Here is a 54,835-nt window from a genome sequence, read left to right as displayed (position 1 = left end):
GGCGCGACTGGGCGCAGGTCTTTGACGGACCGCGCTGGACGCGCATGATGCGGGTGAATACCGACATCCTGATCCGCTCACTGCTGTTGCAGGCGATCTTTGTCTCGTTCCTCTTCATGGGGTCGGGCTTGGGCGATGTGACGCTGGCGGCCAATCAGGTGCTGCTGCAATTCCTGATGATCACCTCCTACGGGCTGGACGGTTTCGCCTTTGCCGCCGAGGCGATCATTGGCCGGGCCTACGGCGCGGGGCAGCGTGATGTCCTGCGGCGCGGAGCGGTGCTGACCTCCGCTTGGGCGCTGCTGGTCAGCTTGGCGCTGGCGCTGGTCTTTGCCGTTTCGGGCGGGGGGATCATTGATCTGATGGCCAAGGCGCCACAGGTGCAAGACCTCGCGCGGGTCTATCTGCCCTATATGGTCGCGGCCCCGGTTCTGGGCTGCGCGGCCTATATGTTTGACGGCATCTTCATCGGTGCCACGCGGTCGCGCGACATGCGCAATATGATGCTGGTGTCATTTCTGGTCTATGCCGTGACGGCGCTGATTTTGGTGCCGGGCTTGGGCAACCACGGGCTGTGGATATCGCTCTTGGTGTCCTTCGTGGTGCGGGGCATAACCTTGGCGCTGCGCTATCCGGCACTGGAACGCGCGGCGGGCTAGAGCAGCCTTTGCACCGCTTCCGGCGGGCGCCCGATCACGGCGCCGCTTTGGCCAAAGGCGATGGGGCGTTCGATCAGGATCGGATGGGCGGCCATGGCGTCGATCAGCGTCTCTTCGGGGCTGTCCTTGGTCAGACCCATCTCTTTGAACACCTTCTCGCCGGTCCGCATCATCTCAATCGGGCGGAGGCCAAGAGCGTCGCGGGCGGCGATGATCTCATCCCGCGTCGGGGCGTCTTCGAGGTAACGCCGGAGGCTCACGTCCACGCCCGCCTCTTCGATCAAGGCCAGCACCTGCCGCGATTTCGAACAGCGCGGATTGTGCCACAGGGTGATCATAGCCAATCCTCGCGTTTGCTGCCCACGGCCTCGGCCACGGTGGCGAAACCATCGCGCGCCAAAAGCGCATCGAGCCCCGTGGTGATCTCACGCACCAGCCCAAGACCGCCAAAGACCAGCGCGGTGTAAAGTTGCAACGCCGAGGCACCGGCGCAGATCTTGGCATAGGCGGTCTGCGCATCCGACACCCCGCCAACGCCGATCAACGGAATATCCGTTAGCCCCGCCAGCCGCGCCAAGACGCGAGTCGACCGCTCAAACAATGGCGCACCGGAGAGGCCGCCCGCCTCAGCCGCATGGGCGCTGGCAAGACCTGTCCGGTCGAGCGTGGTATTGGTCGCAATGATGGCAGCGACGCCTGAATTTTGAGCAACCTCGGCCACGTCCTCGATCTCGGCTTCGCTGAGATCGGGGGCGATTTTCAGGAAAACGGGCGTGGCACCGCGCACGTCCATCACCCCTTCGAGCAGGGCGGAAAGCGCCGCCTTGCCCTGAAGATCGCGCAGCTTCTCGGTGTTGGGGGAGGAGACATTGACCGTCGCGAAATCGACGTGATTGCGCGCGGCGGTCATCACCCGGGCAAAGTCGGCAGCGCGGTCTGGGCTGGTCTTGTTCGCACCAAGGTTCAGCCCCACCGGCACACCGGCGCCGCGGCGCGAAAGCCGGGCGCAGATCGCCTCCATCCCCTCGTTGTTAAAGCCGAAGCGGTTGATCGCGGCGCGGTCTTCGGTCAGGCGAAACAGACGCGGGCGCGGGTTGCCGGGCTGGGGCAGGGGCGTGGCGGCGCCCACTTCGATAAAGCCGAAACCGGCGCGGGAAAGCGGGGCGACCGCGGTCGCGTTCTTGTCAAAACCCGCGGCCAGCCCGACGGGGTTCGGCAGATCCAGCCCAGCAACCGTTGTGTGTAAGCGTGCAGAGGTCTGCGGCCCGGGGGCCGGGGCCAGGCCCGCCCGCAAAGCCCGGATCGCCAGCCCATGCGCCGCTTCGGGGTCAATCCGGTGCAGCGCGTTAAGGCCCATTTTTTCGATCACCGGCATCATGCGCTTGCTGCGCCCAGACCGGCGGGGAATTCATGAGCGCCATCCACCAAGGGCAGGGGCTGTGCCCAGACCACGTCTTCGATCTTGAGCGGGCGGTAGAGATGCGGGAAAAGCGCGCCGCCCCGCGACGGCTCCCATTCCAGCGCATCGCCCAAGCTTTCGGCCTCAAGAGCGAGCAGGAAAAGACCCTCTTCGCCCTTGAAATGCTTGGCGGCGGTTTCCTCGGCCTGTTCGGCGGTGGAGAAATGCACATAGCCATCGGTGACATCAATCGGCGCCCCGTCTGAGACCCCGTTCTTGCGCAGCGCAGCCCATTCGTCTGCGCGGAGTATCTTGAAAATCAGCATGGCTTGTGATGCCCGCCGGGCGGGGCGGGGTCAAGACCCGCGGGTGACCATAGGGCAGGTGATATGACCTTTGACACGGATCAAACCCCGCGCCACGATACCGGCATAACAACCAACAGGGGAACTATCATGAAACGATTCCTGACCGCGACCGCAGCGCTGGCTTTGACCAGTGGCATGGCGGCAGCTGAATATAACCTCACCATTCTGCACACCAATGATTTTCACGCGCGGTTTGAGCCGATCAGCAAATATGACGGTCCCTGCGGTGCCGAAGACAATACAGCAGGCGAGTGTTTCGGTGGCTCTGGCCGGCTGATGACCGCGATCACCGAGGCGCGCGAGCGGGCAGGCAACAGCATCCTTGTGGACGGCGGTGACCAGTTTCAGGGCACGTTGTTCTACACCCAGTACAAGGGCGCATTGGCCGCCGAGATGATGAACCAGATGGGCTATGACGCGATGACCGTGGGCAACCATGAATTCGACGATGGCCCCGAAGTGCTGCGCGGCTTTATGGACGCCTTGGAATTCCCGGTGCTGATGTCCAACGCTGATGTTACGGCGGAGCCGCTTCTGGCCGACAAGCTGGCCAAATCGACCGTGATCGAAAAGGGAGGCGAACAGATCGGCTTGATCGGCCTGACGCCGCAAGACACGCATGAGTTGGCCAGCCCCGGCGACAATATCACCTTCTCTGATCCTGTTGCCGCCGTGCAGGGCGAGGTTGATCTGCTGATTGCTAGGGGCGTGAACAAGATCATCGTGCTCAGCCACTCAGGCTATAGCGTTGACCAGAAAGTGGCGGCGGAAACCACTGGGGTCGATGTGATCGTGGGCGGCCATACCAACACGCTGCTCAGCAATACGAACGAGCGTGCCGAGGGTCCCTATCCGACGATGGTGGGCGAGACGGCAATCGTGCAGGCCTATGCCTATGGCAAATTCCTTGGCGAGTTGAATGTGACCTTTGACGATGAGGGCAATATCACCAAGGCCGAGGGCGAGCCGCTGATCATGGACGCTGCCGTGACCGAAGATCAGGACACCGTTGACCGTATCGCCGAAGCTGCCAAGCCGCTTGAGGAAATCCGCAACCGGGTGGTGGCCGATACAGCCGAGGCAATCGACGGGGAGCGCGGCAACTGTCGCGCGCAGGAATGCTCAATGGGCAACCTTGTGGCCGACGCGATGCTTGACCGGGTGAAGGATCAGGGCATCGACGTGGCGATTGCCAACTCGGGCGGGCTGCGTGCCTCTATCGACGCGGGCGAGGTGACGATGGGTGAAGTGCTGACCGTGTTGCCGTTCCAGAACACATTGTCGACCTTCCAAGTCACCGGCGCGCAACTGATCGAGGCGTTGGAAAACGGCGTGAGCCAGCATGAAGAGGGCGCAGGGCGTTTCCCCCAAGTGGCGGGCATGTCCTTTGCCTTTGATCCCAAGGCAGAAGCTGGCAGCCGGATCAGCGACGTGATGGTCGCGGGTGCGCCGATTGACCTTGAGAAAACCTATGGTGCCGTCTCGAACAACTACGTTCGCAACGGTGGCGATGGCTATGCGATGTTCAAGGACGCCGCCAATGCCTATGACTACGGCCCCGATCTGGCGGATGTCACGGCCGAGTATCTGGCCAAGGATGGCACATACAAGCCCTATACCGACGGTCGTATCACCATGAAATAAGGACAGGTTTTGGCCTGATTGACTTGGGCGCGTCCTGAAAGGGGCGCGCCCTTTTGGTTTGGTGATCCTTGAGAAACGCCGCGCTATTGCACCTTCCACCGGGCAGGATACACAGGGGGCAGCAGATAGATAGGAGACCCTCCATGCTCACCCCCTTCCACCTTGCCTATAACGTCCGCGACCTTGATGAGACCCGCGCCTTCTACGGCGATGTGCTGGGCTGCACCGAGGGCCGCTCGACCGAGACTTGGGTCGATTATTCCTTCTTTGGCCACCAAATTTCGATGCATCTGGGGGAGCCTTTCGCCACAGAAGCCACCGGCAAGGTGGGCGAACATATGGTGCCGATGCCGCATCTGGGGGTGGTCTTGCAGATGGACGATTGGAAGGCGCTGGCCGAGCGGCTGAAAGGCGCGAAGGTTGATTTCGTGATCGAACCGTCGCTGCGTTTCGAAGGGGAGCCGGGCGAACAGGCGACGATGTTCTTCCGCGACCCTTCGGGCAACCCGATCGAGGTCAAAGGCTTTGCCGATATGGAACGTGTCTTTGCCCAGTAAGGCCAAGCGATGAAACACCAAAGCCCTGCGGTTGAGGGCGGGGCTTTGGTAAGTCTGAATGGGCCGTGCAACCGCGGGGCCGGTTAGTCGAAACTGATCGCCCCTTCAAAGGCAGGCTCTTCCAAGGTCTGGCCACTGAAGGTCGTCGGGGTCTCTGCCGTAATGTCGAGCGTATAGCTCCCGTTCACGGGGATCGCGTCACTGGTCCAGGCATCGCCTTCACCGGTGATCGTGTGGCTGCCCGTGGCATTGTTGGTAAAGACCACCTGATCGCCCGGCTGCACATGCGAAAGCGCTGGGAAATAGGCACCGTCAACAATCAGCACGTTGCGGTTCTCGGCCATGGCACTGGCGGCGCAAACGCTCAGGGCGAGGGCCAGAGCACCGGCGCTTTTGCGATATGAACTTAGCATCATCTGCTCCTTTGGATCGCCCGATGCGGGCGGGTTAGCCGGTTTTATACAATGTAAATGCGGCATAACTTTGGCCGGTTCGGGCCGGATTATCAGTCTGTCGCGGGCTCTGCCTGCTGGGCGAGCCAGCCGCGGAAAGACGCAAGCGCCGCGGTCTCATCCCGGTCTTCGGGCCAGACGAGGTAGTAATTGCCGATGCTCTGCGTGGTTTGCGACGCGGCCAGCACCAATTGCCCGTCGCGCAGGTAGGGGCGGGCGAAAAAGGTCGGCAGCAGAGCCACCCCCAGCCCGTGAATCGCCGCCTGCGCCATGGTTGAGAATTGGTCAAACATCATCCCGCCGGGCGGCTCATCGGTCACGCCCAGCGACGACAGCCAGCGCGCCCAGCCGCGGGGGCGGGTCTCCAGATGCAATAGCGGCAGGTGCCGCACATCGCGCGCATCTTCCAGCGGTTCGGCCAGCAAATCAGGCGCGCAGACCGCCACCACCGTTTCCGGCAAAAGCGGCAGATAGCGCACGCCGGGCCAGTCTTCATGACCAAAATGAATGGCGGCGTCGAATCGGCTGCCTGCAAAGGCGAAGGGCCGCAACCGGGTGGAGAGGTTGACTGTCACCTCAGGATGATCTCTTGCAAAATCGCGCAGCCGGGGGGCCAGCCAATGCATGCCGAAGGCGGGCAAGATCGCCAGATCCAGCGTGCCGCCCGTGGGGTTCGTCCGGGCCGAAACCGAGGCCTGCGCCAGCCGGTTCAGGATGTCGCGCACCTGCGTGACATAATCCAACCCCGCCTGCGTCGGGCTCAGCCGTCGGCCCTGACGGATCATCAGCGACACGCCTAGTTGTTCCTCCAGCGTCTTGATCTGGCGGCTTACCGCGCTCTGCGTCAGGTTCAGTTCCTGCGCCGCCGCCGTGGCGGTGCCCAGCCGCACCACAGCCTCGAAGGACAGCAGGGCCGAGATCGAGGGCAGGAAGCGGCGGGGCGCGATCATATGACTTTTTCTCATGAACTCAGGACAAAGCAGCGATAGAGTTTGCGCCGCCAGTTTGCAATACTGCCGCAAATCACATCACCCGAAAGGATGCATCATGACTGCAGACGCCCCCAAGCTGCGCGCCAAGGACAAACCCGATCTCGGCAGCTTCGATTGGCAGGATCCCTTCCGCCTCGACAGCCAGTTGAGCGAAGACGAACGCATGATCCGCGACAGCGCCCGTGCCTATGCGCAGGAAAAGCTGCAACCGCGCGTCATCGAAGCCTTCGCCGAGGAAAAGACCGACCCCGAAATCTTCCGCGAGATGGGCGAGATGGGCCTTCTGGGCGTCACCATCCCCGAGGAATACGGCGGGCTGGGCGGCAGCTATGTCTCCTACGGCCTCGTCGCGCGCGAAGTTGAGCGGGTCGACAGCGGCTACCGGTCGATGATGTCGGTGCAGGCAAGCCTCGTGATGTACCCGATCTATGCCTATGGCTCCGAAGAGCAGCGCCAAAAGTATCTGCCGAAGCTCTGCTCGGGCGAATGGATCGGTTGTTTTGGCCTGACCGAGCCTGACGCAGGTTCCGACCCTGCGGGCATGAAAACCCGCGCCGTGAAGACCGAGAATGGCTATAAGCTGACCGGCTCCAAGATGTGGATCTCAAACTCCCCCATCGCCGATGTCTTCGTGGTCTGGGCCAAGTCCGAGGCGCATGACGGCAAGATCCGCGGCTTCGTGCTGGAGAAGGGCATGAAGGGCCTGAGCGCGCCGAAAGTGGGCAACAAGCTGTCCTTGCGCGCCTCGATCACCGGCGAGATCGTGATGGACGGCGTCGAAGTGGGCGAAGACGCGCTGCTGCCCAACGTGCAGGGTCTGAAGGGGCCGTTCGGCTGTTTGAACCGCGCGCGCTATGGCATCTCTTGGGGTGCGATGGGTGCTGCGGAATTCTGCTGGCACGCCGCGCTGCAGTACGGGTTGGACCGCAAACAGTTCAACAAGCCACTGGCCCAAACCCAGCTTTTCCAGAAGAAGCTGGCCGACATGATGACCGAGATTTCGCTCGGCCTGCAGGGCTCGCTGCAGGTGGGCCGTTTGATGGACGCCGCCAATGCCGCGCCCGAGATGGTTTCGATCGTCAAGCGCAACAACTGTGGCAAGGCGCTCGACGTGGCGCGCATGTCGCGTGACATGCACGGCGGCAACGGTATCTCGGGTGAATTCCAAGTGATCCGCCACATGATGAACCTTGAGACAGTGAACACCTATGAGGGCACCCATGACGTGCACGCCCTGATCCTGGGCCGCGCCCAGACCGGCCTGCAGGCGTTCTTCTAAAGACCGGCATCGGGGGGAACTGTTCCCCCGGCCACTCCCAAATACTTATGGCCAGAAAGAGAGGCGGCGCCTTTCTTTCTGGCCGAAATACTTTCGCCATCGGCGTTTAATTCCTATTCCAAGAGGCCCCATGGACCGCGTTGCCATCGTTCATGAGAACTTCCTCCGTCGCGTCGCGGCGGGGGATTTTCCCGTTTCCACCTCCGACAAAAAGGCGCTTGATCGTGCCGCATTGGAGCGGCTCTACCGCGCGCAGGTCCTGAGCCGCGCGCTCGACCTGCAAAGCCGCGTGATGCAGAAAGAGGGGCAGGGGTTTTACACCATCGGCTCGTCCGGGCACGAAGGCATGGCGGGGGTGGCGGCGGCGCTGCGGGTCGATGACATCGCCTTCCTGCACTACCGTGATGCGGCGTTCCAGATCGCCCGCGCCGATCAGGCCGAGGGGCAGGACATGCTGCGCGATATGCTCCTGAGTTTCGCCTGTTCGGCTGAGGATCCGATCAGCGGCGGGCGACATAAGGTGCTGGGCTCGCGCCCGCTGATGATCCCGCCGCAGACCTCGACCATTGCCAGCCACCTGCCCAAGGCCGTGGGGGCCGCGCATTCCATCGGCATGGCACGGCGCAACCGGCCCGAGCATGCGATCCTGCCGCGCGATGCAATCGCCATGTGTAGCTTTGGCGATGCCTCGGCCAACCACTCCACCGCGCAGGGCGCGATCAATGCCGCCTGTTGGACCGCCGTACAGGGCGTGCCGCTGCCGCTGCTTTTCGTCTGCGAGGACAATGGCATCGGGATTTCGACGAAGACCCCGACGGGCTGGATCAAAGCCTCCATGTCTGCCCGTCCGGGCTTGAAGTATTTCGAGGGCGACGGGCTGGACCTTCATGCCGCTTTCGCTGCGGCGAAAGAGGCGGCGGATTACGTGCGGGTGCACCGCAAGCCCGCCTTCCTGCATCTGCGCACTGTGCGGCTATATGGTCATGCGGGGGCGGATGTGGCGACTTCCTATCTGCCGCGTGCAGAGGTCGAGGCAGATGAGGCGAACGATCCGCTGCTGCATTCCGCGCGCCTGTTGGTGGAGGCCGGAATGAACGCCGATGAGGCGCTGGCGATTTACCGTGAGACCCAAGATGCCGTGGCGAAAGCGGCGGCAGAGGTGGTCAAACGCCCGCGGCTCAAGACTGCATCGGATGTGATGGCGAGCCTCGTGCCGCCCAAACGCGACTGCGCGCCGAGCAATGGGCCGAGCGCGGAAGTGCGGGCCGAAACCTTTGGCAGCGACATGGCGCAAATGGACAACCCGCAGCCGATGTCACGGCTGATCAACTGGGCGCTGCATGATCTGATGCTCTCGCATTCCGAGACCATGCTGATGGGCGAGGACGTGGGCCGCAAGGGTGGGGTTTATGGCGTCACACAGAAGTTGCAGGGCCGTTTCGGGCCGGGGCGTGTGATCGACACGCTGTTGGATGAACAGAGCATTCTGGGCCTCGCTATCGGTATGGCGCATAACGGTTTCGTGCCGATGCCTGAGATTCAGTTCCTCGCCTATCTGCACAACGCCGAAGACCAGTTGCGCGGCGAGGCGGCCACCCTGCCGTTCTTCTCGGACGGGCAATGGACCAATCCGATGGTGCTGCGCATCGCCGGGCTGGGTTATCAGAAAGGCTTTGGCGGGCATTTCCACAACGACAACTCACTGGCCGTGCTGCGCGACATTCCGGGAATCGTCATTGCCTGCCCCTCGGCCGGGGATGACGCCGCGATGATGCTGCGCGAGGCGCACCGTTTGGCGCGTGAGGAGCAGCGGGTGGTGGTCTTTGTCGAGCCCATCGCGCTTTACCCGATGCGGGATTTGTTGGAGGCCGGGGACGGCGGCTGGATGCGGAATTATCCGGCGCCGGACCAGCGGATTGGTCTGGGCGAGGTTGGTGTCACGGGCGAGGGGGCCGATTTGGCGATCGTGAGCTATGGTAACGGGCATTACCTGAGCCAGCAGGCGGCGCATGATCTGGCAGAGCAGGGTGTCGCGGCGCGGGTGATTGACCTGCGTTGGCTGGCTCCGATGCCAGATGAGGCGTTGATGGCGGCCATCGGGGATCGGCCTGTGCTGATCGTTGATGAATGTCGCCGCACCGGCGGGCAGGCCGAAGCGTTGATGGCGCTGATGGCAGAGCGCGGGGTTGAGCGTTTTGCGCGGCTAACGGCGGAGGACAGTTTTATCGCGACGGGTCCGGCCTATGCGGCGACCCTGCCCTCGCGCGAGGGTATTGTGGCGGCGGCGCGGGAGTTGTTGGGGTAGTTGAGGGTCAGCGCCTGCCCGGTCGCACCAGAGGTAGGCCAGTATCTGCCGGCACGCCTTGGGCATGACGGGCGGGCAGGCGATGGCCCGGCGCCTGCGGCTTGAATCCGGGCCGGGTGGGCGCGCCTAGTGGCTATCCGCTGGCGCACCGCCTTGAAAATTATTCCCGTTCACATAATCGCAAGGCTCTTCGCGCATCTCCAGATGCAGCCCGTCGCCTGTGTAGGGATGCGCGCGGGCAAGGTCTTCGTCCACTTCGATCCCCAGACCGGGCGCGTCGGGGGCGGTGATGAACCCATCCTCCACCCGGATCGCCCCCTTGATCAGCTGGTCATGAAATGGCGTCTCAATGCACTCGCACATCAGGATATTCGGGATCGCCGTGGCAAGCTGCACATTCGCCGCCCATTCCACCGGCCCGGCATAGAGATGCGGTGCCACCTGCGCGTTATAGACTTCGGCCATGGCTGCGATCTTCTTGGCCTCGGCAATGCCGCCCACGCGGCCAAGTGCCGGTTGCAAAATCTCTGCCGCACCGGCGCGCAACAGGGGCGCGAACTCGGCCTTCGTCGTCAACCGCTCGCCCGTTGCCACCGGGATGCGCACGCCGCGCGCGACCTTGGCCATCTGCTCAGGCGCGTCTGGGGGGATCGGCTCTTCGTACCAGAGCGGGCTGTAGGGTTCGATCGCTTGGCCCAGCCGGATCGCGCCTGCGGTGGTGAACTGTCCGTGGGTACCGAACAGGAGATCGGCACGGTCGCCAACGGCCTCACGGATGGCTTTGCAGAACGCCGCCGAGGTGCTGATATCCGACATCGCAGGCATATGCCCGCCGCGCAGCGTATAGGGGCCAGCGGGGTCGAATTTCACCGCCGTATAGCCGCGGGCCACGCAATCCGCCGCCGATTCCGCCGCCATCTCGGGCGAGGTCCAAAACTCCGCCATGCTGTGATGCGGCAGGGGGTAGAGGTAGGTATAGCCGCGCACCCGGTCATTGGTGCGCCCGCCGATCAGTGCGTGCACCGGACGGTCGCGGTCTTTGCCAAGGATGTCCCAGCAGGCGATCTCTAGCCCCGAAAACGCGCCCATGACGGTCAGGTCTGGCCGCTGTGTGAAGCCCGCGGAGTAGGCGCGGCGGAACATCAGCTCGATGTTCTCGGGGTTCTCGCCCTGCATATGACGGGCAAAGACATCTTTGATCACCGCGCGCATCGCATCGGGCCCGACGCTGGCGGCGTAGCATTCGCCCCAGCCGATCACGCCGGTGTCGGTGGTCACCTTGACCAATATCCAATAGCGCCCGCCCCAGCCGGGGGCGGGCGGGGCCGTCACGATGATATCGAGGTCTTGTAGCTTCATGACGGTCCCTCCTCGGAGCCTGATCAGGTCTCTTTTTTGTCGTCGACGATGGTCATCTGCGCGATGCCGCTTTCGCCCAGATCGACCTTGGCGAAGGGGCCGCCGTGGCACATCTGGCCGGGGTCGGTGATGTCGACAGGGCCTTCTTCGGCCAGCACTTTTTCGGCGAATTGCTCTGCGTTGTCCTTGGGCCGGTAACCGAGGAACGCGGCCTTGGCATTGTCCACCGGCGCGCGGTCATTGTTCGACACGCCGTAGATGACCGAGAAACCGACCGAGGGGGTGTCGACCGCGCGGGTCACCAGTTGGATCAGATCGTCATAGCTGAGCCACGAGCCAAGCGCGCGGGAGTTGTTGACCTGCGCGGCGCTGAGGATGCGCAGATGCACGGACTCAAGCTGGCGTTTGTCCCAATACATTGAGCCGAGGTCTTCGGTGAAGCATTTGGCGAGGCCGTAGAATGTGTCAGGCTTGTGGGGGGCGTCAATGCCGATGAAATCGGATTTCTTGTGCATCCCCACGGCATGGATCGAGGAGGCATAGACGACACGGCGTGCGCCTGCCTGATAGGCCGCTTCCCACACGTTGTAAGAGCCGACGAAGTTCGGGCCGAGCAGCTCCATAAAGGGTTTTTCGTCCACGATGGCACCGAAATGCACCACCATGTCGGCCCCTTCCATCAGGGCGGCGACCTGATCGTATTCTGCCAGATCGGCCTTCTGATAGCGCTCGCCCTCATAAAGCTTGCCGATGTCGTCGGCGATGTCGGAGCTGACCAATTCTTCGCACATCGCGGCCAGCGGCTCACGCAGGTAAGAGCCAAGCCGACCGGCAGCACCTGTCAGGACCAGTTTCTTAAATTTCATAATATCTTCCTTTCACGTCTCAGAAATCTTGTCGCGCACTTGGGTGCGCAGGGCATCGGCTCCTTTGGCCAAAAGACCAACATCGGTGCCGCAGGCGACAAAGGTGAAGCCTTCGTTCAGCAATTCGGCGGCGAAATCGGGGTCGGTGACCAGCGTGCCCACAGGAATGCCCTTGTCCATCAGCAGCTTGGCGGCGGGGCGGATGACCTCCCACACTTCGGGGTGCAGGGTCTGGCCCAGATGGCCCATGTCAGCAGCGATGTCGGCGGGGCCAAAGAAGATGCCGTCGATCCCCTCAACCTCGGCAAAGGCGGCGGCGTTTTCAACGGCGGCGCGGGTCTCAAGCTGGATCAGGATGGCGGTCTGGCTCTCGACTTCGGCATTGTAGTCCTCGACCCGGCCAAATTGGTTAGCGCGGTTCAGCCCGGCCACGCCCCGGATACCGCGCGGCGGGTAGCGGCAGGCGGCAACAGCGGCGCGGGCCTCGTCAGGCGTCTGTACCATCGGAAACAGCAGCCCCGGCGCGCCGAGGTCCATCAGGCGTTTGACCTTGACCGCATCGTTCCAATCGGGCCGCACCATCGCCGTTGTGTCGCTTCCCGAGAATGCCTGTAGCTGTCCCAGCACCGATTTCATGTCGCTCGGCGCGTGCTCCATATCCAGCATCACCCAGTCATAGCCCGCATGGGCCACCACCTCGGCGGCATAGCCATCCGAGAGGGAGACCCAGAGGCCCAGTTGCTTTTTCCCGGCGCGGATGGCCGTGAGGAATGTATTCTCGGGGTGCTTCATATCACGGCCTTTTCGATGAATTTCTCGGAACGCACGATCCGCGCGTAGTCCAGCGGCGTGAGGTCTAGCGTGCGATAGGCGCCATGGGTAATCAACTCAGCCGTGCCGCGCCCGATGGCGGGGGCTTGCTGCAACCCATGGCCGGAAAATCCGTTCATAAAGACGAAGTTTTCGACCTTGTCGTGCCGCCCGACGATTGCGTTTTGATCCACAGTGTTGAAGGCGTAGTGGCCGACCCATTCATTGATCACCTTGACCCGTTCAAAGGCCGGAACGCGGGTGGCAATGATGGGCCAGACTTTCTCCTCCCAGATCGAATGATCAAAGGCAAAGTCATCATAGGCCGCGTCATAGTCATCTTCGGGCGGGCAGCCGGCCATATAATACTTGCCCTCTTGGCGCATATGCACGCCGCTGGGGTCGATGGTCAGCGGCAGGTCCATCTCTAGCGGCTCGGCGGCGTCAAAGATGAAGGTGTAGCGTTTGCGTGGCACGACGGGCAGGGTGATGCCCGCCATCTGCGCCGTCGCCGCCGCGCGGGGGCCAGAGGCGTTGACCACCGTGCCACAAGCGACCACTGCGCCGGATTTCAACGTCACCGCATCCACCGCGCTGCCTGCGGGGTTCAGGGTCATGCCCGTCACCTCATCATGGATAAAGGTCACGCCCCGGCGCCTGGCCATACGCTTGAACCAATCAAACATGGTGCCGCCGTCGAAATAGCCCTCGTTCACCGTGTTGTGGTTGCCCGCGATCACGTCGTCGAGCATGTAAAACGGATAGCGCGCGGCGATTTCATCCTTGGTCATATGCTGGGTATGCGCCCCCAGAGAGGCTTGAATGCTCTGCGCCTCGCGCAGGGTCTGGGCAAACGCGGGCGTGTCGGCAAGGTAGAGGTAGCCAAAGCTTTGCAGCGCCAGGTCCGGCACCTCGGGATCGTCATGCATGAACTGGCGGAAGTTGCGGATGAACTCGGCCCCGAACTGCGAAATCTGGATGTTCACCGGCGCGGTGAACTGCTGGCGGATGCAGGAATTCGTGTGGCTGGTCGAGGCGAATTCATAGGTCGGGTCACGTTCGACCACCAACACTTCGCCGTCAAATCCCGGCGTGTTGGTCAGCCACCAAGCCAGTGCCGAGCCGTAGATGGCCCCGCCCACGATCACCACGTCATATGACGTCTCAAGCGCGTTTTGCATGCACAGTCTCCCTTTGCGCATTCCCCTCTGAATTGTGGGTAGCCTAAGCATCCAGAGCCTGCAATCTTTGTGAACGGCAGGGCGATTTTTCGTTTTTCCGCGATGGGTTGCGCGACGGCCCAAGGATGGGGCAGGGTGGCATTCGAAAGATGCGGTTCTATTGCATCGTTGACTTTTGTAGCGGCTGTCGCACCATGATTGCTGTGCCGAAAAAGACATCAACGCCCAAAGGAGTGGCCCTTGGACAGCGACCGTGAAGAGATTGAACGTCTGATTGCACAGGTTGCATTGGGGGATCGTGCCGCCTTTGAGGCGCTTTATGATCGTGTGTCTGCGAAACTATTCGGGGTCTGCCTGCGTGTGTTGGATACACGGGCCGCAGCAGAGGACGCCATGCAGGACAGTTTCGTCAAAATCTGGAACCATTCCGACCGCTATCAGGCCAATGGCCTGTCGCCGATGACGTGGCTGATCACCATTGCGCGCAACACTGCGATCGACCGGCTGCGCGCCACCCGCAAAGGCCATCAGAATATTGATACGCCGGGGCTGGAACTGGCCGCGCCGGGGCCGAACCCCGAGCAATCCGCCGTGGCCGCGTCCGAGGCCACGCGCCTCAGCAACTGTCTGGACGACCTTGAGGCAGATCGCAGTGCCGCAGTGCGCGGTGCCTATCTCGACGGCGACAGCTATGCCGACCTTGCGCAGCGTTTCAACGTGCCGCTCAATACCATGCGCACTTGGCTGCGTCGCGGGTTGATGAGCCTGCGGGAGTGTATGAGCGCATGAGTGACACCCCCATCATTCCAGCCGGAGACGACGATCTTCTGGCCGCCGAAGTGGCCTTGGGCCTGCTGGAAGGCGAAGACCGTGTGGCGGCGCGCGCGCGCCTACTTCAAGACCGTGATTTTTCCCGCAGCGTCGCCGATTGGCAGGAGCGTTTCGTGGCGATGACCGACGATATCGCGCCCGTCGACCCGCCTGCGAAACTGCGCCGCACGCTGATGTCGCGGCTCTTCCCCGCGCGGCAGGTGCCGTTGATGCAGCGGCTCTGGCTCTGGCAAGTGATATCGGTTGCGGCACTCGCCACCGTGGCCTTCCTTGCCTTGCCGATGCTGCGCGAGGCACCGGTTCAGTCGCCGGGCGAGGTCTATGCCACCCGCATGGCCGCCGAAGACAGCGCGCTGGAACTGCTGGCTGTCATGGACATGTCGCGCGGCGATATCGCGCTGCGCCGGGTCTCGGGCACCGCACCCGAAGGCCGCGTTCTGGAGCTTTGGGCCATCTTGCCGGACCGCGCGCCGATCTCTTTGGGCGTGTTGCCTGAGGGTGAAGTCAACCGCGTGGTCTTGCCCGCCGATTTGGCACCCGAGGCAGCGCAGATCACACTGGCCATCACGGATGAGCCACCGGGCGGCGCCCCCGACGGCGCCCCTACCGGCACCATCATGGCTGCCGGTACCGTCGCCGAACTTTAGACCCCGAAACGCCCTTCTCTGATCGAGCGGGGCGTTTCACTTTTCTAGGGTAAAACAACGCGCTACATTTTTATTCCGAATTTTTTGAACCATTCTGAAACTCCTCTCACTCTTGGCCCGTGGGTCCAGTATCGCCGCCCACAACGGGGGGCATCTGAGGAGGAAACCAGATGAAAACGCTCAAGACATTTGCCGCCGCGACCGCCACTGCTGTCCTGTTGGCCACCGGTGCCATCGCTGCCAATCCCGAGGTGGGCGGCGCGCCCATGTTCGAGAACAAGAACATCGTCGAGAACGCCGTGAACTCCGCCGATCACACCACACTGGTCGCCGCTGTGAAGGCCGCCGGTCTGGTCGACACGCTGGCCTCCGAAGGTCCGTTCACCGTTTTCGCCCCGGTCAATTCCGCCTTTGATGCGCTGCCCGCTGGCACCGTCGACACGCTGCTCAAGCCCGAGAACAAAGACATGCTGACCAAAGTGCTGACTGCGCATGTGGTCGCGGGCAACTGGTCTGCTGCCGACATCGCCGCCAAGGCGCGCGCCTCCAGCGATGGGTTCTACCACTTTAACGCTGTGTCCGGCGACGCGCTGTCGGCGCAGGTGAAGGGTAAAAACGTCTACATCATCGACGAGAGCGGCAACGCATCGCGCGTGACTATCGCAGATGTGAACCAGTCCAACGGCGTTATCCACGTTGTAAACAGCGTGCTGGTGCCCAAGTAATAGGCAACCCGCACGATGTGGCCGGACCAGTACCTCCATGCTGGTCCGGCGTTGACCTAATCCGAAAGCGAGGAGTAACACCATGAACAGACGTCATTTTCTGACATCGACCTTTCTGGGCGCCACCGCCATCGGGTTGGGCGCACGCGGCGCTTTGGCAGCCTATGTCGAAGGCGATTTTGAGGTTGAGCGAACGGAAACCGAGTGGCGCGCCATGCTGAGCGATACCGAATATGCGGTCATGCGCGAAGGCGATACGGAACGCGCCTTTACCAGCCCCCTGAATGATGAGACGCGCGCCGGGACATTCATTTGCAAAGGCTGTGACCAGCCGCTCTACGATGCCGCGACCAAGTTCAAAAGCGGCACCGGCTGGCCGAGCTTTTACCAACCGCTAGAAAATGCGGTCGAGACGATGTCCGACAACAGTTTCTTTATGCGCCGGACCGAGGTGCATTGCGACCGTTGCGGCAGCCATCTGGGCCATATCTTTGACGACGGGCCCGAGCCTACGGGTAAGCGGCATTGCATCAACGGTGTCTCGTTGAAATTCACCGCCGCCTGAGTACGGACGCTCTGACGATTAGACCGCGCGCCGCTTTCGGCGCGCGTTGTCGTTTCAGGTGCCGCGCGGTTTGGCCCGCAGGGTCGGGTCCGCGACCGTGGGGTCTTCGGGCCACGGGTGGCGGGGATAGCGCCCGCGCATGTCTTTGCGCACATCCCCGTAGGAACTTGCCCAAAATCCGGGGATGTCCATCGTGACCTGCACCGGGCGCTGAGCGGGGGAGAGCAGGGTAACCTGCAATGGCTGCCCGCCCACCGTCGGATGCCGGGTAACGCCGAACATCTCTTGCAGGCGCAGGGCGATGCCGGGGGTCTCACCGCTGTAGTCAATGGCCACGCGCCGCCCCAATGGGGTTTCGAAATGCGCGGGCGCGTTGCGGTCCAACTCTTGCTGTTGCTCCCACGTCAGCCGCGCCTTGAGCGCCGAGGTGATGTCGAGCGCTTTCCAATCGCCAGTGCTGCGCACACCGGCCAGATGCGGCAGCAGCCAGTCGTCCAGCGTCTCCATCAGATGCGCTTCGCTGAAATCAGGGAAGGGCGCGGGCATCAACCGGGCGCGGGCCAGAAACAGCGCCGCCGCCTTGCCGGGGTTCAGCCCCAATTGCCGCACACCGTCAAGCATCGCGACCGCCATCGCATCCGCGGGCGCATCGGGCCATGTGCGGTCTTCGAGTACCAGCGCACCGAACACCTCTTGCCGCCGGGTCAGCACGCGCCCCTCGCGGCGCGACCAGATGCAGACCTCCTGCCAATGGATTTGGTCGGCAAAAGTGCTGCGCAGCTCAGCGTCCGAGATCAGCGCCGCCTGCCGGATGCGCGCCTCTCGCGGGTCGCCGTCAAGGTCGGTGGCCACCAGCAATCGCGTGCCTGCCATCGGGTCGGCCGCGGGCAGGATCGCGCCCTTGCCGCCCGATAGGACATAGCGCGGTGCCTCGCCCTTGCGGCGCAGCCCGACGCGGTCTGGGTAGGCAAGGGCCGCCAGCACGCCCAGTCCGTCCGGTCCGTCGCCCTTTGTCATCCGGCCCAGCCGCTTGGCCTCGGCCTTGATCCGCGCCAGTGTCGGGGCATGGGGCGGGGTGGCGCTGCGTTTTCCGTCCAATGCATCCATCCTGAGCGACAGGTCCACCGGCGCGCCGCGCATCGGGTCACGCTCTGCCAAAAGTGCGGCCAGCAGCGGCGCACGCGGCCCGCCGCGGGCCACCATATGCGCCAGACGGGGGTGCAGGGGCAGCTTGGCCAATTTGCGGCCATGGTCGGTGATGCGGCCTGTGTCGTCCAACGCACCGAGCATGCGCAACACCGCCTGCGCTTCGGCCAAACGGCCCGGATGGGGCGGGGTGACAAAGCTTAATTCTTCGGCCTGCGCGCCCCAAAGCGCCAGTTCCAGCGCGAAGCCGGTGAGGTCCCCCGCCTCAATCTCGGCTGGGGGGAAGGCGGCGAGCGCGCCCTCTTCGCCGCGTGTCCAGAGCTTGTAGGCCACACCCGCTTCGACCCGTCCGGCACGGCCCGCGCGTTGGGTGGCCTCGGCGCGGGTCACACGTTCGGTCACCAGTCGCGACATGCCAGAGGCCGGGTCGAACAGCGCGCGGCGCGAGCGGCCAGCATCGACGACGATGCGAATGCCTTCGATGGTGAGCGAGGTTTCCGCGATGGAGGTCGCCAGCACGACCTTCCGCCCCGACCGCACAGGCGCGATGGCGGCCTGCTGCGCTTTGAATTCCAGCGCGCCGAAGAGCGGGGCCAAGGTGCAATCCGGCGGCAGCGCAGGACGCAACAGCGCCTCGACCCGCTTGATTTCACCTTCGCCCGGCAAGAAGACCAGCGCCGATCCGGGGGCTTCGGCGAGCGCCGTCAGCGTCAGGTCGGCCACCGCATTCTCAAGCCGTTGCTTGCCCATGGGCTTGTCGAGCCAGCGCGGCTCTACCTCAAAACTGCGGCCTTCGGAGGTGACGATGGGGGCTTCCATCAACTCTGCCACCGGGGCGGCATCAAGCGTGGCGGACATGGCGACCAGCAACAGGTCGTCGCGCAAGGCGCCCGCCACTTCAAGGCAGAGCGCGAGGCCCAGATCGGCGTTCAGCGAGCGTTCGTGGAATTCGTCAAAGATCACCGCACCGATGCCGGGCAGGTCGGGGTTGTCTTGCAACATGCGGGTCAGGATGCCTTCGGTGACGACTTCGATGCGGGTGTTCTTCGATACCGCCGAAGCGCCGCGCACGCGAAAACCCACCGTCTGGCCGGTCTCTTCGCCAAGGCTTTCGGCCATGCGCGCGGCAGCGGCACGGGCCGCAAGGCGGCGCGGTTCCAGCATCAGGATGCGGCCCTTGGTCAGGCGAGCGTCGAGCATTGCCAGCGGCACGCGGGTCGTCTTGCCCGCGCCGGGGGGGGCTTGCAGCACCACGCGGCCCGTGTCGCGCAGGGCGGCGATCACGTCAGGCAGAACGGCGTCGATGGGCAGGGCGAAATCAGCGTTGGACATGGCGCGGTTATCGGGCAAAGCCGCCGCCGCGCCAAGGGTGGGGATGGACAATTCCGCGCCACCCCCGCAAAAGTTGGCCCATGGATATCGACGATCTGGCCAAGGGCATCATAGCAGGCGAGCGCCGCGCGCTGGCGCGGGCGATCACGCTGGTGGAATCGGGCCGTGCGGATCACCGTGCGGCGGCGGCGGACCTGCTGGCGAAGCTGCCCACCGACCGGCAGGCGCTGCGCATCGGGCTCTCAGGCACGCCGGGGGTGGGCAAATCCACCTTTATCGAAAGCTTTGGCATGATGCTGACGGGGCAGGGCAAGCGCGTGGCGGTGCTGGCGGTGGATCCCAGTTCGGCGCGTTCGGGCGGGTCGATCTTGGGCGACAAAACGCGGATGGACCGGCTCAGCCGTGAGCCGCGCGCCTTCATCCGTCCTTCGCCCAGCCAGACCCATCTTGGCGGTGTCGCCCGCCGCTCGCGGGAGGCGGTGCGGCTCTGTGAGGCGGCGGGCTTTGACGTGGTGCTGATCGAAACCGTGGGCGTCGGCCAGTCCGAGACCGTGGTGGCCGAGATGTCGGACGCCTTTGTGTTGCTCTTGGCCCCAGCGGGCGGGGATGAGTTGCAGGGCGTGAAACGCGGCATTATGGAGATTGCCGATCTGATCGTGATCAACAAGGCCGATGGTGATCTGAAATCCGCCGCTGCGCGTACCCGCGCCGACTATGCCGGTGCCCTGCGTCTGCTGCGCAAACGCCCGCAAGACCCCGAAGGCTTTCCGCGCGCCACGGCGGTTTCGGCGCTGGAGGAAAACGGTCTGGAGGAGACTTGGGCGTCCTTGCAGGAATTGACCGACTGGCGCCGCGCGCAGGGCTTTTGGGACCGCACCCGCGCCGCGCAGGCGCGCTATTGGTTCGAGCAGGATGTGAAGCACCGGCTTTTGGCGCAGTTGGAGACACCGCAGGCGAAGGACGATCTGGCACGGCTCAGTGACGCGGTGGCCGAGGGCGCGCGCGATCCGGCAGAGGCGGCGGCTGAGTTCGTCAGCCGCCTGCGCGCCGATTAAGACGGGCGGGCAGGCTCTGGCACCGGGAAGAGCACGTCGTAAACCCAGTTAAAAACAAAGGCGTAGATCAGGTAGAACAGCGCGAAGCTCACGTCGATCAGGAAGGCCTCCATCAGCGAAATGCTCAGGTACCACGCGATGAAGGGCATCAGCACGAAGAGCAGGCCAATCTCGAAGGTCACGGCGTGAAGTACCCGGATCGGCACCGTCTTGCGGACCGTGCCGCGCAGACGGCGCAGGGCGTGATCGAAGCCAAGGTTGTAGAGGTAGTTCCACCCCGTCGCGATGCTGGCGCTGACGATGGTGACGACGCCAATCTCATGCAGTGGCTTGTCAAACAGCCAAGCGCCCATGGGCGTGACGATCAACAGGGCGAGAACTTCAAAGCTGATGGCGTGGCGGATGCGGTCTTCAGTACTGCGCATGGGGTCGGTCCCGGTATTAGTCGGGTCGTCCCGAGTGGCTGCCCAAATGGGGGAGGTCGTCCTCGCTTGGGCTTAATATGGCGATTGGGGCGCAGGGTGCAAGAGGGTCGGCTTGGAAGGGCTCAGCGGCCCGCTTTGGGATGGGCGTTGTTATAGACTTCCATCAGCCGCGCGGTGTCGACGGCGGTATAGGCCTGCGTGGTCGAGAGCGACGCATGGCCCAGCAATTCCTGAATCGCGCGCAGATCACCGCCCGCATCGAGCAGATGTGTGGCAAAGCTGTGGCGCATGGCATGGGGTGTGGCGGTGGCGGGCAGGCCCAGTTGCATCCGCGCATCGGCCATGACCTGTGCCACGGCGCGCGCGCCCAAGGCGCCGCCGCGAATGGCGCGAAACAGCGGGGCTTGCGGCTCTTGCGGGTAGGGACAGACAGCGAGGTAATCTTCGACAGCGGCGCGTGCAGCGGGCAGCACCGGTACGACCCGTTCCTTGCCGCCTTTGCCGATGATGCGCAGACTATTTGGCAGGGGCGCATCGCCGCCTTTAAGGGCGAGCGCCTCGGAAATCCGCAGCCCGCAGCCCCACAGCATCGTCAGCACAGCGACATCGCGCGCCGCGACCCATGGGGCGCGGGCTTGGGTTTCGACGCAGTCGATCAGCGCGCGGGCGGCATCTTCGGCCAGCGGGCGAGGGAGTTTTTTCTGAAACTTGGGCGACCGGGCAAGCAGAACGGCGGTGGGCTCAAACCCCTCCCGCTCGGCCAGCCAGCGGTAGAAGGCTTTCACCGCCGAGAGTTTGCGCGCCACAGAGCGTGAGCCGACCCCGCCGCTGCGCGTGCTGGCCATCCAAGCGCGCATGTCGCTGATGGTGATTTTCGCCAGCGCGCCAAGGCCTTGGGTGTCGCCCTTATGCAGTGTCATGAAGCTGAGAAACTCGGTCACATCGCCCCGATAGGCGATGACTGTATTCTCTGCCGCGTCCTTCAAAGCGCTCTGGTGCGCCAGCCACGTTTGCAGCGCGTCCCGCGCGGCGGGGCTGACCAGCAGCGGATTTGCCTTCTCGCTCAAGACAGCCAGCGGCGCATGGTGCGTTCCAGCACGCCGGTAAAGAAGGTGAGCAGATCGGTGCCTTGCTGCGGGCCAAACATATGCGGGTCTTCGGCCCCCATGACCAGAAGGCCGGGCAGGCGGCCTATGCCGAAATCGAGTTTTAGGCAGGCCTCAGAACGGATCCAGCCCGCCTTGGTGCCATACAGCGCCTCAGAACCGTCTTGAAGTGCGCGCAGGGTCACCTGACGCACCATGCCGCCGCGCCCTTGAGACAGATAGTCGTCGATAAAGCCCGGCTCGGCCACGGTCAGCACATCGCCCAAACGTTGTACTGCCGGATCATTGTCGTTCTGCACCGACTCAAGCACCAGTTTCACCGCATCAACGCGCAGGATGTCGGCCACTTCGCCACCCAGATTGCGCAGAAAGGTCTCAAACTCCACCGGGTCCAGCATCTGCAGGATCGCGCGGTGGATCTGATTGGTCCCGGCGAGGTTTTCATAGGCCGCGGCGATGACGCTGCGGTGGGTGTCTTCCAACCGATCAAGCCGGGTTTCCAAACGCTCCATCGCAATGCCGCGCAGATCGACAATATTGCCGCCCATGGCCTTTTCATTGGCCGCAATCAGCGCTTGCATCACATCGCTGTCGTCAAGGATGACATCGGGCGCGGAGATGATCGCCTCGCGCAGGGCGTCGTCGATTTTGGGGCTGCTGCTCATGGGCGTCTCTTTTTGATTTGCGGTGTCATAGCATGGTGGGGCGTCAAGATCTGCCCCCAATTGGTCACGGGTCTTGACGCCTGCGGTCTTTGTTGCCGCCTTGCGTCAGGCCGGGATGTAGAACGAAGCCCACGGGAACAAAAGCGGCGCGGGTGTGTTGGCCCCGGTCGACGCGCGGATTTCAGCCGCAAGGCACGCGCGCCTGATCGAAGCCTGCTGCATATCCCCGGATGTGGCGAAATGGCCCTTGCCGGGAGAGGAAATCTTACATGGAACATGTCTCTGTCGATCTTTGGGCCGCCAACCTTCAGGTCACGCCGGATTCGCTGCAAAGCTGGCTTGCCAGTGTGGAACTGCGTCTGCAACAGGCCGCCGCGCGCGAGGCGCAGCTTTTGGTGATGCCTGAGTTTTGCTGCGCACAATGGCTGAGCTTTGCCCCGGCGGACCTGCCCGCAGAGCAGCAACTGGGCTGGCTCGCGCAGACCGCCGCGCTGGCGCTCGACCCGATGCGCCGCATGGTGGAGCAGACAGGCGTCGCCCTGCTGCCCGGCACATTTCCTGTGGCCTTTCCATCGGTCGACGCGCCCGAGGGGTATCTCAATCAGGCGTGGTTCCTGACGCCGGATGGTGGGATGCAAGTTCAAAACAAACTGAGCCTGACGCCGCTTGAGGCAAATGGCGCCAGCGGCGTGACCATCGCGGGCACCGGGATCAACCTGTTCGATTGGAACGGGCTGCGCTGTGTCATCGCGATCTGTCTCGATGCGGAATATACCGCGCTCTGGTCGAAACTGGGCGAGCTGGACCTTGATCTGGTGATCATCCCCGCCAAGACCGACATGATCACCGGCTACAACCGCGTGTTTAGCTGTGCACGGGCGCGGGCGATCGAATTGCAAACCGCCGTGTGCTGTGTCGGCGCGGTCGGCGCGCCGTTGACCCCCTGGCAAGAGGATACCGGCGTGGGCGGGGCGAGCGTCTATCTGCCCTGCGATGTGTCGGTGGCCTTGGACGGGATGCACGCGGCCTTGCCGCCCCAGACGGCGGCGCAGGGCATGGATCTGGTGTTGCAGGCTCCGGCGATTCCCGTGGGGCAGTGCCGTCGCATCCGCGCAGGCGCGGCCGAGGCCGAGGTGCGCCCCGGCCTGTGGTCGGGCGATCACCTGACTGTCGAAGGCAACGCCGCATAGGGCAAAGAAAATCCCCCTCCGCCAGGGACGGAAGGGGTTTGATGTCTTGGGGCTAAGGCCGGATCAGAGGATGTTCTGACCGGTCTTTTTCCAATCGGCCATGAACTGCTCCAGACCTTTGTCGGTCAGCGGGTGGGAGGCCAGTTTCTTGATCACTTCTGGCGGCGCGGTCATCACGTCGGCACCGATGCGCGCGGCGTCGAGCACGTGATTCACGCTGCGGATGGAGGCCGCGAGGATCTGCGTCTCGAACCCGTAGTTGTCATAGATGGTGCGGATGTCTTGGATCAGGTCCATGCCATCGAGGTTGATGTCGTCCAGACGGCCAATGAAGGGCGAGATGAAGGTCGCGCCAGCTTTGGCAGCGATCAGCGCTTGGTTCGCCGAGAAGCAGAGCGTCACGTTGATCATGTGACCTTCGCCCGACAGAACCTTACAGGCTTTCAGCCCGTCCCATGTCAGCGGCAGCTTGATGGTGATGTTGTCGGCGATCTCAGCCAGTTTGCGGCCTTCGGCGATCATCGCGTCGGCTTCCAGCGCCACAACCTCGGCAGAGACGGGACCATCAACGAGGTCACAAATCTCTTTGGTGACCTCAAGGATGTTGCGGCCTGATTTCAGGATCAGGGAGGGGTTGGTGGTCACGCCGTCGACCATGCCAAGGTCATTGAGTTCGGCGATGGCGTCGATCTCGGCGGTATCTACGAAGAATTTCATGGGCTTTCCTTCCGGGTTGGAATGTGATCGCTAACAGGTCTATTGCTTGCCTTGGCTTTACCGCATGATCTGCGATGCTTAAAGCCTCAATTCTCCCTAGCGACACGGAGCATGCGGCAGACATGGCTGAATTCTACCATCATGGCGAGTTGCTCTCGGTGATGACCACCCAGCCTTTGGGCCGCGCTTTGGACTATCGCGCGCCCGAAGGTGGCTGCCATGCGGGGGCGTTCGTCGAGGTGCCATTGGGCCCGCGCAAGGTGATGGGCGTGGTCTGGGGGGCGGGGGTCGGGGACTATGACATCAACAAGGTGCGCCATGTCATCCGGGTGCTGGACGCCCCGCCGATGCGCGATGAGATGCGCGAGTTTTTGCTGCGCTCGGCGGCCTATACGCTGACCCCGCTGCCCGCGATGCTGCGGCTGGCCACCCGTGCGCCGGGTTTGGGCGATCCGCCGTCGATGCGCAAGATTTACCGCGCGGGCGAGGGCCTGCCGACCCGCATGACCGACGCGCGCCAGCGCGTGATGGCGGTGTTGGAGGAATACGGCGATCTGGCCTTCACGCTAAAGGAGTTGTCGGAGATGGCCGGGGTCACCTCTTCGGTGGTCAAAGGTTTGGTCGATCAAGGTGCCGTGCGCGAAGAGGAAAGCCCCCGCGATCTGCCGTTTCGGCGGCTGGATCCATCGTTGCCCGGCAAGGCACTGACCGAGGATCAGGCGACAGCGGCGGCGGTTTTGCGCGAAGGGATCAAGGCAGAGACCTATGGCACGACCCTGCTGCGCGGGGTCACCGGATCGGGCAAGACTGAGGTCTATCTCGAAGCCGTCGCCGCCGCCGTGCAATCCGGGCGGCAGGCGCTGGTCCTCCTGCCGGAAATCGCGCTGACCGAACAGTTTCTCGACCGGGTCGAGGAGCGCTTTGGCGCGAAGCCTGCCGAATGGCATTCCGGTGTCACCATGACCGAACGCCGCCGCATTTGGCGCATGGTGGGGCAGGGCAATGCGCAATTGGTGATCGGTGCGCGGTCAGCGCTGTTCCTGCCGTTCCAGAACCTCGGGCTGATCGTCGTGGATGAAGAGCATGACACGTCTTACAAACAAGAGGATGGGGTGCTTTATAACGCCCGCGACATGGCCGTGCTGCGCGCCTCGATCTGCGGGGCGCAGGTGGTGCTGGCGAGTGCGACGCCAAGTCTTGAGACTTGGGCCAATGCTGAGGCGGGCAAGTATCGGCGGTTGGAGCTGACCTCGCGCTTTGGTCCGGCGGTGATGCCGAAGATGGGCGCGATTGACATGCGGCAGGCGGGTTTGCCGGGGGATAAATGGATCTCGGGCGAGATGAAGCGCGAGGTCGATGCGCGGCTGGAGCGCGGCGAACAGGCGATGCTGTTCATCAACCGTCGCGGCTATGCGCCGATTACGCTGTGTCGTGCCTGTGGCGAGCAGATTGGCTGCGATCAATGTGACGCGCGGATGGTGGAGCATCGGTTTCTCAAGCGGCTCGTTTGCCACCAATGTGGTGAGACCAAGCCGATGCCCGAGGTCTGTCCGTCTTGTCAGGTCGAAGGCAAGCTTGCACCCATCGGGCCGGGGGTTGAGCGTTTGGGCGAAGAGGCCACGGCGCTCTGGCCCGAGGCGCGGATCGCGACCCTGAGTTCGGACATGTACGGCTCGGCCCGGGCTTTGAAGGCCGAGATCGCGGGCATCGCGGAAGGGGCGGCGGACATCATCATCGGCACGCAACTGGTCGCCAAGGGGCACAACTTTCCCAAGCTGACGCTGGTGGGGGTGATTGATGCGGATTTGGGCCTCACCGGGTCGGACCTGCGCGCGGCGGAGCGGACGTTTCAGCTGATGCGGCAGGTGGCGGGACGTGCGGGGCGGGCCGAGGCGCCCGGCGCAGCGCTGTTGCAGACCTATCAGCCCGAGCATCCGGTGATCCGGGCGATTTTGGCGGGTGAGGAGGAGAAGTTCTGGGCCGCCGAGGCAGGCGAGCGGCGGCAGGCCGGGGTGCCGCCTTACGGCCGTATGGCAGGGATCATCCTCAGCGGCAGCGATGCGGCGGCGGTGTTTGATCTGGGCAACCATCTGGCGCGGCATGACGGGCCGCTCAGGGCGGTGGGGGCGCAGGTTTTTGGCCCCGCGCCCGCGCCGATCGCACGGGTGCGCGGGCGGCATCGGGTGCGGTTGTTGGTCAAGGCAGATAAGGGCGTGGCGCTGCAGGAGGCGCTGAGCAAGTGGGTTGGTGCGCTGCGGCTGAAGGGGGATTTGCGGCTGGCCGTGGATATCGATCCTCAAAGTTTTTATTGAGGCTGGCTGGCGTAACGTCCCAATGGGCACAACAGCCCGGAACCAAGGCCGTAAGGCCGCCGGGCAGCGCCAGACCGTCCCATGGTCTGGCGCTTTTGCAACTGGAGTGGCGGCTTGCGTATGTGTCACATGCGTTGCAGCCATAAAGTGCCCAGCTGAGAAATTATATGCGCCAGCCCCCGGTCTGGCACTGCCCGGCTCAGCGTTTGCCTTTTCTCTCGCCATTCCCAGAACCCCGGCGTAATAAATCCGCATGACCCGTTTCATCACCCTCGAAGAGGCCAAGGGCCTGCCGTTCTGGCGCCGCCCCGTGGCTCTGCTGTTCCTCATGGCGCTGGCCATGCCCATCGCCTTCAACACATGGTCGGCGCTGCTGAATAACTTCGTCATCGAGGTGGCAGACTTCGACGGGTCCGACATCGGCCTGCTGCACACGGTGCGCGAAATTCCCGGCTTTCTGGCCATCGGGGTCATCGCGATCTTGCTCTTTGTCCGCGAACAGGTGCTGGGGCTGATCTCGCTCGCGCTGCTCGGCGCGGCGACGGCCATCACGGCTTATTTCCCCTCAATGGGCGGTATCCTGACGATCACCATGCTCAGCTCGATCGGGTTCCATTACTACGAGACGGTGAATCAATCGCTGCAACTTCAATGGCTTAAGATCGAAGACGCGCCGCGCATGATCGGCTGGCTTATGGCGGCTGGATCGCTGGCGACGCTGGTGGCCTATCTGGCGATCATGGCGCTGTGGGAAACGCTGAACCTCAGCTACAGCATCGTTTACATGATCGGCGGCGGCGTCACCGTTGCCGTGGCCATCATCGCCATGCTGGCCTATCCACAGTTCGAAGCGCCCACGGTGCAGAACAAAAAGATGATCCTGCGCAAGCGCTACTGGCTCTATTATGCGCTGCAATTCATGTCGGGCGCACGGCGGCAGATTTTCGTGGTCTTCGCGGGCTTTATGATGGTCGAACGCTTCGGTTTTGAAGTGCATGAGATCACCATGCTCTATCTCATTAACCTCGTGGCCAATATGATCTTTGCTCCGCTGATGGGGCGCGCGGTCGGCCATTTTGGCGAACGCCGGACGCTCACGGTCGAATATGTCGGGCTGATCCTTGTCTTTCTCGCTTACGGCGGTGTCTATTACCTCGGCTGGGGCGTGGTGATCGCGGCGACGCTTTATGTGCTGGATCACATGTTCTTTGCCCTCGCACTGGCGCTGAAGACCTATTTTCAAAAGATAGCCGATCCCGCAGATATTGCACCCACGGCGGCGGTGGCCTTTACCATCAACCACATCGCGGCGGTGTTCCTACCAGTCGGGCTCGGCCTGCTTTGGCTCGTCTCGCCTGCGGCGGTGTTCTTCCTTGCCGCGGGGATGGCGGCAGTGTCGCTGATGCTGTCACTGTTGATCCCGCGCCACCCGGCACCGGGGCATGAGACGATCTTTCAAACTGCTGTGCCGCAGGCCGCCGAATAGGCCGCGAAACCCAGCATGGCTTGACCCGACACGCGCGCGGCCCTAGGCGAAGCACAACCGCACCGCAGCAAAGGACCGCGCCATGCCCACTTTCACCGCCCTCACTACCCTCACGGGCCGCGACCCCGCCTATGCCTTGGGCGAGGCGATGGAGCGGCTGATTCCCGAGCCCACCGGCGTTGGCGTGTTTGAGGTCGAAGACGGATCGGGCCTGTGGGAAGTCGGCGGTTATTTCGAAGAAGCACCCGATACGGCCGCGCTGGCGGTGCTGGCCAAGGCGATGGGCGCGAAGGATTTCACCGTCTCTGAACTGCCCGAAACCGACTGGGTCGCCCATGTGCGCCGCGAGCTGGCCCCCGTCGAGGCGGGCCGCTTTTTCGTCTACGGAAGCCATGACGCCGACAAGGTGCCCGAAGACTGCGAGCCGCTGCTGATCGAGGCCGCCATGGCCTTTGGCACCGGGCACCACGGCACGACACTGGGCTGCCTGCGCGCGCTGGACCGTCTGGCGGGCGAGGGGTTCCACGGCAAGAACGTGGCCGACATCGGCTGCGGCACCGCCGTGCTGGCCATGGCCGCCGCGCGCATCTGGCCCGAGCCGGTATTGGCCAGTGACATCGATGAGGTCGCGGTCGAAGTGGCGCAGGCGAATGTCGATGCCAACAACCTGTCGGGCCGTGTGGCCTGTGTCGAGGCCGCAGGCTTTGATCATCCCCAATTGGCCGAAGCAGCCCCCTTTGATCTGGTCTTTGCCAATATCCTCAAAGGGCCGCTGGTCGCCTTGGCCCCGGATATGGCCGGGGCGCTGCAACCTGCGGGCTATGCGATTCTCTCGGGCCTTCTGAACGAGCAGGCCGACGAGGTGATCGAGGTTTATGCACGATCCGGCATCAAACTGGTGCACCGTGAGAGCATTGGTGACTGGACGACACTAACGCTGCAAACTAACGCATAATTCGCGCCTCATTTTCGTTGCATTTGGCCCTTTTGCCGCTTTGTTGCCACAATTTGCCTTTATTCAAATTGGCAGCAAACGGTGGGGGCCGGATTGCTACGGAGGCTGTGATGGCTGAAGGACACGCTCAATTCGCGAAACGGATCGAACTTCTGGGGCGCAAGCATCGGAAGATGGAACGGGGATATGTCACCCGCGTCGGGCGCGACGGGTTGATCTCCGTCTTGCCGAAACGTGCCCGTCGGGGTTTCCCGATGATGGGGTTTTTCCTGATCGTTCTGGTATTTTTCGGCTTCAAAGCCTTCACCCTCGCCGCGATCGGCCCGGTGACTTATAATGAACGCCTGTCGCGGCTGGCCAATGGTTCAAACTTAGAGCAGATCGGCGCCAAGATGATGGCCATCGACCCGCTGACCAAGACAGTAGCCGGGCTGACCGGCCCGATCATGCGGTGATCTTAAGCCACTGACTTTTGACATGAAAAAGCCGCAGCGGATGCCTTCCGCTGCGGCTTTTTCTTTGGGTAGGTTTCGATGCGGGCGGGCGCAGGCTTAGCGCACGAAGTGGTTCTGTGCGACGAGGTCAATGTCACCCCGGATCAAGCCGATGTCCTGCAATTCAAGATCGGTCAGGTCCGACAGCGCCTTGCGGGTCGCGCGGCTGTCTTGCCAATCTTCGACCGCCGCGAAGAACGCGCCGAAAAAGCCAAGGATACGTGTGACGGCCGGGGTGGAGCCGTAAGCGGTGCGGGTGGTGTCGAAAGCTGCCATGGGGCCGTCCTTTGTTTGATCGTCGGTTGTGTCTGCAGGGGCCGAGGAAAGCGCGCCGTGCAAAACGTGATTTTCGGCAATTATGCCTGAAAAGCGCCCCGCGCAATCCCTCAAAAACGACAGCGTGCCTTGCGTTTTGTGCATAGGTCGAAATGACGGCTAACCCACTATCTTTACGGGAAAATTTCCGGCTTACTGATGTCGGTTTTGCAGCATGGAGAGGCGCAATCCGACACCGCGGTTCAAAAGCGACAGGATGCATGTCGTAAAGCGCCCGCCGCGCATCAGGGCTTTGCGATGTTCGCGTTTCGTGCTAGTGCACCAAAAAAGCAACAATTTTAACGAGGGCAGAGATGATACGGGTGATCGGCATAGATCCGGGGCTGCGCAATTTGGGCTGGGGCGTGATCGACGTCTCGGGCAGCCGAATCGCCCATGTGGCCAATGGCATCTGTCATTCCGAAGGCGATGACCTTGGCGCGCGGCTTTTGTCCTTGCACGGGCAGCTGACGCGCGTGCTGACCATGTGGCAGCCACAGGCGGCGGCGGTTGAACAGACTTTCGTGAACAAAGACGGGGCCGGGACCCTGAAGCTGGGTCAGGCGCGGGGCATCGCGATGCTGGTGCCCGCGCAGTTTGGTTTGACGGTGGGCGAATATGCCCCCAACAAGGTCAAGAAAACCGTGGTCGGCGTGGGCCACGCGGATAAGGGACAGGTGGCGCATATGGTGAAGATGCAGATGCCGGGGATCGAGATTGCAGGCCCGGATGCCGCCGATGCGCTGGCCATCGCGATCTGTCACGCGCATCACGGCGGGGCCAGCACCCTCGCGCAAGCGGTGGCGAGGGCGAGCGCATGATCGGCAAACTCTCGGGCCGCATTGACTACCGTGCCGCCGACCATGTGCTGATCGACGTGCGCGGCGTGGGGTACCTCGTCTATGTCTCTGACCGGACCATGGCCGCGCTGCCCGGTGTGGGCGAAGTCGTGGCGCTTTATACCGATCTGGTGGTGCGCGAAGACCTGATGCAACTCTTTGGCTTTCAAACGCTGGTGGAAAAGGAATGGCACCGGTTGCTGACCTCGGTTCAGGGGGTCGGGGCAAAGGCGTCGCTGGCAATCCTCGGAACGCTCGGCCCGGATGGCGTGAGCCGCGCAATCGCGCTTGGCGATTGGAACGCGGTAAAGGCCGCCAAGGGCATTGGCCCCAAAATCGCACAGCGCGTGGTGCTTGATCTCAAGGACAAGGCCCCCGGCGTGATGGCGATGACCGGCACCGTGGCCGACGCTCTGGGAGAGGCGCAGGCCGCCGCCGATGAGACCGTGATTGAAGCCGCGACCCCGCGCCCCGCGCCGAAAGCCGCCGCGCCCAATGCTTCGGCCCAGTCCGAGGCGCTTTCGGCGCTTGGCAACCTTGGCTACGGCCCCGGTGATGCGGCGGGCGCCGTGGCGCAGGCGGCGGGCGAGATGCCAGAGGCGGACACGCCGACGCTGATCCGCGCGGCGCTCAAGCTGTTGGCGCCCAAGGGGTGACGCCCCCTCTGGCAGAACCCTCCGCCCTGCGCCATAACGAGGCCCTATGACCGACATTGACCCCACCGTGCGGCCCGAGCCGATGCCCGAAGACTTTGACCGCGCTTTGCGGCCACAGATGCTGGCGGAATTTGTCGGCCAAGCCGAGGCGCGCGCGAACCTTGCCGTCTTCATCCAATCCGCCCGCCAGCGCGGCGAGGCGATGGATCACACGTTGTTTCACGGGCCTCCGGGCCTAGGCAAAACCACACTGGCGCAGATCATGGCGCGGGAGTTGGGCGTGGGCTTTCGCATGACCTCTGGCCCGGTGTTGGCCAAGGCGGGCGATTTGGCGGCGATCCTGACCAACCTCGAAGCGCGTGACGTGTTGTTTATCGACGAAATCCACCGGCTGAACCCCGCAGTGGAAGAAGTGCTGTATCCCGCGCTGGAGGATTTCGAGCTTGATCTGGTGATCGGCGAAGGGCCAGCCGCGCGGACCGTGCGGATCGAGTTACAGCCCTTCACGCTGGTCGGAGCCACCACCCGCATGGGCCTGCTGACGACGCCTTTGCGCGACCGTTTCGGCATCCCGACCCGGCTGCAATTCTACACCGAAGACGAGCTTTACATCATCGTCGACCGTAATGCCCGCAAACTGGGCGCGCCCGCCGACGAAGGCGGTGCCCGCGAGATTGCGAAACGCGCCCGCGGCACGCCGCGCATCGCGGGCCGCCTGCTGCGCCGGGTGGTGGATTTCGCGGTGGTTGAGGGCGATGGCCGCGTGACCCGCGATTTGGCCGACATGGCTCTGACGCGGCTTGGGGTCGATCATCTGGGCCTTGATGGCGCTGACCGCCGTTACCTCAAACTGATCGCAGAGAATTATCAGGGCGGCCCGGTGGGGATCGAAACCCTCTCCGCCGCGCTGTCGGAAAGCCGCGATGCGCTGGAGGAGGTGATCGAGCCGTTCCTGTTGCAGCAAGGGCTGATCCAGCGTACCCCGCGCGGCAGAATGTTGGCGGCCAAGGCTTGGACCCATCTCGGCATGGTCGCGCCCAAAGGGCAGAGCGACCTTTTCGGCTGACGCCCCCGGAGCGAAAGTAAGACTGATGACAATGACCGCAGAGCAAATCGAGACCCTTTTCACCCGCCGCGATGGGCAGTTCGCCTTTGCCCGCTGGGGCCGCCCCATTGCGCCGGTGGCCTTTGGGATCGAAGAGGCGGCGCTGCCAGTGGTGAAAGGCGCGCTTGAGGCTGTTGCCAAGCTCGCCGGACACGACATGGTCGAGACCGATCCCGAACTGGGCAGCAATCTGATGATGTTCTTCTTCGCCGATTGGGCAGAGCTTTTGGACGTGCCGGGGATGGACGGGCTGGTGCCGGATCTCGCAGGGCAGGTCGAACGCTTGCAGGCCGCTGGGGCCAATCAGTACCGTTTCTTCCGCTTTGAAGAAAACGGCGCGATCAAGGCGGCCTTTGTCTTCCTGCGCATGGACGACAGCTTGCGCGATATGTCGGCGCAAGTCTTGGCGCTGAGCCAAGCGGTGCAGGTCATCCTGCTCTGGTCCGAGGACGCCTTTGCCGAGCAGTCGCCGCTGGCGCTGGCCGATGAGGCGCTGGTGCTGCGGCCCGAGGTCGCCGATGTGATCCGCGCGGCCTATGACCCGGTGATGCCATCCGCCGCTAACGATCCCAGCCATGCGCTGCGCCTTGCCGCGCGGGTGCAGGTGCCGTCATGAGCCATACCTTTCCAGTCCGCATTTTCTACGAAGACACCGACATGGCGGGCGTGGTCTATTACGCCAACTACCTGCGCTATATCGAACGGGCGCGCTCGGATATCGTCGAACAGATTGGCCTTGATCAACGCGCCATGCGCGATGAAGGGCTGGTCTTTGTCGTGACGCGGGTAGAGGCGGATTATCTGGGTGCCGCACGCTTTGGCGACCGGTTGGAGGTGCAGACCACCCATCAGGCCGAAGGGCCGGTCCGGTGGGTGTTCGACCAAGACGTGTTGCGCGATGGCAAGGTCATCTTTCGCGCCAAAGTCACCGCCGTTTGCATGACCACAGCGGGTAAACCCACCCGTTTGCCAGCGAAACTCCGCCTGTCGGACGGCGATCCTGCGGCGTGATACCATAATTCTGGCAATCTCGGTTGCAGTCCGTTAGCTTTGCTCCAAATTGAGGCCAGAAAAATACGGCCCGAGAGGCAGAATGCCCCAAAGGGGCGGCAGTAAAAGAGCATAGTTAAATGGAAGCAGAGACGCTGGCATTGGCACAGGGGATGGATTTTTCCCTGTGGGGTCTGTTCGCGAAGGCGACAGTCACGGTCAAACTTGTAATGATCATGCTGATCGGGGCCTCTTTCTGGTCTTGGTCGATCATCGTTCAAAAGACCATCCAGTACCGCAAAGCCCGTGCCGAGGCCGCGCAGTTCGATCAGGCGTTCTGGTCGGGCGAGCCGCTCGACGGGCTCTTTGACACCATCGGCGCTGACCCGGATGGACCTTCGGAAAAGATCTTCGCCGCTGGCATGTCCGAATGGCGCCGTTCGCACCGTGAAGATGGCGCGCTGATCCCCGGTGCCACTGCCCGGATCGACCGCTCCATGGACGTGGCCATCGCCAAAGAGGCAGAGCGTCTGCAAAAGGGGCTGCCGGTGCTGGCGACCGTCGGGTCCACCGCGCCCTTCGTCGGCCTGTTCGGGACGGTTTTCGGCATCATGAACTCTTTCATCGAGATCGCAGCCCAGCAGAACACCAACCTCGCCGTCGTCGCCCCCGGTATTGCCGAGGCGCTTTTGGCGACCGGCATCGGCCTCCTCGCCGCGATCCCGGCGGTTGTGTTCTACAACAAGCTGAGCGCCGACAGTGACCGCATCCTTGGCAATTACGAGGCTTTCTCGGACGAATTCGCCACCATCCTCAGCCGCCAGTTGGACAGCTAAGCCATGGGCGCAGGTGTCATGAAAAAACAAGGCGGCAAGGGGCGGCGTCGCGGACGCGCGCAACCGATGGCCGAGATCAACGTCACGCCTTTCGTCGATGTGATGCTGGTGCTCTTGATCATCTTCATGGTCGCGGCTCCGCTGCTGACTGTGGGCGTGCCGGTGGAATTGCCCAAGACCGCCGCCACGGCCCTGCCATCCGAGCAGGAAGAGCCGCTGACCGTTACGCTCACCGCCGAGGGGGCCGTGCAAATCCAAACCACCGACACACCCCGCGACCAACTGATTACCAAGCTGCGGGCGATTGCCTCTGAACGGGCCAGCGACCGGGTGTTTTTGCGCGCGGATGGCAAAGTGTCTTATGCGCAGGTCATGGAAGTCATGGGCGCGCTCAACGCAGGCGGCTTTTCCAACATCGGTCTGGTGACCGACATCGGTGGCCCGGCGTTGGACGGCAGCGACACGTCGGGTGGCTGAGCGGTGCATACCGGGCATTACATATCAGGTGCCGGGCATCTGGGTCTTATCGGCTGGCTGTTGTTTGGAAGCATCTTCACCTCCGAGCCTGAGCCCGTTGAGATGACCGAGGTCTCGGTGATCTCGGCCGCCGAATATGACGCGCTGGTCGCGGCCCAGCAGCCGCCCGCGTCGGCCACCGAAGTGGCCCAGCCCGCGCCGCCTGAGGTAAGCGAACAGACCCCCGAGGTGACGGCGGAGCCGGACACGCAGATCGAACAGCCAGAGCCGGTGCAGACCGAAACCCCGCCCGAAGACCTCCCCCCCGAGGTGACGGAGCTGGAGTTGCCGCCGCAGACCCAAGTGGATGACACGCCGCCCGAAATGAACGAGCCGGTGGGCGATACCGCCGTGCTGGTGCCCGAAATCGCGCCCGAAGCCCGCCCGCGCGAAGCGCCCCGCGTGGCCCCCGAACCGGTAGAGCAGCCTGACCCCGAACTGCGCCCCGATCTGGACGAGCAGCCCGCCGTCGCGCCGGATGCCGAAGCCGAGGCGGAAACCGTCGTGGAAGAGCCGCAAGAGGCCCGCACGCCTGAGGACAGCACAACCGAGATCGTCACCGAAGCCGACAAAGCGCCGGCGGCTTCTGCGCGTCCGCCGGGCCGCCGCCCGACACCGCCGCCGCCTGTCGAGGTGGCCGAGGCACCGGAAGAACCCGCCGAGACGCCAGCGCCCGCCCCGACGCCCGAACCAACGCCCGAGCCTGAGCCAACCCCGGAGCCCGTTGAGGAACCCACGACCTCCAGCTCGACCGAAGATGCCATCGCGGATGCGCTGAGCGAAGTCTTGGGCCAGCCAGAGACAACCGCGCCCGTGCCAAGCGGCCCGCCGCTGTCATCCGGTGAGCGCGAGTCTTTGCGCGTTGCGGTATCGGCCTGCTGGAACATCGGCGCGCTGTCGACCGAAGCGGCGCGTACCACGGTCGTGGTCGGCATGCAGATGAACACCGACGGCACGCCCGTGGCCAGTTCGATCCGATTGCTGAGTTCCAGCGGCGGCAGCGACACCGCCGCGCGGCAAGCCTTTGAAGCCGCGAAACGCGCGGTCATTCGTTGCGGCAGCAGCGGTTACAAACTGCCGCAGGAAAAATACAGCCAATGGCAAGACATCGAGATGACATTCGACCCAATGAGGAGCCGATAACATGCTGACTAGACTTCTGGGACTACTGGCGCTCTGCGCCACGGCGGCCACGCTCACGCTGGCCCCCAATGCGTCGCAGGCCCAACCGCTGCGCATCGTGATCGACGACCCGACGATTGAGCCTTTGCCCTTTGCCGTGCCCAGCTTTCAGCCTGAAAGCGGTGAGGCCGGGCAACTGGCCGTCGATCTGGCGCGCGTCGTCTCAGAAGACCTGACCGGCACGGGCCTTTTCCGCGAAATCCCGGCCAGCGCCTATATCTCGACCGTCAGCGACTTTAACGCGCCGGTGGAATATGCCGACTGGAAAGCGATCAACGCGCAGGCGCTGATCACCGGGGCGGTCAATGTCACCGGCAACAGCGTGAATGTGAAGTTCCGCGTCTACGATGTCTTCTCGGGCGAGGAATTGCTCGACAGCAGTGGGCAGGGCGGTCTGCAATTCAGCGGCACCGTCGATGGCTGGCGCCGCATGGCGCATAAGGTGGCCGATGCGGTTTACAGCCGGATCACCGGCGAGGGCGGCTATTTCGACAGCCGTGTTGTCTTTGTTTCCGAAACCGGGCCGAAGGACGACCGCCAGAAGCGTTTGGCGGTAATGGACTACGACGGGGCCAACCTGAAGTACCTGACCGATTCCGGCTCCATCGTGCTTGCCCCGCGATTCTCTCCCAGCGGTGACCGGGTGCTCTATACCAGCTACGAAAGCGGTTTCCCGCGCATTTATGTGCTGGACATCGGCACCGTCCAACGCCGCGCGCTGCAAAGCGCCGAAGGCTCCATGGCCTTTGCGCCACGCTTCTCGCCCAGTGGTCAAACGGTTGTCTATTCGCTGAGCCAAGGCGGCAATACCGATATCTTCTCGATGGATATCAACAGCGGCCAATCGGTGCGCCTGACCAATACCCCCGCCATTGAGACGGCACCCAGCTTCTCTCCCGATGGCAGCAGAATCGTCTTTGAGAGCGACCGTTCCGGCAGTCCGCAGCTTTACGTCATGCCCGCCACAGGCGGAGAGGCGACGCGGATTTCCTTTGGCGAAGGGCGTTATGGCACGCCCGTTTGGTCGCCGCGCGGGGATTTGGTGGCTTTCACCAAGCAGAACAAGGGCCGTTTCCACATCGGCGTGATGCGGCTTGATGGCTCCGAAGAGCGCCTGCTGACCGCCTCTTTTCTTGATGAAGGTCCGACTTGGGCGCCCAATGGCCGGGTGATCATGTTCGCCCGCGAAACCCAAGGGGCAGGCGGGTCGTCCTCGCTCTATTCGGTCGATATTTCGGGGCGCAACCTCAAGCCGGTGCGTACGCCCGAAGGCGGCTCTGACCCCTCTTGGTCACCGCTGCAGCAGTAACGTTTTCCAGACCTCCCATACGGGCGCGGGCAATTCCAATGATCCCGCGCCTGTGTTAACACCAGCAACAACAACGCCACCACAGAGAAGGCAGACCCCCATGAAACGCATTTTGACCAGCACGCTTTTGATTTCCGCATTGGCCGTGTCGGCCTGTACAAACCCCGACCGTTTTGGTGCCGATGGCATGGGCGGGGCCGGGGCCAATGCAGGCGCAGGGGTCAACGCCGGCGTGGTGCCGGGCAGCGCGAACGACCCCACCTCCACCGCCTATTTCCAGCAGGCTGTCGGCGACCGGGTGCTGTTCCTCGTGGACCAATCCACGCTGACCGACCAAGGCCGTGCCACGCTCGACGGGCAGGTGGCTTGGCTGCAGACCAATACGGATTATCAAGCCGTGATCGAGGGTCACGCGGATGAGCAGGGCACCCGTGAATACAACATCGCGCTTGGCGGTCGTCGTGCCAATGCCGTGCGCGAGTATATGATTTCCCGCGGTGTTGCGGCTTCGCGTCTCAAGACCATCAGCTACGGCAAAGAGCGCCCGATCGAGATTTGCTCGGAAGAGGCCTGCTATGCCAAAAACCGCCGCGCCGTGACCGTTCTGGCCGGTGGCGCACTGACCAGCTAATCGCGGCGACAGTCCAAGCAATGACCAATCCAAGGAGGCCGATGTGCTGAAGCGATATATCTTCGTGGCGGTGATGGGGCTGATGACCGCCCCCGCCGCGCTTATGGCGCAGGACAACGATCAGACGCTGGCGGACATCCGCCAGCAGTTGACCGCGCTGAGTGTCGAGGTGCAAAAGCTGCGCCGCGAACTTTCAACCACGGGCGGCGGCTCGGTTGAGACCGGCGGCAGCTCCGTGCTTGAGCGTGTCGGCACCATGGAAAGCGAATTGCAACGCCTCACCTCCAAGACCGAAGAGATGGAGAACCGGATCAACCGGATCGTTGCCGATGGCACCAACCGGATCGGGGATCTGGAATACCGTCTGGTTGAGCTTGAAGGCGGCGATCTGGGCACGCTTGGAGAGACCTCGACCCTCGGCGGAGGGGAGGCCCCAACCGTGGTCGCACCCGCCCCCGAGGCCGACCGCGAGGTGGTCGAGATGACCCCCGGCAGCGGTGGCGCGGCACCTTCAAACGGCATCATCACCCCCATCAACGAAGCAGAGCTGGCGGTCAGCGAGAAGACCGATTTCGAGCGGGCGCAGGGGGCGCTCGCAAACGGTGACTTTCGCAGCGCCGCCGATCTCTTTGCGACCTTCAGTCAGACCTATCCCGGTGGTCCGTTAGCCGCCGAAGCCGAGATGCGCCGCGGCGAAGCGCTGACCGGTTTGGGCGACAACCGCGAAGCGGCTCGTGCCTATCTCGCGGCCTTCAGCACCGATCCCGAAGGGCCGGTGGCACCGCAGTCGCTGTTTGAGTTGGGGCGCGCGCTTGGCGTGTTGGAGCAAACACAAGAGGCCTGCGTGACCCTCGCGGAGGTTGCTGTGCGTTTCCCGGGCGCCCCGCAGGTGAGCCAAGCCGAAGCGCAGCGCCAGACGCTGGGTTGTTCCTAACCGCTGATGACTGCGCCTGCCGCGACGGCTGATGCAGCGCTGGCCAAGGGGCTGCTGGCGGGGCTAGGCGGTGCGCTGCCCCCCCGCCTTGGCGTTGCAGTCTCGGGCGGGGGCGATTCCATGGCTCTGCTGTCGCTGTTGCATGGGCTTTCGGCAGCGGCGGGCACAGATCTTGAAACCGTGACTGTCGACCATGGTCTGCGCCCCGAAGCCGCCGGAGAGGCCGCCTTCGTCGCGCGACGTGCCAGCGCTCTGGGCCTGTCGCATGAAACACTGCGCTGGCGTGGGTGGGACGGTCAAGGCAACCTCCAAAACGCGGCGCGTGAGGCGCGGTATCGGCTGATGGCCGATTGGGCAGAGCGGCGCGGGCTGCCCTGCGTGGCGCTTGGCCATACGGCGGACGATCAGGCCGAAACGGTGCTGATGCGATTGGCCCGGCGGTCGGGGGTGGACGGCCTGTCGGCCATGGCGCCGCGCAGCAACCGGCACGGCATCACATGGCTGCGCCCGCTGCTTTTTGCCCGACGTGAGGCATTGCGAGGGCATCTGAGGCGCGCGGCCGTTGAGTGGGTCGACGACCCCAGCAACGATGACCCGCGTTTCGCCCGCATTCAAACCCGTCAAAGTCTTGCCGCCCTCGCGCCGCTTGGCATCGACGTAGAGGCCTTGGCCGAGGTGGCGCGCAACATGGCCACCGCCCGGGAGGCGCTGAAAAGCCAGACCGACAGAACGGCAGGCGATATTCTGCGCATGGAGGCGGGCGCACAGGTGATGCAGGCCGAGGGCTTTTTTGCCGCGCCCGAAGAGATCCGCCGCCGCTTGATGATTCATGCGCTTGGGCAGGTCAACGGCGGCACCTACCCCCCGCGCCGCGGCCCCGTGGCGGCCCTGATCGCGGGGTTGGCCGAGGGGCAGGCGGCCACGCTGGGGGGCTGTCAGGCGCTGCTTCGGCGCGGTGAAATCTGGGTCTTTCGGGAATATAACGCGGTGCACGACCTGCGGGTGCCTGCGGATCAGCTTTGGGACCGGCGCTGGCGTGCGACGCCCCCAGAGGGGCTGCCGCAGGGCGCTGAATTGCGGGCCTTGGGGGCCGAGGGCCTTGCCCAATGCCCCGATTGGCGCAGCCTCGGGCGGCCCCGTGCTATGCTGCTGTCGACCCCGGCGATCTGGCAGGGCGCGCGCCTGCTTGCAGCGCCCCTTGCCGGGCTGGACGAGAAATGGCATGTCCAGCGCGAAAGCGGCGTGGAATGCAACGAAACCGCGCCATTATCGCATTGAACATGAGCGCATCATGTCTATCTTAGTGTGGTGGTTGCCCGAACGGGCGCCCCTTGGGTCGCGGGACTTGCCCGCGGCCATGTGAATTTAGGAGAATTCCCTTGGGAAATGTTCGTAACCTCGCCTTCTGGGTTGTCCTGATGTTGCTGGTACTGGCGCTGTTCAACCTGTTCAGCGGGTCCAGCGGGTCGCTGCAAAACAATGAGGTCAGCTATTCCGAATTCGTCACCTCCGTACAGGATGGTGATGTCCGTAATGTGACATTGGATGGCGAGCAGGTTCGGTTCCGCAAGGCGGATGGCGCCGACTACCTGACGATCAAACCCGGCGATGCCGAGTTGACCCAGCTTTTGATCTCCAACGATATTCCGGTCAAAGCGCGTCCGCAGCAACAGTCTGGTTTCCAGACTTTCCTGATGTCGCTTCTGCCCATCGCGCTGCTGATCGGTGTGTGGATCTACTTCATGAACCGCATGCAGGGCGGCGGCAAAGGCGGGGCGATGGGCTTTGGCAAATCCAAGGCCAAGATGCTGACCGAAAAGCAGGGCCGCGTGACCTTTGACGACGTGGCGGGCATCGATGAGGCCAAGGAAGAGCTTGAGGAAATCGTCGAATTCCTGCGCAACCCGCAGAAATTCTCGCGCCTTGGCGGCAAGATCCCCAAAGGCGCGTTGCTGGTGGGCCCTCCGGGCACCGGTAAGACGCTGCTGGCCCGCGCCATCGCGGGTGAGGCGGGCGTGCCCTTCTTCACTATCTCCGGCTCCGACTTTGTCGAGATGTTCGTCGGTGTCGGTGCATCCCGTGTGCGCGACATGTTCGAACAGGCCAAGAAAAACGCCCCCTGTATCGTCTTCATCGACGAGATTGACGCCGTCGGTCGTCACAGGGGTGCAGGCTATGGCGGTGGCAATGACGAGCGTGAGCAGACCTTGAACCAGCTTCTGGTCGAGATGGACGGTTTTGAGAGCAACGAAGGTGTCATCATCCTCGCCGCGACCAACCGCCGTGACGTACTTGACCCCGCGCTGCTGCGTCCGGGCCGTTTTGACCGTCAGGTGACCGTGCCGAACCCCGACATCAAGGGCCGCGAAAAGATCCTCTCGGTTCACGCGCGCAAGACCCCGCTGGGGCCGGATGTTGACCTGCGCATTATCGCGCGCGGCACGCCGGGCTTTTCGGGCGCGGACTTGGCGAACCTCGTGAACGAGGCAGCACTTATGGCTGCCCGTGTCGGTCGCCGTTTCGTCACCATGGTCGATTTCGAACAGGCCAAGGACAAGGTGATGATGGGCCCAGAGCGCCGCTCGATGGTGATGACCGCCGAGCAGAAGGAAATGACCGCTTACCACGAAGCTGGTCACGCGCTGGTCGGCATGACGCTGCCCAAATGCGACCCGGTCTACAAAGCCACGATTATCCCGCGCGGTGGCGCGCTTGGCATGGTGATGAGCCTGCCTGAGATCGACCGGCTGAACATGTTCAAGGACGAATGCCACCAGCGCTTGGCCATGGCCATGGCCGGCAAGGCGGCGGAAATCCATAAATACGGCCCCGATTCCGTGTCGAATGGTCCGGCGGGCGACATCCAGCAGGCTTCTGCGCTGGCGCGCGCGATGGTTCTGCAATGGGGCATGTCCGATAAGGTCGGCAACATCGACTATTCCGAAGCCGCGCAGGGCTATCAGGGCAATACCGCTGGGTTCTCCGTCTCGGCCAACACCAAGGAGTTGGTTGAAAAAGAGGTGCAGCAGTTCATCCAAGACGGCTATGACCATGCGATGAAAATCATCTCGGAGAAAGAGGTGGAGTTCGAGCGTCTGGCCCAAGGTCTGCTGGAATATGAGACCCTCACCGGCGATGAGATCAAACGTGTCATGGATGGTCTGCCGCCTGCCGAAGACTCCGATGACGACAACTCCGACGCGGGCAGCGCACCCAGCGTCACCGCGATCCCCAAGGCGAAGGGCAAGAAAACCCCGCCGAAGGATGGCGGAATGGAGCCTGAACCTTCGGTGTGATCCGGCCTGCGACCCTATGAAAGACCCCGCTTCGGCGGGGTTTTTTCGTTTTGGGCTGACCCTTGGGCAATGGGCGGAAATTCCCCTATCGCTTCACAGCCGCTACCGCGTTAGACAGGGGTGGAATTCCTAACCTGCCGGGGTCTTATGCGCCGCATCCTCTCTGCCCTTGCCGTTCTCTTTGCGCTTACCGGCGGTCCGGCTTGGGCCGATCCGCAGACCTACGCCGTGGCATTGGGCGGGCGTCAGTTGGGCACGTTGCAGTTCAACGGTCAAATCCGGAGCGCGGCGTTTTTGTTGTCTCTCAACAACGCCCCTTTCGGCATCAAGAACGGCAGCTTCAATGCGGTCACCCAGTCTAACGGGAACACGGCCAGCTATCTGGGTGCGAACCGGGGGAGCGAGACGCGCGATATCGAGATTGACCGGACGGCGGGGCGGGTCACCTCGGTTGAAATCACGCCGTCTTCGGAAATGACGGAACTGTCGGATGCCAAAGCGGTGCCGCCCGGCGTCCTCTTCCCGCCTGAGCTTTTCGCCGCCCTTGCCACTGGCAATAGCTGCCCCTCTCCGCTGGCGCTCTACGATGGCCGCCGCGTGGTCCAAGTCGCGACCCAAGAGGTCCGTGAGGAAGGCCCTGCCGTACATTGCGATATGTCTTACCGCGTTGTCATGGGGCCGGGCTATGTCTCTCCCTTTTATCTAAAATCCTTCGGGATGGCGCTTGTCTATACCGCGGGCACCCTCACCAAGGCGTCATTGAGCGGTGGCGGATTTAAGGTGCATTTGATCCGACAGTGAGCCTAGGGTTCAGCAGTCACCCAAACCACCCCGAAGGACCGCATGATGCCCGAGCTACGCAAGACAGACCATGTCGCCGAAATCACCTGGCTGGGTATGGTCCCTCAGGATCGCGAAAACATCCGCTCGATCGCGATGGATCAGGCGCGGGCGACCTATGCAGGCTTTGAGGGGGATTTCCACGCCGGGCTGACCCGTCCGGCCTGCGTCCGCGTGCGCAACCTGCATCCTAAGGGCACGGAAATTCGCAATACCCGCCAGTTGTCTATCCTCTCGGCCGAAGAGATGGCGCAGATTGCCGCCGCCATGGACCTGCCTGAGCTTGACCCGACCCTGCTGGGCGCGTCGATTATCCTCAAAGGCATCCCGGACTTTACGCTCGTCCCGCCCGGATCGCGGCTGCAAAACGCACATGGCGCCACCTTGGTGGTGGATATCGAAAATGGCCCCTGCAATCTGCCCGCGCGTGAGATTGAGGTTGACGCCCCCGGCCATGGCAAGGGCTTCAAACCCGCCGCGCAGGGCAAACGCGGCGTGACCGCTTGGGTCGAGCGGGAAGGGCCGCTGGCCGTGGGCGACAGGTTGACGCTTTTCGTGCCGAACCAGCCCGTCTGGCCCCACCTCGGCTGACCGCGCGCCGTTTCGCGATGCTTGAGTGTCGGAAACACGGCCCCCCGTCGGGGTCTTGTCGCGCTATGGCTAAGGAATAAAAATCGCCACCAACGGCAACAGGGGACTCTCATGGCTTTCAAAACCGACATTCAAATCGCCCGCGAAGCGGCGAAACGCCCTATCCAAGAGATCGGCGAAAAGCTGGGCATCTCCAGCGACGACCTGCTGCCCTATGGCCATGACAAGGCAAAGGTAAGCCAGACGTTCATCGATTCCGTCCAAGACCGGCCGAACGGCAAGTTGATCCTCGTCACCGCGATCAACCCCACGCCAGCGGGAGAGGGCAAGACCACCACCACTGTTGGGCTCGGCGATGGATTGAACCGGATCGGCAAAAAGGCGGCGGTCTGCATCCGCGAAGCCTCCCTCGGGCCGAACTTTGGGATGAAGGGCGGGGCGGCAGGCGGCGGCTATGCCCAGATCGTGCCGATGGAAGAGATGAACCTGCATTTCACCGGCGACTTTCATGCCATCACCAGCGCTCATAACCTGCTGGCGGCGATGATCGACAACCACATCTACTGGGGCAACGAGCTTGAGATCGACACCCGCCGCGTCGTTTGGCGGCGCGTGGTCGACATGAACGACCGCGCCCTGCGCCAGATCACCGCATCCTTGGGCGGCGTGCCCAACGGTTTCCCGCGCGAGACGGGGTTCGACATCACCGTCGCCTCCGAGGTCATGGCGATCCTCTGCCTGTCCAAGAACCTCAGCGATCTGCAAGAGCGCCTTGGCGCGATGATCGTGGCCTACCGCCGCGACCGCAGCCCGGTCTATGCCCGCGACCTCAAGGCGGATGGGGCCATGACGGTGCTCTTGAAAGATGCGATGCAGCCCAACCTCGTCCAAACGCTGGAGAACAACCCGGCCTTCGTGCATGGCGGCCCATTTGCCAATATCGCGCACGGCTGCAACTCGGTCATCGCCACGACCACAGCGCTGAAACTGGCGGATTACGTGGTGACAGAGGCGGGCTTTGGTGCCGATCTCGGGGCCGAAAAATTCATGAACATCAAGTGCCGCAAGGCGGGGCTCGCGCCATCGGTGGTCGTGGTTGTGGCCACGGTGCGGGCGATGAAGATGAACGGCGGCGTGGCGAAAGCGGACCTTGGGGCGGAAAATGTAGAGGCGGTGCAAAAAGGCTGCGCCAACCTCGGCCGCCATATCGAGAACGTAAAATCCTTTGGCGTGCCCGTGGTCGTGGCGATCAACCATTTCGTCACCGACACCGACGCCGAAGTCGCCACGGTCAAGGACTATGTCGCGGCCCAAGGGGCGGAGGCGATCCTGTCGCGCCATTGGGAGTTGGGTTCCGAAGGCTCTGCCGATCTTGCCACCCGCGTGGCCGAGATTGCCGATGGTGATCACGCGAACTTTGCCCCGCTCTATGCCGACGAGATGCCGCTTTTCGAAAAGATCGAGACCATCGCCAAACGCATCTACCGCGCCGACGAGGTGCTGGCCGATCAAAAGGTGCGCAATCAGTTAAAAGACTGGGAGGCACAGGGCTATGGCGATCTGCCGGTCTGTATGGCCAAGACCCAGTACAGCTTCTCGACCGATCCCGACCTGCGCGGCGCGCCCACAGGCTTCAGCGTGCCAATCCGCGAGGTGCGGCTTTCGGCGGGGGCGGGGTTCGTCGTCGTGATCTGCGGAGAGATCATGACCATGCCGGGCCTGCCTCGGGTGCCTTCTGCGGAGGCAATTAAGCTCAACGCCGATGGCGATGTGGAGGGATTGTTCTAAGGCGGGTTGCAATGCCCCGCCGTCGCGGTGATGTAGGGCGTGTTCAACGTGCAGCGAGCGAAAGTGAGACGGATATGACAGCGACAATCATCGACGGCAAAGCCTTTGCAGCAACGGTGCGTGACAAGGTGGCGGGCCATGTCGCCCGGCTGACGACGGATCACGGCATCACGCCGGGCCTTGCCGTGGTGCTGGTGGGGGAAGACCCGGCAAGCCAAGTCTACGTCCGCTCCAAGGGCAAAATGACCCGCGAGGTCGGCATGAAATCGGTCGAACACAAGCTGCCCGCGACTGTGGATCAGGACGACCTGCTCAAGCTGATCGACGCGCTGAACAACGACCCCGAGATACACGGCATTCTCGTACAACTTCCGCTTCCGGATCATCTTGATGAAGCCCGCGTGGTCAACGCCGTCTCGCCCGCCAAGGACGTGGACGGTTTCCACATCTCCAACGTCGGGCTGCTGGGCACGGGGCAGAAAAGCATGGTGCCCTGCACCCCGCTTGGCTGCCTGATGATGCTCCGGGACCACCATGGCGATCTGTCGGGGATGAACGCGGTGGTTGTCGGCCGCTCAAACATCGTGGGCAAACCGATGGCGCAGTTGCTCTTGGGGGATAGCTGCACCGTGACCATCGCGCACAGCCGCACCCGCGACTTGCCAGAAGTGGTGCGCCGCGCCGATATCGTCGTCGCCGCCGTTGGCCGCCCCGAGATGGTGCCGGGCGATTGGATCAAAGAGGGCGCCACGGTGATCGACGTGGGCATCAACCGGATTGAGACTGGCGAAAAGACCAAACTGGTCGGCGACGTGGATTTCGACAGTGCCAGCCAACGCGCCGGGGCCATCACACCCGTGCCGGGTGGCGTTGGGCCGATGACCATCGCTTGCCTGCTGGCCAATACGGTTACTGCCTGCTGCCGCGCCAACGGGTTGGAAGAACCCGAAGGGCTGACCGCCTAAGAGGCAGACACAGGCACGATGGTGCCCTGCAGGATGGCGATGAGCTTGGCCGCGCCATCCGTCTCCGCATGCACCTCTGCGGTTACGACACAAAGCCGCCGGCCCGGTTTTACCACCCGGCCCGTGGCAATCAGCCGGTCCCCACGGGCGGGGGCCAGCAGGTTGATCTTGATCTCAGACGTGACAACATCAACCTCCGGCGGCAGCATGCTCAACGCTGCATAACCAGCCGCGGAATCGCCGATGGAAAATGTCAGCCCCGCATGGCCAAAACCCTGCTGCTGCATCGCGCCGGGCAGGACCGGTGCCGTGACCCGGACCAAACCGGGCTGCACGTCGATGATCTCCGCCCCCAAGGTTTGCATCATGGTCTGTTTGCCAAAGCTCTCCCGCACCCGGTGTTCAATCTGGTCCATCATCTCGCCTTTCCGGGCATGGGGATCGCCACTGGTTGCGCGCCTGTCAGCACCGCGCAGGCTTCCGGCCCCATCAAATCACAAAGCACCCGCGACTGGCTGCGCAGCCCGCCGGTATAGGTGCCATATGCAGGCAGGATCAGCCGCTTGCTGTCAAACAGAAAGGCCGGACGCGAGATGCTGCGGCCCCGCGCACGGATCGATGCCTTAGGATGATAATGCCCCGACACCTCGCCCCGGCCCTCGCTCGCGGCGATATGCCGAAAGGTCAGCGGGCCGAGCGCTATCTCTCCCAAATGCGTGCCGCCCAAGCCTACGGGGCCGGGATCATGATTGCCCTCAATCCAATCCCACCGCCGTCCGGCTTGCAGGCCCAGTATCCACAACCGCTCTTCCTCTGGCAGCGCTCGCGCCGCGCCAAGGTCGTCGAAACTATCGCCAAGGCAGATCACATGTCGCGCCTGCGTAAAGGACAGATCCGCTGCCAGACGGTTCAACGTATCGCGGGTCTCATAAGGCGGCAGTGCCGACCCGCCGCGCCGCGCGATCCGCTCAGACTTGCCCAGATGCAGGTCGCTTACGCATAGCAAATCCCGGTCGCGCCACAAAAGCGCGCCAGAGCCAAGCGCGGTAAGCGCCGCGCCGGCGAATGAAAAATTAAGGCTGTTCATCCTTTGTTCATCTGAGATCGCCGCCGATTTGGCAAGGGGATAAACGCGATTGTCAGAAGACCGGAAACGGCAGCGCAGCGGTATTTAAGAAAGGATGAAAGGTAGAAAACGCGCCCCGCAGCCGGGCGTTAACCTGACCGGAGACGCGCCTTCATCCTTTGCGGTCATCGGCTCCGCAGCCTGTACCGCGGGATCAAGATGCGCCGCGTGGGTTAAAGAACTCTTAATATCTTCATCCTTTTTCAAATACCTTGCAGAACCTTTCCGCCTGCGGCACCTCGGTGTTCAACGCCCATCTCGCCAAGGCGGCTGATCCGAGGGCGGCGGAGTGAGCTGCGCGAGGCCGGAGGCTTCCATCAGTCTTTCGGCCTCTTCCGCCAGCATGCGTTCCTGTCCGGCGCCTTCGACAGGCACACGGCCCATTTCCAGAAACAGCGGTGCGGCGAGCGGGCTTACGCGGGTCAGTTTGCGGTGGGTGATGCGCCCGGCGATGCGGCCCAGCATCTCTTCGATCCTGCCAAAATCCACCAGACCGCTCAAGGCTTCCTCACGGGTGATGTCGAGCATCAGATGGTCCGGTTCATAGCGTTGTAATGTGTCGTAGAGGATGTCGCTGGAGAAGGTCGTCTGTCGCCCGGATTTGCGTGCTTTGGGGCTGTTGCGTTCGATCAGCCCGGCGATGGTCGCCGCGGCCCGGAAGGTACGTTTCATCACGGCATTGCCCGCAAGCCAACTGTCGAGACCCTCGTGCAGCACGCTGGGGTCGAGCAGCGGCGCGGGGTCGTCGACGGGGGAGAGGCCCCAGATGAGCGTGGCATAGTCTGTTGCTACGAAGCCCAAGGGGCGCAGGCCAAGGTCTTCCATGCGTTTGGTCAGCAGGAGGCCTAGCGTTTGCTGACCGTTGCGGCCGGCAAAACCGTAGAAGACCGTTTGTTCGGCAAAGTCATGGGGGAAGCTTTCGACCAGCAGCGTGCCGGGTTGTGGTAATTGGCTGACCTCACGTTGCAAGGTCAGCCATTCGGCGGTGTGGCGCGGCAATTCGGGCCAACTGTCTTGCGTGAACATCTGTTGCACGCGGGCCGAAAGCTGGGTGGAGGTGGCGAATTTCGTGCCGCCGAAGGTGGCCACCTTGGGCTTTTTTGCGGCGTTGCGGCTGACTTCGACAACGGTTTCGCGCAGGCCTTCGTAGCGTACGATTTGGCCGCCGATCAGAAAGGTGTCGCCTTTGGTGAGCGTTGCGGCAAAGCCTTCTTCGATCTCGCCCAGCGGTTTGCCGCCGCGGTTGCGTTTCATGCGGACCTTCAGCTTATCGGTATCTTGGATTGTGCCGATGTTCATGCGGATGCGTTGGGCGGCGCGCGGGTCACGCAGTTGCCACTGGCCATCGGAGCGTTGCAGCAGGCGTTGCCAGCGGTCGTAGGCGCGCAGGGCATAGCCGCCGGTGGCACAGAAATCGAGGCAGGCGTCGAAGTCGGCGCGGGACAGTGCGGCGTAGGCCCCGGCGGAACGGACCTGCGCGAAGAGGTCGTCAGCGTCAAAGGGACCTGCGCAGGCGGCGATGAGGATATGTTGGCACAGCACATCGCGCGGGCCGGGGCCGCGCGGGTCGCCGTCGAGCGCGCCTTCGAGGACAGCCTCTAGCGCGGCCACGCATTCGACCACTTCAAAGCGGTTGGCAGGCACCAAAAGTGCCTTGGAGGGCGCGTTGTAGCGGTGGTTGGCGCGGCCGATGCGTTGGACCAGCCGCTTTACGTTTTTGGGGGCGCCGATCTGGATGATGAGGTCGACGTCGCCCCAGTCGATGCCAAGATCAAGCGTGCCGGTGCAGACGATGGCGCGCAGATCGCCGCGCACCATGGCGGCTTCGACCTTTTCGCGTTGGGCGCGATCCAAGCTCCCGTGGTGGATCGCGATCGGCAGGGCGTCTTCATTGGCGAGCCAGAGTTTGTGAAAGAAAATCTCGGCCTGCGCGCGGGTGTTGTGGAAGATCAGCGTGGTCTTGTGTTGGCGCACTTGCTCAAGCACCGCTGGAATTGAATAGGCAGCACCGCCCCCGGCCCAAGGCGGGGCTTCCTCGGTGTGTAGCATCTGGATGTCGGGGGCGGGGCCCGGATCGGCCAGCAGCACTTCGCAAGGGTCCGGGTGGCGGGCCATGAGATGGGCGATGGCCGAAGGGTCTTCGACCGTGGCCGAGAGGCCCACCCGTTTGAGGCCGGGGCAGAGGGCTTGAAGACGGGTCAGTGCCAGCATCAACTGGTCGCCGCGTTTGCTTTCGGCGAGGGCGTGGATTTCATCGATCACCACGCGTTTGAGACCGCGAAAGGTGCGGGCGGCGTCCTCGTAGGAGGTCAGCAGAGCGAGGCTTTCCGGCGTGGTCAGCAGGATATGCGGCGGGTCGGCGCGCTGGCGGCGGCGGCGCGATTGCGGGGTGTCGCCGGTGCGATCCTCGATGCGGATGGGCAGGCGCATTTCGTCCACCGGGCGGGTCAGGTTGCGTTTGATATCCGCAGCCAGCGCTTTGAGGGGGGAGATGTAGAGCGTGTGCATCCCCTCGTGCTCTTGCTCGGCCAGATCAACGAGGGTGGGCAGAAAACCGGCCAGCGTTTTACCGCCGCCTGTGGGGGCGATGAGCAGCAGGGCGGGGGCCGCGGCACGGTCCAGCATTTCCTGCTGGTGCGGGTGCAGGGACCAGCCGTTCTGGGCGAACCAATCGGCGAATTTGGGGGGTAGGGCGCGCATGAATGCCAATGTAGTATCGGCAGGCCGTGGGGCCAGCGGCCAGGGCTATTTAACGATCACCTCATCGCGGACGAACATATTGGCCCATGCACGGTCCACCAGATCGGGGTTCATCTGATAGGGGATGCCTTCGAAATCGCAAATGGCGATCATCTGGTCGATCAGGAAGTTCGGCTGATAGTTCGCATAGACGTTGTCGATGGTCGGGTATTTCACCTTGAGTAGATGGATCAGCGTCGCTTCATCCAGTGGCATGCCGCGTTTGCGGGCGACCATGGCAAAGATCTTGAGGAAGTTCTCTTGGTCCGGCCCGTCGATTTTGATCTTGAAGAAAATACGCCGTAGGGCCGCTTGATCAAAAATCTCATTCGGGTGGAAGTTGGTTGAGAAAATCACCAGCGTGTCGAAGGGCACCTCGAATTTCTCACCCGATTGCAGGGCGAGGATGTCTTTGCTTTCCTCAAGCGGCACGATCCAGCGGTTGATGATGCTTTGCGGTGGCTCTTGCTGACGGCCAAGGTCATCGACGATAAAGATGCCGCCGGTGGCTTTGAGTTGCAGCGGGGCCTGATAGGTTCGGGCCGTGGGGTTGTAGACCAGATCGAGCATGTCGAGCGTCAACTCACCGCCGGTGATGACCGTCGGGCGTTCGCAGCAGACATAGCGGGCGTCATAACGGGTGATACGGCGCAGGGAGGTCGGGTCTTGGACCTCTGCCTCGGCGGAGGAATGCACGATCGGGTCATAGACGGTGATGACTTGGCCCGCGTATTCAATGGCGCGGGGGACATAGACCTTATCACCAAGCGCGTCGCGGATGCCGTTGGAAATGCTTGATTTTCCGTTTCCCGGCGGGCCGTACATCAAGATTGACCGCCCGGCAGAGACGGCAGGCCCAAGGTGGTCCAACAGGCTGTCGGGCAGCACCAGATGGCCCATGGCCCCGGTGAGCTGATCGCGGGTGATTTGCACGTTGCGCACGGATTGGCGTTTGACCTGCTCGCGGTAGACCTCAAGCGGGACGGGCATAGCGCCGAAATATTCCGATTGCGCCAGCGCATCCAAGGCGCGCGCTTTGCCAGCGTCGGTCAGTTGATAGCCCATTTCATTGCCGCTGGTGGCGCTGAGCGTGCCTGTCGCCTCTAGCAGGCGCTGGCCGCGGGCTTGGTCGACCATTTCTTGCGTGACTTGGGTCGGCAGGCAGAGCGCTTGGGCCAGATCGCTGACCATTTCGACGTTCTTGCGAAAGATCGTTTTCAGAAGGATGTCGCGCATCATCACGATGGGCAGTTTCATATCCTCCAACCGCTTGGGGGGCGGCGGGGCAAGCACTGTGCTGGTCGGGGCGTTCATCAATGGCTTCCTTGGCAAAGCATGCGGCGGTGCGGCTTGTCGGTCAGACTGCAGGATAAATCTTGAATATGGCGTGAATGTGGACGCTTATTCCGCAATAAAAGAAAGTTGCGGCGGGCAGGGCGCGTTCAGACCCCGTAGCGCGCCCCTAGAATGAGATAGAGCCCCAGCGTGGTGCCAAGGGCGAGGCCCATGGGGAATTTCTTGGTTTCCTGCCAGCTTTGCCAATCGGGCGCGAGGCGGCGCAGGGGGGTGTATTTCACCCCGCGGTGCGTGGCAGCGGCGGCCAGAAGGGTGGCCATGAAAAGCATCATCAGCAGGCGCAGATCACCCATGGCGATAAAGGGCGCGGCAGCCGCGGCGAATTTGGCGTCTCCTGCGCCCATGACGCCAGCGGCGTTCAGCACGATGCCAATGACCAAGACGATCACGAGGCTCAGCAAGCGCCAGAGATAGGTTTCAAAGGGCAGCAGGAACAGACCCAACACCACGAAGATCGCGATGAGTACCAAGACCGCCTGATTGGTAATGCGCATCTGCTTCATGTCGGTGAAGGCGACATAGAGGCAGATCGGCAGGACGAAGGGCAGAAACCACAGGGCCGCCGTGGCAGAGATCGCCATGGCTCAGCCGTTTTCCAACGCGCGCAAAGACCGGACGGCGGCTTCGAAGTGCTGGGGATGGGTGTCGATCGCTTCGCGCAGCAGGCCCTTGCCGGTCTCCACATCGCCGCGTTTGATCGCCGACAGGGCCATCGTGTGCAAAAGCTGGGCGCGTTCGGATTGCTCCATCGGCATGACGGGCAGGGTGTAATCGCGCTGTGCGGCGCGGGCCATGATGAGGTTGTTCTTGGCGGTGAAAAGCGTGTTGTCCTGACGGATCGCCTCGCCAAAAAGCCTCTCGGCTTCGGGGTAATCACCGCGGGTTAGTTTGGAGTAGCCCCAGTTGTTCATCACGGCGGCAGGGGTCGTGGTCAGGCCAACGGCGATTTCATAGAAACTATCGGCGCGGCTCCACTGTTCCTTGCTGTCGGCAACCATGGCTTCGAGCCGGTAGCGGGCGAATGTCTCATGGGTGGGGGGGATGCTGTTGAGGACCGTCTCAGCCCGCGCCCAGTTGCCCGAGCGGATCAGCGCATCGGCCAATTGCACACTGTCTTCGGGCGTGGCGCCCTTCATCTTGGTGACCTTGTCCCATGCGCCCACAGCTTCGGTGGAGCGTTTGGCCCGCACGAGCGATGCGGCAAGCCCGCGCTGGTGGTCGATCCGGTCGGGGCTTTCCTTGACGGAACGCGCAAAGTAACTCACCGCCTCATTGGGGTCGGCCACGGTAAGCATCACGTCGGAGAGGTTGGTTTCATCCACCACATTGACGTCCTTGAAGGCCCGCTCAACGGTGGCGTTCGCATCTTTTTCACCGCAGCCAGCAAGGGCGGTGACGCCTGCCATGCAGACGGCCAGAATGATTGGATGGCGCATTTTGCGTCCTTTTACTGCTCTGCCGGGTCATGGTGTCGGACGGATCAGGTAATCCCCGCTGCCGCGCCGCACCAATTTGTAATTATCTTCATTGACTTCTGTTATAACAGATTTTTCCGTTTTTGCGAGCGCCAAGCGCAGATTGTCCCGGATTGCGTCACTTTCGCCATTATCGAGGGCATAGGCTTTGCGGAAAATCTGCTCGGCCTCGGCGGTCTGGCCGCTTTCCATCAGCACAACGCCAAGGTTGTTCCAGACTTCTGGCTCGGCAGCGTCCTTCTCAACCGCGCGGCGCAGCAGGGTTTCGGCCTGACCCAAACGCCCCAGCCCGAGGTTGGCACTGCCCAAAGCCGAGAGGACTTCCCCCGTTAGCCCGTGATCCAGCGCGGCGCGGTTGAAGGATTTGATGGCCAGTTCATACTGTCCCGCCGCGATAAGCCTGTGGCCCACTTCGATGCCGTCGACAGCTTCTGCGCGCGGGTTCACGCCGGGGGCATAGAGGCTTTCGGGCTTCTGATCCCCGCGCAACGCGGAAAAGCCGCCTGTTGAACAGGCGGCCAGAGCAAGGGCTAAGATCGGCCCGATGAAAACGGCGCGGGCGAGGCTGCGCCGAATTTTCTCCGTCATTAATTCCCCATCTGACCCAATTTCGAGATGCCATGCGCCGAGGGGCCGACCAGAATGATCAACAGCGGCGGTACGGTAAGGCCCATAGTGGCAAGGGTCATCTTGGTTGGCAACTTGTTTGCCGCTTCCTCGGCCCGCATCACACGTTTGTCGCGCATCTCTTCGGCATAGACGCGCAGGGCGTCTGCGATGGAGGTGCCAAAGGCCGCCGATTGGATCAGCACGGTCACGAAGGAGGAGACATCCTGCACGCCGCAACGCTCGCCCATGTCGTGGAGCACCGACACCTTGTCCTTGCCGGCCTTCATCTCATAGGCGACCATCTCGAACTCTTCAGACAGGGCCCGGTAGGAGGCGCGCAGTTCACGGGCGACGCGGACGATACATTGATCTAGCGATTGCCCCGCCTCGACGCAGACCAGCATCATATCCAGCGCGTCGGGAAAACCGCGGGTAATCTCTTCTTTGCGGGAATCGACACGGCGTTTGACCCAGTATTTGGGCAGGTAATACCCAATCGCACCGGGGCCGATGGCCCACATCATGGTCTGCTGCGTGGTCATCCCTTCGCCGCCGCCCAAGACATTGGTGTAGATCAGGCCGCCCACCAGCCCGAGCATCCCAAGGGCAAACTGCGCGAAGTAGTAGAGCCGCACCGCATCGCGCGACCGATAACCCGCCTGACGCAGCATCAATTGTTTGGCGCTGAGTTCGGCCACGTCTTCGGGCTCAAGAAACTTGGCGAACTTTTGCAACTGCGCGTTCTGGTCGGACTGGCGCAGCTTCTCGCGCGCGCTATCGCCCGTGGGGGCCGTGCTGGTGCGTTTGAGCTTGGTCAGCGGGTCTTCGGGCTGGCGCAGCATCAGCACAAGCGTGATCGCCACCAAGGTGACGCCCAAAGTACCGACGATGATGATCAGGCCCATCGGCCCCAAGGCTTGGTTGATCTGATCGTTAAGCTGATTGAGAAATTCCATCATCGGCCTCTCAGACTTTGATATTGGTAAGGATGCGCATCACGAACAGGTTCAGCACAAGGAAGATGCCCACAAGGAAACAGGCAGGAATGAAGTAGGGGTGATCGCGCACTTCGTCGTAGTAATGCGGATCGCCAAGGTTGATCACCACCAGCGCGGCCAGCGGGAAGCCCGAGAGGAACTTGCCCGACCATTTCGCCTCGGCCGTGATCGCTTTGACCCGGCGGAACAGACGGAAGCGGGCGCGGATCACCTTGGC

Annotated in this window: 56 protein-coding genes (2 of these 56 running past the window's edge); 32 read left to right on the top strand and 24 right to left on the bottom strand. The window is 63.0% G+C overall.

Annotated features, from left to right (window positions below; translation table 11 throughout):
• Positions 1-659: the end of an MATE family efflux transporter gene (locus tag B5M07_RS13360; protein WP_205570933.1), read on the top strand. Its footprint begins 679 nt before the window's first position; only the last 659 of its 1,338 coding nucleotides appear in the window; the start codon falls outside the window, past its left edge; the stop codon is at positions 657-659.
• On the opposite strand, the gene arsC is transcribed toward B5M07_RS13360, so the two are convergent.
• The 3 genes from arsC to B5M07_RS13345 are packed head-to-tail and all read right to left on the bottom strand — an operon-like array spanning position 656 to position 2,384.
• Complete coding sequence (gene arsC / locus B5M07_RS13355) at positions 656-997, bottom strand: arsenate reductase (glutaredoxin) (RefSeq protein WP_120351674.1); 342 nt, start codon at positions 995-997, stop codon at positions 656-658. The genes B5M07_RS13360 and arsC overlap by 4 nt on opposite strands.
• Positions 994-2,034 carry a quinone-dependent dihydroorotate dehydrogenase gene (locus B5M07_RS13350; RefSeq protein ID WP_120352272.1) on the bottom strand — a complete coding sequence of 347 codons (1,041 nt, stop codon included), beginning with the start codon at positions 2,032-2,034 and terminating at the stop codon, positions 994-996. Before B5M07_RS13350 ends, arsC begins: the two co-directional genes overlap by 4 nt.
• Positions 2,034-2,384 (bottom strand): DUF952 domain-containing protein, encoded by a 351-nt coding sequence (locus tag B5M07_RS13345; RefSeq protein WP_120351673.1) that lies wholly within the window; start codon positions 2,382-2,384, stop codon positions 2,034-2,036. The genes B5M07_RS13350 and B5M07_RS13345 overlap by 1 nt, the downstream gene beginning before the upstream one ends.
• Positions 2,385-2,513: 129 nt before the next feature.
• Between B5M07_RS13345 and B5M07_RS13340 the strand changes: the two genes are divergently transcribed.
• Together B5M07_RS13340 and B5M07_RS13335 are read left to right on the top strand one after the other, a co-directional pair.
• Positions 2,514-4,070, top strand: coding sequence for a bifunctional metallophosphatase/5'-nucleotidase (locus B5M07_RS13340; RefSeq protein WP_120351672.1), 1,557 nt, complete (start codon positions 2,514-2,516; stop codon positions 4,068-4,070).
• A 143-nt stretch (positions 4,071-4,213) separates the two neighbouring features.
• Positions 4,214-4,627, top strand: coding sequence for a VOC family protein (locus B5M07_RS13335; RefSeq protein ID WP_120351671.1), 414 nt, complete (start codon positions 4,214-4,216; stop codon positions 4,625-4,627).
• 83 nt (positions 4,628-4,710) lie between these two features.
• On the opposite strand, the gene B5M07_RS13330 is transcribed toward B5M07_RS13335, so the two are convergent.
• Both B5M07_RS13330 and B5M07_RS13325 read right to left on the bottom strand, forming a co-directional pair.
• Positions 4,711-5,043, bottom strand: a complete 333-nt coding sequence (locus tag B5M07_RS13330) for a hypothetical protein (RefSeq protein WP_150120555.1) — start codon at positions 5,041-5,043, stop codon at positions 4,711-4,713.
• Between the two features lie 89 nt (positions 5,044-5,132).
• Positions 5,133-6,029: a LysR substrate-binding domain-containing protein gene (locus tag B5M07_RS13325; protein WP_067938686.1), complete on the bottom strand. Its 897-nt coding sequence runs from the start codon at positions 6,027-6,029 to the stop codon at positions 5,133-5,135.
• Positions 6,030-6,126: 97 nt separating this feature from the next.
• Here B5M07_RS13325 and B5M07_RS13320 point away from each other — a divergent pair, with 97 nt between their 5' ends.
• Complete coding sequence (locus tag B5M07_RS13320; protein ID WP_120351670.1) at positions 6,127-7,350, top strand: acyl-CoA dehydrogenase; 1,224 nt, start codon at positions 6,127-6,129, stop codon at positions 7,348-7,350.
• A gap of 130 nt (positions 7,351-7,480) precedes the next feature.
• Positions 7,481-9,655, top strand: a complete 2,175-nt coding sequence (locus tag B5M07_RS13315) for a thiamine pyrophosphate-dependent enzyme (protein ID WP_120351669.1) — start codon at positions 7,481-7,483, stop codon at positions 9,653-9,655.
• Between the two features lie 126 nt (positions 9,656-9,781).
• On the opposite strand, the gene B5M07_RS13310 is transcribed toward B5M07_RS13315, so the two are convergent.
• The 4 genes from B5M07_RS13310 to B5M07_RS13295 are packed head-to-tail and all read right to left on the bottom strand — an operon-like array spanning position 9,782 to position 13,871.
• Complete coding sequence (locus B5M07_RS13310; protein ID WP_120351668.1) at positions 9,782-11,014, bottom strand: mandelate racemase/muconate lactonizing enzyme family protein; 1,233 nt, start codon at positions 11,012-11,014, stop codon at positions 9,782-9,784.
• A gap of 23 nt (positions 11,015-11,037) precedes the next feature.
• The gene (locus B5M07_RS13305) at positions 11,038-11,880 is read right to left on the bottom strand and encodes an NAD-dependent epimerase/dehydratase family protein (protein ID WP_120351667.1); all 843 of its coding nucleotides are present in this window, start codon (positions 11,878-11,880) and stop codon (positions 11,038-11,040) included.
• Positions 11,881-11,892: 12 nt separating this feature from the next.
• Positions 11,893-12,672, bottom strand: a complete 780-nt coding sequence (locus B5M07_RS13300; RefSeq protein WP_120351666.1) for an HpcH/HpaI aldolase family protein — start codon at positions 12,670-12,672, stop codon at positions 11,893-11,895.
• Positions 12,669-13,871, bottom strand: a complete 1,203-nt coding sequence (locus B5M07_RS13295) for an NAD(P)/FAD-dependent oxidoreductase (RefSeq protein WP_120351665.1) — start codon at positions 13,869-13,871, stop codon at positions 12,669-12,671. The genes B5M07_RS13300 and B5M07_RS13295 overlap by 4 nt, the downstream gene beginning before the upstream one ends.
• A gap of 240 nt (positions 13,872-14,111) precedes the next feature.
• On the opposite strand from B5M07_RS13295, the gene B5M07_RS13290 reads away from it, so the two are divergent.
• From B5M07_RS13290 to msrB, 4 genes are all read left to right on the top strand, one after another.
• On the top strand, positions 14,112-14,660 hold the full coding sequence (locus B5M07_RS13290; RefSeq protein WP_120351664.1) for a sigma-70 family RNA polymerase sigma factor: 549 nt from the start codon (positions 14,112-14,114) through the stop codon (positions 14,658-14,660).
• Positions 14,657-15,349, top strand: a complete 693-nt coding sequence (locus B5M07_RS13285) for an anti-sigma factor (protein WP_120351663.1) — start codon at positions 14,657-14,659, stop codon at positions 15,347-15,349. Before B5M07_RS13290 ends, B5M07_RS13285 begins: the two co-directional genes overlap by 4 nt.
• Positions 15,350-15,519: 170 nt before the next feature.
• Positions 15,520-16,074, top strand: a complete 555-nt coding sequence (locus B5M07_RS13280; protein ID WP_120351662.1) for a fasciclin domain-containing protein — start codon at positions 15,520-15,522, stop codon at positions 16,072-16,074.
• A gap of 82 nt (positions 16,075-16,156) precedes the next feature.
• Entirely contained in the window at positions 16,157-16,639 is a 483-nt protein-coding gene (gene msrB, locus B5M07_RS13275) for a peptide-methionine (R)-S-oxide reductase MsrB (protein WP_067625832.1), read from the top strand.
• A 54-nt stretch (positions 16,640-16,693) separates the two neighbouring features.
• Here the strand turns inward: msrB and hrpB are convergent, their stop codons facing one another.
• Positions 16,694-19,117 (bottom strand): ATP-dependent helicase HrpB, encoded by a 2,424-nt coding sequence (gene hrpB, locus B5M07_RS13270; protein ID WP_120352271.1) that lies wholly within the window; start codon positions 19,115-19,117, stop codon positions 16,694-16,696.
• 80 nt (positions 19,118-19,197) lie between these two features.
• On the opposite strand from hrpB, the gene meaB reads away from it, so the two are divergent.
• Positions 19,198-20,172, top strand: a complete 975-nt coding sequence (gene meaB / locus B5M07_RS13265; RefSeq protein WP_120351661.1) for a methylmalonyl Co-A mutase-associated GTPase MeaB — start codon at positions 19,198-19,200, stop codon at positions 20,170-20,172.
• On the opposite strand, the gene B5M07_RS13260 is transcribed toward meaB, so the two are convergent.
• The 3 genes from B5M07_RS13260 to B5M07_RS13250 all read right to left on the bottom strand — a co-directional run bounded on the left by B5M07_RS13260 (position 20,169) and on the right by B5M07_RS13250 (position 22,368).
• Positions 20,169-20,597: a PACE efflux transporter gene (locus tag B5M07_RS13260; protein ID WP_120351660.1), complete on the bottom strand. Its 429-nt coding sequence runs from the start codon at positions 20,595-20,597 to the stop codon at positions 20,169-20,171. The two genes, meaB and B5M07_RS13260, sit on opposite strands and share 4 nt — an antisense overlap.
• A 122-nt stretch (positions 20,598-20,719) precedes the next feature.
• On the bottom strand, positions 20,720-21,664 hold the full coding sequence (locus B5M07_RS13255) for a tyrosine recombinase XerC (RefSeq protein WP_205570868.1): 945 nt from the start codon (positions 21,662-21,664) through the stop codon (positions 20,720-20,722).
• The gene (locus B5M07_RS13250; protein WP_120351659.1) at positions 21,661-22,368 is read right to left on the bottom strand and encodes a DUF484 family protein; all 708 of its coding nucleotides are present in this window, start codon (positions 22,366-22,368) and stop codon (positions 21,661-21,663) included. Before B5M07_RS13250 ends, B5M07_RS13255 begins: the two co-directional genes overlap by 4 nt.
• 269 nt (positions 22,369-22,637) lie before the next feature.
• On the opposite strand from B5M07_RS13250, the gene B5M07_RS13245 reads away from it, so the two are divergent.
• Positions 22,638-23,558: a nitrilase-related carbon-nitrogen hydrolase gene (locus tag B5M07_RS13245; RefSeq protein WP_162931871.1), complete on the top strand. Its 921-nt coding sequence runs from the start codon at positions 22,638-22,640 to the stop codon at positions 23,556-23,558.
• Between the two features lie 63 nt (positions 23,559-23,621).
• On the opposite strand, the gene fsa is transcribed toward B5M07_RS13245, so the two are convergent.
• Positions 23,622-24,275, bottom strand: a complete 654-nt coding sequence (gene fsa, locus B5M07_RS13240; RefSeq protein WP_067623130.1) for a fructose-6-phosphate aldolase — start codon at positions 24,273-24,275, stop codon at positions 23,622-23,624.
• A 122-nt stretch (positions 24,276-24,397) separates the two neighbouring features.
• Between fsa and B5M07_RS13235 the strand changes: the two genes are divergently transcribed.
• From B5M07_RS13235 to B5M07_RS13220, 4 genes are all read left to right on the top strand, one after another.
• A complete protein-coding gene (locus tag B5M07_RS13235) occupies positions 24,398-26,587 on the top strand; it encodes a primosomal protein N' (RefSeq protein ID WP_120351658.1) in 2,190 nt (729 codons plus the stop codon).
• Positions 26,588-26,840: 253 nt separating this feature from the next.
• Positions 26,841-28,073, top strand: coding sequence for an MFS transporter (locus B5M07_RS13230; RefSeq protein WP_120351657.1), 1,233 nt, complete (start codon positions 26,841-26,843; stop codon positions 28,071-28,073).
• 82 nt (positions 28,074-28,155) lie between these two features.
• Positions 28,156-29,028 (top strand): 50S ribosomal protein L11 methyltransferase, encoded by an 873-nt coding sequence (locus B5M07_RS13225; RefSeq protein WP_120351656.1) that lies wholly within the window; start codon positions 28,156-28,158, stop codon positions 29,026-29,028.
• A 110-nt stretch (positions 29,029-29,138) separates the two neighbouring features.
• On the top strand, positions 29,139-29,483 hold the full coding sequence (locus tag B5M07_RS13220) for a hypothetical protein (RefSeq protein WP_067628411.1): 345 nt from the start codon (positions 29,139-29,141) through the stop codon (positions 29,481-29,483).
• Positions 29,484-29,579: 96 nt separating this feature from the next.
• Here B5M07_RS13220 and B5M07_RS13215 read toward each other — a convergent pair whose 3' ends face one another.
• Positions 29,580-29,798 (bottom strand): DUF1127 domain-containing protein, encoded by a 219-nt coding sequence (locus B5M07_RS13215; protein WP_120352269.1) that lies wholly within the window; start codon positions 29,796-29,798, stop codon positions 29,580-29,582.
• Positions 29,799-30,151: 353 nt separating this feature from the next.
• Between B5M07_RS13215 and ruvC the strand changes: the two genes are divergently transcribed.
• From ruvC to folD, 17 genes are all read left to right on the top strand, one after another.
• A complete protein-coding gene (gene ruvC / locus B5M07_RS13210) occupies positions 30,152-30,658 on the top strand; it encodes a crossover junction endodeoxyribonuclease RuvC (RefSeq protein ID WP_067916382.1) in 507 nt (168 codons plus the stop codon).
• A complete protein-coding gene (gene ruvA, locus B5M07_RS13205; protein WP_067626450.1) occupies positions 30,655-31,332 on the top strand; it encodes a Holliday junction branch migration protein RuvA in 678 nt (225 codons plus the stop codon). Before ruvC ends, ruvA begins: the two co-directional genes overlap by 4 nt.
• A gap of 46 nt (positions 31,333-31,378) precedes the next feature.
• On the top strand, positions 31,379-32,398 hold the full coding sequence (gene ruvB / locus B5M07_RS13200; protein WP_120351655.1) for a Holliday junction branch migration DNA helicase RuvB: 1,020 nt from the start codon (positions 31,379-31,381) through the stop codon (positions 32,396-32,398).
• 31 nt (positions 32,399-32,429) lie between these two features.
• Positions 32,430-33,053: a hypothetical protein gene (locus B5M07_RS13195; protein ID WP_120351654.1), complete on the top strand. Its 624-nt coding sequence runs from the start codon at positions 32,430-32,432 to the stop codon at positions 33,051-33,053.
• Positions 33,050-33,448, top strand: a complete 399-nt coding sequence (locus B5M07_RS13190) for a YbgC/FadM family acyl-CoA thioesterase (protein WP_067626446.1) — start codon at positions 33,050-33,052, stop codon at positions 33,446-33,448. The genes B5M07_RS13195 and B5M07_RS13190 overlap by 4 nt, the downstream gene beginning before the upstream one ends.
• A 119-nt stretch (positions 33,449-33,567) precedes the next feature.
• Positions 33,568-34,263, top strand: a complete 696-nt coding sequence (tolQ, locus tag B5M07_RS13185; protein WP_120351653.1) for a protein TolQ — start codon at positions 33,568-33,570, stop codon at positions 34,261-34,263.
• 3 nt (positions 34,264-34,266) lie between these two features.
• The gene (gene tolR, locus B5M07_RS13180; RefSeq protein ID WP_067626442.1) at positions 34,267-34,740 is read left to right on the top strand and encodes a protein TolR; all 474 of its coding nucleotides are present in this window, start codon (positions 34,267-34,269) and stop codon (positions 34,738-34,740) included.
• Positions 34,741-34,743: 3 nt separating this feature from the next.
• Positions 34,744-35,922, top strand: coding sequence for an energy transducer TonB (locus tag B5M07_RS13175; protein ID WP_120351652.1), 1,179 nt, complete (start codon positions 34,744-34,746; stop codon positions 35,920-35,922).
• 1 nt (position 35,923) lies between these two features.
• A complete protein-coding gene (gene tolB, locus B5M07_RS13170) occupies positions 35,924-37,270 on the top strand; it encodes a Tol-Pal system beta propeller repeat protein TolB (protein ID WP_120351651.1) in 1,347 nt (448 codons plus the stop codon).
• A gap of 100 nt (positions 37,271-37,370) precedes the next feature.
• On the top strand, positions 37,371-37,901 hold the full coding sequence (pal, locus tag B5M07_RS13165) for a peptidoglycan-associated lipoprotein Pal (RefSeq protein WP_067624244.1): 531 nt from the start codon (positions 37,371-37,373) through the stop codon (positions 37,899-37,901).
• A gap of 73 nt (positions 37,902-37,974) precedes the next feature.
• A complete protein-coding gene (gene ybgF, locus B5M07_RS13160) occupies positions 37,975-38,835 on the top strand; it encodes a tol-pal system protein YbgF (protein ID WP_120352268.1) in 861 nt (286 codons plus the stop codon).
• 6 nt (positions 38,836-38,841) lie between these two features.
• On the top strand, positions 38,842-40,113 hold the full coding sequence (gene tilS / locus B5M07_RS13155) for a tRNA lysidine(34) synthetase TilS (RefSeq protein ID WP_120351650.1): 1,272 nt from the start codon (positions 38,842-38,844) through the stop codon (positions 40,111-40,113).
• A gap of 101 nt (positions 40,114-40,214) precedes the next feature.
• Positions 40,215-42,131: an ATP-dependent zinc metalloprotease FtsH gene (ftsH, locus tag B5M07_RS13150; protein ID WP_067942389.1), complete on the top strand. Its 1,917-nt coding sequence runs from the start codon at positions 40,215-40,217 to the stop codon at positions 42,129-42,131.
• 147 nt (positions 42,132-42,278) lie between these two features.
• Positions 42,279-42,932 (top strand): hypothetical protein, encoded by a 654-nt coding sequence (locus B5M07_RS13145; RefSeq protein ID WP_120351649.1) that lies wholly within the window; start codon positions 42,279-42,281, stop codon positions 42,930-42,932.
• Positions 42,933-42,977: 45 nt separating this feature from the next.
• On the top strand, positions 42,978-43,562 hold the full coding sequence (locus B5M07_RS13140; RefSeq protein WP_120351648.1) for an MOSC domain-containing protein: 585 nt from the start codon (positions 42,978-42,980) through the stop codon (positions 43,560-43,562).
• 111 nt (positions 43,563-43,673) lie between these two features.
• A complete protein-coding gene (locus tag B5M07_RS13135) occupies positions 43,674-45,350 on the top strand; it encodes a formate--tetrahydrofolate ligase (protein ID WP_120351647.1) in 1,677 nt (558 codons plus the stop codon).
• Positions 45,351-45,424: 74 nt separating this feature from the next.
• Positions 45,425-46,315: a bifunctional methylenetetrahydrofolate dehydrogenase/methenyltetrahydrofolate cyclohydrolase FolD gene (folD, locus tag B5M07_RS13130; RefSeq protein WP_120351646.1), complete on the top strand. Its 891-nt coding sequence runs from the start codon at positions 45,425-45,427 to the stop codon at positions 46,313-46,315.
• Here the strand turns inward: folD and B5M07_RS13125 are convergent.
• From B5M07_RS13125 to B5M07_RS13085, 9 genes are all read right to left on the bottom strand, one after another.
• A complete protein-coding gene (locus B5M07_RS13125; protein WP_120351645.1) occupies positions 46,312-46,734 on the bottom strand; it encodes a PaaI family thioesterase in 423 nt (140 codons plus the stop codon). The two genes, folD and B5M07_RS13125, sit on opposite strands and share 4 nt — an antisense overlap.
• The gene (gene pdeM, locus B5M07_RS13120; protein WP_120351644.1) at positions 46,731-47,402 is read right to left on the bottom strand and encodes a ligase-associated DNA damage response endonuclease PdeM; all 672 of its coding nucleotides are present in this window, start codon (positions 47,400-47,402) and stop codon (positions 46,731-46,733) included. The genes B5M07_RS13125 and pdeM overlap by 4 nt, the downstream gene beginning before the upstream one ends.
• A gap of 285 nt (positions 47,403-47,687) precedes the next feature.
• Positions 47,688-50,141, bottom strand: coding sequence for a ligase-associated DNA damage response DEXH box helicase (locus tag B5M07_RS13115; protein ID WP_120351643.1), 2,454 nt, complete (start codon positions 50,139-50,141; stop codon positions 47,688-47,690).
• Between the two features lie 45 nt (positions 50,142-50,186).
• Entirely contained in the window at positions 50,187-51,494 is a 1,308-nt protein-coding gene (locus B5M07_RS13110; RefSeq protein WP_120351642.1) for an ATPase, read from the bottom strand.
• A 128-nt stretch (positions 51,495-51,622) separates the two neighbouring features.
• A complete protein-coding gene (locus B5M07_RS13105; RefSeq protein ID WP_067621963.1) occupies positions 51,623-52,117 on the bottom strand; it encodes a prepilin peptidase in 495 nt (164 codons plus the stop codon).
• A gap of 3 nt (positions 52,118-52,120) precedes the next feature.
• Positions 52,121-52,972, bottom strand: coding sequence for a tetratricopeptide repeat protein (locus B5M07_RS13100; protein WP_067621966.1), 852 nt, complete (start codon positions 52,970-52,972; stop codon positions 52,121-52,123).
• Positions 52,973-52,999: 27 nt separating this feature from the next.
• Positions 53,000-53,599, bottom strand: a complete 600-nt coding sequence (locus tag B5M07_RS13095; RefSeq protein WP_205570867.1) for a tetratricopeptide repeat protein — start codon at positions 53,597-53,599, stop codon at positions 53,000-53,002.
• Positions 53,599-54,576 (bottom strand): type II secretion system F family protein, encoded by a 978-nt coding sequence (locus B5M07_RS13090; protein WP_165935553.1) that lies wholly within the window; start codon positions 54,574-54,576, stop codon positions 53,599-53,601. Before B5M07_RS13090 ends, B5M07_RS13095 begins: the two co-directional genes overlap by 1 nt.
• A gap of 10 nt (positions 54,577-54,586) precedes the next feature.
• Positions 54,587-54,835: the 3' portion of a type II secretion system F family protein gene (locus tag B5M07_RS13085; protein WP_067621969.1), read on the bottom strand. The gene runs 714 nt beyond the window's last position; the window shows 249 of its 963 coding nt (coding positions 715-963); its start codon lies beyond the right edge, outside the window — the gene reads right to left on this strand; it ends in the stop codon at positions 54,587-54,589.

Source organism: Sulfitobacter sp. D7, from assembly GCF_003611275.1.
Lineage (GTDB): Bacteria > Pseudomonadota > Alphaproteobacteria > Rhodobacterales > Rhodobacteraceae > Sulfitobacter > Sulfitobacter profundi.
The sequence above is the reverse complement of the archived record's forward strand: the minus strand, read 5'-3'. Positions and strand labels throughout refer to the sequence as shown.

Excerpts from the sequence above, each read along its gene's own strand:
- arsC (WP_120351674.1), bottom strand. The coding sequence starts at position 997 with ATGATCACCCTGTGGCACAATCCGCGCTGTTCGAAATCGCGGCAGGTG.
- B5M07_RS13350 (WP_120352272.1), bottom strand. The coding sequence starts at position 2,034 with ATGCCGGTGATCGAAAAAATGGGCCTTAACGCGCTGCACCGGATTGAC.
- B5M07_RS13345 (WP_120351673.1), bottom strand. The coding sequence starts at position 2,384 with ATGCTGATTTTCAAGATACTCCGCGCAGACGAATGGGCTGCGCTGCGC.
- B5M07_RS13340 (WP_120351672.1), top strand. The coding sequence starts at position 2,514 with ATGAAACGATTCCTGACCGCGACCGCAGCGCTGGCTTTGACCAGTGGC.
- B5M07_RS13335 (WP_120351671.1), top strand. The coding sequence starts at position 4,214 with ATGCTCACCCCCTTCCACCTTGCCTATAACGTCCGCGACCTTGATGAG.
- B5M07_RS13330 (WP_150120555.1), bottom strand. The coding sequence starts at position 5,043 with ATGATGCTAAGTTCATATCGCAAAAGCGCCGGTGCTCTGGCCCTCGCC.
- B5M07_RS13325 (WP_067938686.1), bottom strand. The coding sequence starts at position 6,029 with ATGATCGCGCCCCGCCGCTTCCTGCCCTCGATCTCGGCCCTGCTGTCC.
- B5M07_RS13320 (WP_120351670.1), top strand. The coding sequence starts at position 6,127 with ATGACTGCAGACGCCCCCAAGCTGCGCGCCAAGGACAAACCCGATCTC.
- B5M07_RS13315 (WP_120351669.1), top strand. The coding sequence starts at position 7,481 with ATGGACCGCGTTGCCATCGTTCATGAGAACTTCCTCCGTCGCGTCGCG.
- B5M07_RS13310 (WP_120351668.1), bottom strand. The coding sequence starts at position 11,014 with ATGAAGCTACAAGACCTCGATATCATCGTGACGGCCCCGCCCGCCCCC.
- B5M07_RS13305 (WP_120351667.1), bottom strand. The coding sequence starts at position 11,880 with ATGAAATTTAAGAAACTGGTCCTGACAGGTGCTGCCGGTCGGCTTGGC.
- B5M07_RS13300 (WP_120351666.1), bottom strand. The coding sequence starts at position 12,672 with ATGAAGCACCCCGAGAATACATTCCTCACGGCCATCCGCGCCGGGAAA.
- B5M07_RS13295 (WP_120351665.1), bottom strand. The coding sequence starts at position 13,871 with ATGCAAAACGCGCTTGAGACGTCATATGACGTGGTGATCGTGGGCGGG.
- B5M07_RS13285 (WP_120351663.1), top strand. The coding sequence starts at position 14,657 with ATGAGTGACACCCCCATCATTCCAGCCGGAGACGACGATCTTCTGGCC.
- B5M07_RS13280 (WP_120351662.1), top strand. The coding sequence starts at position 15,520 with ATGAAAACGCTCAAGACATTTGCCGCCGCGACCGCCACTGCTGTCCTG.
- msrB (WP_067625832.1), top strand. The coding sequence starts at position 16,157 with ATGAACAGACGTCATTTTCTGACATCGACCTTTCTGGGCGCCACCGCC.
- hrpB (WP_120352271.1), bottom strand. The coding sequence starts at position 19,117 with ATGTCCAACGCTGATTTCGCCCTGCCCATCGACGCCGTTCTGCCTGAC.
- meaB (WP_120351661.1), top strand. The coding sequence starts at position 19,198 with ATGGATATCGACGATCTGGCCAAGGGCATCATAGCAGGCGAGCGCCGC.
- B5M07_RS13260 (WP_120351660.1), bottom strand. The coding sequence starts at position 20,597 with ATGCGCAGTACTGAAGACCGCATCCGCCACGCCATCAGCTTTGAAGTT.
- B5M07_RS13250 (WP_120351659.1), bottom strand. The coding sequence starts at position 22,368 with ATGAGCAGCAGCCCCAAAATCGACGACGCCCTGCGCGAGGCGATCATC.
- B5M07_RS13245 (WP_162931871.1), top strand. The coding sequence starts at position 22,638 with ATGGAACATGTCTCTGTCGATCTTTGGGCCGCCAACCTTCAGGTCACG.
- fsa (WP_067623130.1), bottom strand. The coding sequence starts at position 24,275 with ATGAAATTCTTCGTAGATACCGCCGAGATCGACGCCATCGCCGAACTC.
- B5M07_RS13235 (WP_120351658.1), top strand. The coding sequence starts at position 24,398 with ATGGCTGAATTCTACCATCATGGCGAGTTGCTCTCGGTGATGACCACC.
- B5M07_RS13230 (WP_120351657.1), top strand. The coding sequence starts at position 26,841 with ATGACCCGTTTCATCACCCTCGAAGAGGCCAAGGGCCTGCCGTTCTGG.
- B5M07_RS13225 (WP_120351656.1), top strand. The coding sequence starts at position 28,156 with ATGCCCACTTTCACCGCCCTCACTACCCTCACGGGCCGCGACCCCGCC.
- B5M07_RS13220 (WP_067628411.1), top strand. The coding sequence starts at position 29,139 with ATGGCTGAAGGACACGCTCAATTCGCGAAACGGATCGAACTTCTGGGG.
- B5M07_RS13215 (WP_120352269.1), bottom strand. The coding sequence starts at position 29,798 with ATGGCAGCTTTCGACACCACCCGCACCGCTTACGGCTCCACCCCGGCC.
- ruvC (WP_067916382.1), top strand. The coding sequence starts at position 30,152 with ATGATACGGGTGATCGGCATAGATCCGGGGCTGCGCAATTTGGGCTGG.
- ruvA (WP_067626450.1), top strand. The coding sequence starts at position 30,655 with ATGATCGGCAAACTCTCGGGCCGCATTGACTACCGTGCCGCCGACCAT.
- ruvB (WP_120351655.1), top strand. The coding sequence starts at position 31,379 with ATGACCGACATTGACCCCACCGTGCGGCCCGAGCCGATGCCCGAAGAC.
- B5M07_RS13195 (WP_120351654.1), top strand. The coding sequence starts at position 32,430 with ATGACCGCAGAGCAAATCGAGACCCTTTTCACCCGCCGCGATGGGCAG.
- B5M07_RS13190 (WP_067626446.1), top strand. The coding sequence starts at position 33,050 with ATGAGCCATACCTTTCCAGTCCGCATTTTCTACGAAGACACCGACATG.
- tolQ (WP_120351653.1), top strand. The coding sequence starts at position 33,568 with ATGGAAGCAGAGACGCTGGCATTGGCACAGGGGATGGATTTTTCCCTG.
- tolR (WP_067626442.1), top strand. The coding sequence starts at position 34,267 with ATGGGCGCAGGTGTCATGAAAAAACAAGGCGGCAAGGGGCGGCGTCGC.
- tolB (WP_120351651.1), top strand. The coding sequence starts at position 35,924 with ATGCTGACTAGACTTCTGGGACTACTGGCGCTCTGCGCCACGGCGGCC.
- pal (WP_067624244.1), top strand. The coding sequence starts at position 37,371 with ATGAAACGCATTTTGACCAGCACGCTTTTGATTTCCGCATTGGCCGTG.
- ybgF (WP_120352268.1), top strand. The coding sequence starts at position 37,975 with ATGGGGCTGATGACCGCCCCCGCCGCGCTTATGGCGCAGGACAACGAT.
- tilS (WP_120351650.1), top strand. The coding sequence starts at position 38,842 with ATGACTGCGCCTGCCGCGACGGCTGATGCAGCGCTGGCCAAGGGGCTG.
- B5M07_RS13145 (WP_120351649.1), top strand. The coding sequence starts at position 42,279 with ATGCGCCGCATCCTCTCTGCCCTTGCCGTTCTCTTTGCGCTTACCGGC.
- B5M07_RS13140 (WP_120351648.1), top strand. The coding sequence starts at position 42,978 with ATGCCCGAGCTACGCAAGACAGACCATGTCGCCGAAATCACCTGGCTG.
- B5M07_RS13135 (WP_120351647.1), top strand. The coding sequence starts at position 43,674 with ATGGCTTTCAAAACCGACATTCAAATCGCCCGCGAAGCGGCGAAACGC.
- folD (WP_120351646.1), top strand. The coding sequence starts at position 45,425 with ATGACAGCGACAATCATCGACGGCAAAGCCTTTGCAGCAACGGTGCGT.
- B5M07_RS13125 (WP_120351645.1), bottom strand. The coding sequence starts at position 46,734 with ATGATGGACCAGATTGAACACCGGGTGCGGGAGAGCTTTGGCAAACAG.
- pdeM (WP_120351644.1), bottom strand. The coding sequence starts at position 47,402 with ATGAACAGCCTTAATTTTTCATTCGCCGGCGCGGCGCTTACCGCGCTT.
- B5M07_RS13115 (WP_120351643.1), bottom strand. The coding sequence starts at position 50,141 with ATGCGCGCCCTACCCCCCAAATTCGCCGATTGGTTCGCCCAGAACGGC.
- B5M07_RS13110 (WP_120351642.1), bottom strand. The coding sequence starts at position 51,494 with ATGAACGCCCCGACCAGCACAGTGCTTGCCCCGCCGCCCCCCAAGCGG.
- B5M07_RS13105 (WP_067621963.1), bottom strand. The coding sequence starts at position 52,117 with ATGGCGATCTCTGCCACGGCGGCCCTGTGGTTTCTGCCCTTCGTCCTG.
- B5M07_RS13100 (WP_067621966.1), bottom strand. The coding sequence starts at position 52,972 with ATGCGCCATCCAATCATTCTGGCCGTCTGCATGGCAGGCGTCACCGCC.
- B5M07_RS13095 (WP_205570867.1), bottom strand. The coding sequence starts at position 53,599 with ATGACGGAGAAAATTCGGCGCAGCCTCGCCCGCGCCGTTTTCATCGGG.
- B5M07_RS13090 (WP_165935553.1), bottom strand. The coding sequence starts at position 54,576 with ATGGAATTTCTCAATCAGCTTAACGATCAGATCAACCAAGCCTTGGGG.